This is a genomic window from Hydrogenophaga sp. GW456-12-10-14-TSB4, assembly GCF_059424305.1.
Map to the genome: position 1 here is coordinate 1 of NZ_JBWKZH010000017.1, position 55,803 is coordinate 55,803.

At 69.9% G+C, this 55,803-nt stretch carries 53 protein-coding genes (1 of these 53 only partly in view); 33 read left to right on the forward strand and 20 right to left on the reverse strand.

The window, feature by feature from the left end; translation table 11 throughout:
- The 3 genes from AC07ZS_RS10660 to AC07ZS_RS10670 form a co-directional block, all read left to right on the forward strand.
- On the forward strand, positions 1-654 hold a 654-nt coding region (locus AC07ZS_RS10660), incomplete at its 5' end, for a DNA mismatch repair MutL family protein (RefSeq protein WP_494798573.1).
- Between the two features lie 149 nt (positions 655-803).
- Positions 804-2,147 carry an NADP-specific glutamate dehydrogenase gene (gdhA, locus tag AC07ZS_RS10665; protein ID WP_494798574.1) on the forward strand — a complete coding sequence of 448 codons (1,344 nt, stop codon included), beginning with the start codon at positions 804-806 and terminating at the stop codon, positions 2,145-2,147.
- A gap of 144 nt (positions 2,148-2,291) precedes the next feature.
- Positions 2,292-3,170, forward strand: coding sequence for an alpha/beta hydrolase (locus AC07ZS_RS10670; protein WP_494798575.1), 879 nt, complete (start codon positions 2,292-2,294; stop codon positions 3,168-3,170).
- Here AC07ZS_RS10670 and AC07ZS_RS10675 read toward each other — a convergent pair whose 3' ends face one another.
- Positions 3,171-4,472, reverse strand: a complete 1,302-nt coding sequence (locus AC07ZS_RS10675) for a serine hydrolase domain-containing protein (RefSeq protein ID WP_494798576.1) — start codon at positions 4,470-4,472, stop codon at positions 3,171-3,173.
- A 91-nt stretch (positions 4,473-4,563) separates the two neighbouring features.
- On the opposite strand from AC07ZS_RS10675, the gene AC07ZS_RS10680 reads away from it, so the two are divergent.
- The 10 genes from AC07ZS_RS10680 to AC07ZS_RS10725 all read left to right on the forward strand — a co-directional run bounded on the left by AC07ZS_RS10680 (position 4,564) and on the right by AC07ZS_RS10725 (position 15,780).
- Positions 4,564-5,904 carry a winged helix-turn-helix domain-containing protein gene (locus AC07ZS_RS10680; RefSeq protein ID WP_494798577.1) on the forward strand — a complete coding sequence of 447 codons (1,341 nt, stop codon included), beginning with the start codon at positions 4,564-4,566 and terminating at the stop codon, positions 5,902-5,904.
- Positions 5,905-5,926: 22 nt separating this feature from the next.
- A complete protein-coding gene (locus tag AC07ZS_RS10685) occupies positions 5,927-7,189 on the forward strand; it encodes a Bcr/CflA family efflux MFS transporter (protein ID WP_494798578.1) in 1,263 nt (420 codons plus the stop codon).
- Between the two features lie 10 nt (positions 7,190-7,199).
- Positions 7,200-8,168, forward strand: coding sequence for a tRNA (adenosine(37)-N6)-dimethylallyltransferase MiaA (gene miaA, locus AC07ZS_RS10690; protein WP_494798579.1), 969 nt, complete (start codon positions 7,200-7,202; stop codon positions 8,166-8,168).
- On the forward strand, positions 8,165-8,833 hold the full coding sequence (locus AC07ZS_RS10695; protein ID WP_494798580.1) for an ABC transporter ATP-binding protein: 669 nt from the start codon (positions 8,165-8,167) through the stop codon (positions 8,831-8,833). The genes miaA and AC07ZS_RS10695 overlap by 4 nt, the downstream gene beginning before the upstream one ends.
- Positions 8,834-8,951: 118 nt before the next feature.
- Positions 8,952-10,427 carry a glucose-6-phosphate dehydrogenase gene (zwf, locus tag AC07ZS_RS10700; protein WP_494798581.1) on the forward strand — a complete coding sequence of 492 codons (1,476 nt, stop codon included), beginning with the start codon at positions 8,952-8,954 and terminating at the stop codon, positions 10,425-10,427.
- A 4-nt stretch (positions 10,428-10,431) separates the two neighbouring features.
- Positions 10,432-11,172, forward strand: coding sequence for a 6-phosphogluconolactonase (gene pgl / locus AC07ZS_RS10705; protein WP_494798582.1), 741 nt, complete (start codon positions 10,432-10,434; stop codon positions 11,170-11,172).
- Positions 11,173-11,188: 16 nt separating this feature from the next.
- Complete coding sequence (edd, locus tag AC07ZS_RS10710) at positions 11,189-13,072, forward strand: phosphogluconate dehydratase (protein WP_494798583.1); 1,884 nt, start codon at positions 11,189-11,191, stop codon at positions 13,070-13,072.
- A 7-nt stretch (positions 13,073-13,079) separates the two neighbouring features.
- Positions 13,080-13,718, forward strand: coding sequence for a bifunctional 4-hydroxy-2-oxoglutarate aldolase/2-dehydro-3-deoxy-phosphogluconate aldolase (eda, locus tag AC07ZS_RS10715; protein WP_494798584.1), 639 nt, complete (start codon positions 13,080-13,082; stop codon positions 13,716-13,718).
- Positions 13,719-13,731: 13 nt separating this feature from the next.
- Entirely contained in the window at positions 13,732-15,306 is a 1,575-nt protein-coding gene (pgi, locus tag AC07ZS_RS10720; RefSeq protein WP_494798585.1) for a glucose-6-phosphate isomerase, read from the forward strand.
- 120 nt (positions 15,307-15,426) lie between these two features.
- Complete coding sequence (locus AC07ZS_RS10725) at positions 15,427-15,780, forward strand: hypothetical protein (protein WP_494798586.1); 354 nt, start codon at positions 15,427-15,429, stop codon at positions 15,778-15,780.
- A 161-nt stretch (positions 15,781-15,941) separates the two neighbouring features.
- On the opposite strand, the gene AC07ZS_RS10730 is transcribed toward AC07ZS_RS10725, so the two are convergent.
- Positions 15,942-16,685 (reverse strand): SDR family oxidoreductase, encoded by a 744-nt coding sequence (locus AC07ZS_RS10730; protein WP_494798587.1) that lies wholly within the window; start codon positions 16,683-16,685, stop codon positions 15,942-15,944.
- A gap of 112 nt (positions 16,686-16,797) precedes the next feature.
- On the opposite strand from AC07ZS_RS10730, the gene AC07ZS_RS10735 reads away from it, so the two are divergent.
- Together AC07ZS_RS10735 and AC07ZS_RS10740 are read left to right on the forward strand one after the other, a co-directional pair.
- Positions 16,798-17,688, forward strand: a complete 891-nt coding sequence (locus AC07ZS_RS10735) for a LysR family transcriptional regulator (RefSeq protein ID WP_494798588.1) — start codon at positions 16,798-16,800, stop codon at positions 17,686-17,688.
- A gap of 22 nt (positions 17,689-17,710) precedes the next feature.
- Complete coding sequence (locus AC07ZS_RS10740; RefSeq protein ID WP_494798589.1) at positions 17,711-18,058, forward strand: winged helix-turn-helix domain-containing protein; 348 nt, start codon at positions 17,711-17,713, stop codon at positions 18,056-18,058.
- Here the strand turns inward: AC07ZS_RS10740 and AC07ZS_RS10745 are convergent.
- Positions 18,045-18,323 (reverse strand): hypothetical protein, encoded by a 279-nt coding sequence (locus AC07ZS_RS10745; protein ID WP_494798590.1) that lies wholly within the window; start codon positions 18,321-18,323, stop codon positions 18,045-18,047. The two genes, AC07ZS_RS10740 and AC07ZS_RS10745, sit on opposite strands and share 14 nt — an antisense overlap.
- Positions 18,324-18,444: 121 nt before the next feature.
- On the opposite strand from AC07ZS_RS10745, the gene AC07ZS_RS10750 reads away from it, so the two are divergent.
- Both AC07ZS_RS10750 and AC07ZS_RS10755 read left to right on the forward strand, forming a co-directional pair.
- On the forward strand, positions 18,445-18,882 hold the full coding sequence (locus AC07ZS_RS10750) for a YeeE/YedE family protein (RefSeq protein WP_494798591.1): 438 nt from the start codon (positions 18,445-18,447) through the stop codon (positions 18,880-18,882).
- Positions 18,883-18,893: 11 nt separating this feature from the next.
- Positions 18,894-19,331, forward strand: coding sequence for a DUF6691 family protein (locus AC07ZS_RS10755; RefSeq protein WP_494798592.1), 438 nt, complete (start codon positions 18,894-18,896; stop codon positions 19,329-19,331).
- A gap of 4 nt (positions 19,332-19,335) precedes the next feature.
- On the opposite strand, the gene AC07ZS_RS10760 is transcribed toward AC07ZS_RS10755, so the two are convergent.
- From AC07ZS_RS10760 to AC07ZS_RS10775, 4 genes are all read right to left on the reverse strand, one after another.
- Positions 19,336-20,358, reverse strand: coding sequence for a TRAP transporter substrate-binding protein (locus tag AC07ZS_RS10760; protein WP_494798593.1), 1,023 nt, complete (start codon positions 20,356-20,358; stop codon positions 19,336-19,338).
- 32 nt (positions 20,359-20,390) lie between these two features.
- Complete coding sequence (locus AC07ZS_RS10765; protein WP_291113066.1) at positions 20,391-21,683, reverse strand: TRAP transporter large permease; 1,293 nt, start codon at positions 21,681-21,683, stop codon at positions 20,391-20,393.
- 68 nt (positions 21,684-21,751) lie between these two features.
- The gene (locus AC07ZS_RS10770; protein WP_494798594.1) at positions 21,752-22,243 is read right to left on the reverse strand and encodes a TRAP transporter small permease subunit; all 492 of its coding nucleotides are present in this window, start codon (positions 22,241-22,243) and stop codon (positions 21,752-21,754) included.
- Positions 22,240-22,782: a gluconokinase gene (locus tag AC07ZS_RS10775; RefSeq protein WP_494798595.1), complete on the reverse strand. Its 543-nt coding sequence runs from the start codon at positions 22,780-22,782 to the stop codon at positions 22,240-22,242. The genes AC07ZS_RS10770 and AC07ZS_RS10775 overlap by 4 nt, the downstream gene beginning before the upstream one ends.
- A 144-nt stretch (positions 22,783-22,926) precedes the next feature.
- On the opposite strand from AC07ZS_RS10775, the gene gntR reads away from it, so the two are divergent.
- Both gntR and AC07ZS_RS10785 read left to right on the forward strand, forming a co-directional pair.
- Complete coding sequence (gntR, locus tag AC07ZS_RS10780; RefSeq protein ID WP_494798596.1) at positions 22,927-23,988, forward strand: HTH-type transcriptional regulator GntR; 1,062 nt, start codon at positions 22,927-22,929, stop codon at positions 23,986-23,988.
- A 38-nt stretch (positions 23,989-24,026) separates the two neighbouring features.
- Positions 24,027-24,314, forward strand: a complete 288-nt coding sequence (locus tag AC07ZS_RS10785) for a DUF1330 domain-containing protein (RefSeq protein WP_494798597.1) — start codon at positions 24,027-24,029, stop codon at positions 24,312-24,314.
- On the opposite strand, the gene creD is transcribed toward AC07ZS_RS10785, so the two are convergent.
- The 3 genes from creD to creB form a co-directional block, all read right to left on the reverse strand.
- Entirely contained in the window at positions 24,308-25,660 is a 1,353-nt protein-coding gene (gene creD / locus AC07ZS_RS10790) for a cell envelope integrity protein CreD (RefSeq protein ID WP_494798598.1), read from the reverse strand. The genes AC07ZS_RS10785 and creD overlap by 7 nt on opposite strands.
- A 94-nt stretch (positions 25,661-25,754) precedes the next feature.
- Complete coding sequence (creC, locus tag AC07ZS_RS10795) at positions 25,755-27,194, reverse strand: two-component system sensor histidine kinase CreC (protein WP_494798599.1); 1,440 nt, start codon at positions 27,192-27,194, stop codon at positions 25,755-25,757.
- Entirely contained in the window at positions 27,195-27,893 is a 699-nt protein-coding gene (creB, locus tag AC07ZS_RS10800) for a two-component system response regulator CreB (protein WP_494798600.1), read from the reverse strand.
- Between the two features lie 137 nt (positions 27,894-28,030).
- Between creB and AC07ZS_RS10805 the strand changes: the two genes are divergently transcribed.
- Both AC07ZS_RS10805 and AC07ZS_RS10810 read left to right on the forward strand, forming a co-directional pair.
- On the forward strand, positions 28,031-30,352 hold the full coding sequence (locus tag AC07ZS_RS10805; protein ID WP_494798601.1) for a penicillin-binding protein 1A: 2,322 nt from the start codon (positions 28,031-28,033) through the stop codon (positions 30,350-30,352).
- A gap of 69 nt (positions 30,353-30,421) precedes the next feature.
- Entirely contained in the window at positions 30,422-31,240 is an 819-nt protein-coding gene (locus AC07ZS_RS10810; RefSeq protein ID WP_494798602.1) for a thioesterase family protein, read from the forward strand.
- Positions 31,241-31,245: 5 nt separating this feature from the next.
- Here AC07ZS_RS10810 and AC07ZS_RS10815 read toward each other — a convergent pair whose 3' ends face one another.
- The 4 genes from AC07ZS_RS10815 to AC07ZS_RS10830 form a co-directional block, all read right to left on the reverse strand.
- Positions 31,246-32,226, reverse strand: coding sequence for an NAD(P)H-dependent flavin oxidoreductase (locus tag AC07ZS_RS10815; RefSeq protein ID WP_494798603.1), 981 nt, complete (start codon positions 32,224-32,226; stop codon positions 31,246-31,248).
- 88 nt (positions 32,227-32,314) lie between these two features.
- Positions 32,315-34,105 (reverse strand): acyl-CoA dehydrogenase, encoded by a 1,791-nt coding sequence (locus tag AC07ZS_RS10820; protein WP_494798604.1) that lies wholly within the window; start codon positions 34,103-34,105, stop codon positions 32,315-32,317.
- Positions 34,106-34,184: 79 nt separating this feature from the next.
- The gene (locus AC07ZS_RS10825; RefSeq protein WP_494798605.1) at positions 34,185-35,117 is read right to left on the reverse strand and encodes an electron transfer flavoprotein subunit alpha/FixB family protein; all 933 of its coding nucleotides are present in this window, start codon (positions 35,115-35,117) and stop codon (positions 34,185-34,187) included.
- 11 nt (positions 35,118-35,128) lie between these two features.
- Complete coding sequence (locus AC07ZS_RS10830; RefSeq protein WP_494798606.1) at positions 35,129-35,878, reverse strand: electron transfer flavoprotein subunit beta/FixA family protein; 750 nt, start codon at positions 35,876-35,878, stop codon at positions 35,129-35,131.
- Between the two features lie 334 nt (positions 35,879-36,212).
- On the opposite strand from AC07ZS_RS10830, the gene AC07ZS_RS10835 reads away from it, so the two are divergent.
- The 7 genes from AC07ZS_RS10835 (at position 36,213) to AC07ZS_RS10865 (ending at position 44,835) form a co-directional block, all read left to right on the forward strand.
- Positions 36,213-36,923, forward strand: coding sequence for a response regulator transcription factor (locus AC07ZS_RS10835; protein ID WP_494798607.1), 711 nt, complete (start codon positions 36,213-36,215; stop codon positions 36,921-36,923).
- 2 nt (positions 36,924-36,925) lie between these two features.
- Positions 36,926-38,629 (forward strand): FecR family protein, encoded by a 1,704-nt coding sequence (locus AC07ZS_RS10840; protein ID WP_494798608.1) that lies wholly within the window; start codon positions 36,926-36,928, stop codon positions 38,627-38,629.
- A 7-nt stretch (positions 38,630-38,636) separates the two neighbouring features.
- The gene (locus AC07ZS_RS10845; RefSeq protein ID WP_494798609.1) at positions 38,637-41,003 is read left to right on the forward strand and encodes a CHASE2 domain-containing protein; all 2,367 of its coding nucleotides are present in this window, start codon (positions 38,637-38,639) and stop codon (positions 41,001-41,003) included.
- Between the two features lie 256 nt (positions 41,004-41,259).
- A complete protein-coding gene (locus AC07ZS_RS10850; RefSeq protein ID WP_494798610.1) occupies positions 41,260-41,811 on the forward strand; it encodes a hypothetical protein in 552 nt (183 codons plus the stop codon).
- Positions 41,812-41,938: 127 nt separating this feature from the next.
- Positions 41,939-42,952, forward strand: a complete 1,014-nt coding sequence (locus AC07ZS_RS10855) for a TRAP transporter substrate-binding protein (RefSeq protein ID WP_494798611.1) — start codon at positions 41,939-41,941, stop codon at positions 42,950-42,952.
- Between the two features lie 78 nt (positions 42,953-43,030).
- Positions 43,031-43,543, forward strand: a complete 513-nt coding sequence (locus tag AC07ZS_RS10860) for a TRAP transporter small permease (RefSeq protein WP_494798612.1) — start codon at positions 43,031-43,033, stop codon at positions 43,541-43,543.
- Positions 43,540-44,835, forward strand: coding sequence for a TRAP transporter large permease (locus tag AC07ZS_RS10865; RefSeq protein WP_494798613.1), 1,296 nt, complete (start codon positions 43,540-43,542; stop codon positions 44,833-44,835). Before AC07ZS_RS10860 ends, AC07ZS_RS10865 begins: the two co-directional genes overlap by 4 nt.
- Here AC07ZS_RS10865 and AC07ZS_RS10870 read toward each other — a convergent pair.
- Genes AC07ZS_RS10870 through AC07ZS_RS10880 form a run of 3 tightly spaced genes read right to left on the reverse strand, consistent with a single transcriptional unit; the run spans position 44,812 to position 47,966 of the window.
- Complete coding sequence (locus tag AC07ZS_RS10870; RefSeq protein WP_494798614.1) at positions 44,812-46,140, reverse strand: mechanosensitive ion channel family protein; 1,329 nt, start codon at positions 46,138-46,140, stop codon at positions 44,812-44,814. The two genes, AC07ZS_RS10865 and AC07ZS_RS10870, sit on opposite strands and share 24 nt — an antisense overlap.
- Positions 46,141-46,167: 27 nt before the next feature.
- Positions 46,168-46,977 (reverse strand): enoyl-CoA hydratase, encoded by an 810-nt coding sequence (locus AC07ZS_RS10875; protein ID WP_494798615.1) that lies wholly within the window; start codon positions 46,975-46,977, stop codon positions 46,168-46,170.
- Between the two features lie 35 nt (positions 46,978-47,012).
- Positions 47,013-47,966, reverse strand: coding sequence for a histone deacetylase family protein (locus tag AC07ZS_RS10880; RefSeq protein ID WP_494798616.1), 954 nt, complete (start codon positions 47,964-47,966; stop codon positions 47,013-47,015).
- Positions 47,967-47,992: 26 nt separating this feature from the next.
- On the opposite strand from AC07ZS_RS10880, the gene AC07ZS_RS10885 reads away from it, so the two are divergent.
- Genes AC07ZS_RS10885 through mltB form a run of 4 tightly spaced genes read left to right on the forward strand, consistent with a single transcriptional unit; the run spans position 47,993 to position 52,978 of the window.
- Positions 47,993-48,913 carry an AAA family ATPase gene (locus AC07ZS_RS10885; RefSeq protein ID WP_382159447.1) on the forward strand — a complete coding sequence of 307 codons (921 nt, stop codon included), beginning with the start codon at positions 47,993-47,995 and terminating at the stop codon, positions 48,911-48,913.
- On the forward strand, positions 48,910-49,887 hold the full coding sequence (locus AC07ZS_RS10890) for a DUF58 domain-containing protein (protein WP_494798617.1): 978 nt from the start codon (positions 48,910-48,912) through the stop codon (positions 49,885-49,887). The genes AC07ZS_RS10885 and AC07ZS_RS10890 overlap by 4 nt, the downstream gene beginning before the upstream one ends.
- Positions 49,884-51,902 carry a transglutaminase TgpA family protein gene (locus tag AC07ZS_RS10895; RefSeq protein WP_494798651.1) on the forward strand — a complete coding sequence of 673 codons (2,019 nt, stop codon included), beginning with the start codon at positions 49,884-49,886 and terminating at the stop codon, positions 51,900-51,902. Before AC07ZS_RS10890 ends, AC07ZS_RS10895 begins: the two co-directional genes overlap by 4 nt.
- Positions 51,899-52,978, forward strand: a complete 1,080-nt coding sequence (gene mltB, locus AC07ZS_RS10900; protein WP_494798618.1) for a lytic murein transglycosylase B — start codon at positions 51,899-51,901, stop codon at positions 52,976-52,978. Before AC07ZS_RS10895 ends, mltB begins: the two co-directional genes overlap by 4 nt.
- A 33-nt stretch (positions 52,979-53,011) precedes the next feature.
- Here the strand turns inward: mltB and AC07ZS_RS10905 are convergent, their stop codons facing one another.
- The 3 genes from AC07ZS_RS10905 to AC07ZS_RS10915 form a co-directional block, all read right to left on the reverse strand.
- Entirely contained in the window at positions 53,012-53,374 is a 363-nt protein-coding gene (locus AC07ZS_RS10905) for a response regulator (RefSeq protein ID WP_494798619.1), read from the reverse strand.
- A 58-nt stretch (positions 53,375-53,432) separates the two neighbouring features.
- A complete protein-coding gene (locus AC07ZS_RS10910) occupies positions 53,433-54,293 on the reverse strand; it encodes a hypothetical protein (protein WP_494798620.1) in 861 nt (286 codons plus the stop codon).
- A gap of 158 nt (positions 54,294-54,451) precedes the next feature.
- A complete protein-coding gene (locus AC07ZS_RS10915) occupies positions 54,452-55,387 on the reverse strand; it encodes a DMT family transporter (RefSeq protein ID WP_494798621.1) in 936 nt (311 codons plus the stop codon).
- Between the two features lie 84 nt (positions 55,388-55,471).
- Between AC07ZS_RS10915 and AC07ZS_RS10920 the strand changes: the two genes are divergently transcribed.
- Positions 55,472-55,803: the 5' end (the start) of a LysR family transcriptional regulator gene (locus AC07ZS_RS10920; RefSeq protein WP_494798622.1), read on the forward strand. It continues 532 nt past the right edge of the window; the window shows 332 of its 864 coding nt (coding positions 1-332); it begins with the start codon at positions 55,472-55,474; its stop codon lies beyond the right edge, outside the window.

Here is a 55,803-nt window from a genome sequence, read left to right on the forward strand (position 1 = left end):
AGCCCCAACGCCTGGACCCCGCCCGCGCGCAGCGCCGACCCCGCGCCGTCCCAGGCCCTGCCCGAAGGCGACTGGCCGCTGGGCCGCGCCATCGCGCAATTGCAGGGCGTGTACATCCTGGCCGAGAACGCCCACGGCCTGGTGGTGGTGGACATGCACGCGGCCCACGAACGCATCGTCTACGAACGGCTCAAGCAGCAGCTCGACGAGCAACAGCTCGCCAGCCAGCCCCTGCTGATCCCGGCCACCTTCTCCGCCACGCCCGACGAGGTGGCCACCGCCGAAGGCTGCGCCGAGGTGCTGGCCACGCTGGGCCTGGAGATCACCGCGCTCTCGCCCAAGACGATGGCCGTGCGCGCCGTGCCCACCACGCTGGCCCAGGGCGACCCGGTGGAACTGGCGCGCAGCGTGCTCGCCGAGCTGGGCCAGCACGAAGCCAGCACCGTGGTGCAACGCGCCCGCAACGAGCTGCTGGCCACCATGGCCTGCCACGGCGCGGTGCGCGCCAACCGGCGCCTCACGCTGGACGAGATGAACGCGCTGCTGCGCCAGATGGAAGTGACCGAGCGCTCCGACCAGTGCAACCACGGCCGGCCCACCTGGCGGCAGATGGGCATGAAGGAACTGGACGCCCTGTTTCTGCGCGGCCGCTGAGGCGCGACCGCTTTTTCGCACCAAAAACAGGCGATCCACCTCGGGTAAACGAGGGGCCGCCGGCCGCATGGCGCGCCAAAACAGGGCGTTTTGCGTCACGAAATGCAGGTTGCGCATAATCTCATGCACTTTTTTAAAGCATGAGACACATGAAATACACCTCGGCCCACCATTTCCTCGAACACGTCGCGCACCAGAACCCCGGTCAACCCGAATTCCATCAGGCCGTCTCGGAGGTCATGGAAAGCCTGTGGCCTTTCATTGCCGCCCACCCCAAGTACGCCGAACACGGCCTGCTGGACCGCCTGGTCGAACCCGAGCGCGTGGTCATGTTCCGCATTTCCTGGGTCAACGACCACGGTGACGTGCAGGTCAACCGCGGCTACCGCATCCAGCACAGCTCGGCCATCGGCCCCTACAAGGGCGGCATGCGCTTCCACCCCTCGGTGAACCTGTCGATCCTGAAGTTCCTGGCCTTCGAGCAGACCTTCAAGAACGCGCTGACCACGCTGCCCATGGGCGGCGGCAAGGGCGGCTCCGACTTCGACCCCAAGGGCAAGAGCCCGGGCGAAGTGATGCGCTTCTGCCAGGCACTGGTGAGCGAGCTGTTCCGCCACGTCGGCAGCGACACCGACGTGCCGGCAGGCGACATCGGTGTGGGCGGGCGCGAAGTCGGCTTCATGGCCGGCATGATGAAAAAGCTCAGCAACCGCGCCGACTGCGTCTTCACCGGCAAGGGCCTGTCGTTCGGTGGCTCGCTGATCCGCCCCGAGGCCACCGGCTACGGCACGGTCTACTTCGCAGAAGAGATGCTCAAGCAGCGCGGCCAGAGCTTCCAGGGCCTGCGCGTGAGCGTGTCCGGCTCGGGCAACGTGGCGCAGTACGCGGTCGAAAAGGCCATGGCGCTGGGCGCCAAGGTGGTCACGGTGTCCGACTCCAGCGGCACGGTGATCGACGAGGACGGCTTCAGCCCCGCCAAGCTCGCGGAACTGATGGAGGTGAAGAACCACCTCTACGGCCGCGTGAGCGACTACGCCGAGCGCACCAAGACGCGCTTCGAGCCCGGCATGAACCCCTGGGCCGTGCCGGTGGACGTGGCCCTGCCCTGCGCCACCCAGAACGAGCTCAATGCCGAGGACGCGGCCACGCTGATCCGCAACGGCGTGATCTGCGTCGCCGAGGGCGCCAACATGCCCACCACCATGGACGCGGTGCAGCGCTTCGAGCAGGCCGGTGTGCTGTACGCGCCCGGCAAGGCCAGCAACGCCGGCGGCGTGGCCACCTCGGGCCTGGAGATGAGCCAGAACGCGATGCGCCTGTCCTGGCCGCGCGACGAGGTCGACGCGCGCCTGCACACCATCATGCGCGGCATCCACGAGGCCTGCCTGCAGCACGGCCGCCGCGCCGACGGCACGGTGAGCTACGTGGACGGCGCGAACATCGCCGGCTTCGTCAAAGTGGCCGACGCCATGCTCGCACAAGGCGTGATTTGACGCTGCTGGCGCGCGAGGCGTGATCTGGCGCACATCCGCGAGGGTTTGACCTGACGCGAGTGGTGGCATGAAAACTGCACCATCGGGAAAAGCACCAAGGTTTTTACCTGAACTTTTTTCGTTCCTGGTGCATCCATCACCGCCATGAAGCGCCTCATTGTCACCCTGCTCGCCGCCCTGGCCCTGTTGGCCGGGTGCGCCACACTGGATGAGAAGCAGCGCTTCTGGATCTTCCAGCCCTCCGACCGCACCTGGGCCGGCGGCCTCAGCGCCGCCGAGGGCATGGACGACGTGTGGATCGATTTCGCCTCCCCCAGGACCGGCAAGCCGGTGAGGCTGCACGGCCTGTGGGCCGCGCACGAGAACTTCGAGCGCCGCAAGGACGCCCCCGTGCTGCTCTACCTGCACGGCGCGCGCTTCAACGTCACCGGCTCGGCCTTCCGTGCCCGCCGCATGGAAGACCTGGGTTTCTCGGTGCTGGCCATTGACTACCGGGGCTTCGGCAAGAGCACGAACGAGCTGCCGTCCGAAACCTCCGCTTACGAAGACGCCCGCGCCGCCTGGGACTGGCTCGGCGAAAAATACCCCGGGCGCCCCCGTTACATCTTCGGCCATTCGCTCGGCGGCGCCATCGCCATCGAACTCGCGGCCCAGGTGGACGACGAGGCCGGCACCGTGGTCGAAGGCACCTTCACCTCCATCCCCGACGTGGTCAGCACCTTCAAGTGGGGCTGGCTGCCGATCTCGCTGCTGATCACCCAGCGCTTCGAGGCCGTCAAGCGCGTGCCCGACATCGGTTCGCCGCTGCTGGTCGTGCACGGCGGGGACGACCGTCTGATCCAGCCCGAGCTGGGCCGCAAGCTGTACGAGGCGGCCCAGGGGCGCAAGGCCTTCGTGCTGGTCGAAGGCGGTTCGCACCACAACACCAACTCGGTCGGGCAGGCGCAGTACCGCGCCGCGCTCTCCAGCCTGTTCGGCCTGCGCGACGAGAGCGCGGACGCGCTGAAGGTGGTCGAGCGCTAGTCAGTGCTGCACCGCCTGGGCCAGCGCCGCCCAGGCCTTGTGGTTCAAGGGCATCGTGGCCGCCGCCGCCGCGATCGGGTGCGACGACAGCTTCACCACCACCATCTCGGCCTTGGGGTTGATGTGGATGAACTGGTTGTGCACGCCGGCCGCTTCCCAGGCGCCGTCGGCGTTGTGCAGCGCCCACCACTGGTTGCGGTAGCTGTAGCCCGCGCGCGCCTGCTGGCCCGGTGCCTTGGCGAACTTCTCGCGGTCGCCGCCGCGCGCGGTGTCCGCGATCACCTCGCTGGCCAGGATGCGCTGGCCGTTGAACTCGCCGCCCCGGCGCAGCATCTCGCCAAAGCGCGCCAGGTCGCGCAGCGTGGCGCTCATGCCCGAGCCCTGCAGCGGCGTGCCCACCGAGTCGATCATCACGCTCGCGTCCTCCTCGGCACCCAGCTTCTGCCACACGCGTTCGCTCAGCAGGTCGGCGAAGTGCTGGCCGGTCACGCGCGAGACGATCCAGCCCAGCACCTCGGAATGCACGGTGCGGTAGACGAAGGCCTCGCCGTGCTCGCCCTCTTTCTTCAAGGTCCTGAGAAAGCTGTAGATGTCCTTCGGCCCGGTGTAGGTGGCGGGCGCGGGCAGCATGCCGCTGGAGAACAGGTAGGGGAACACCTCGGTCGTCGGGTCGGTGTAGACCTCGCGGTAGCGCACCGCGCCGGTCATGTCCATCACCTGGCGCACGCTCATGTCCTCCCAGGCGCTGCCGGCCAGTTCGGGCACGTACTGGGTCACGCGCGCGGCCGGGTCGATGCGGCCTTCGTGCGCGAGCTGCGCGGCCAGCAAACCGGTGAAGCTCTTGGTGACGGAGAACAGCAGGTGCGGCGTCTCGGGCTTCATGTTGCGGTAGCGCTCGTACACCACGCGGCCGCGGTGCAGCACGATGAGGGCGTCGGTGTAGGTGTTGCGCTGCCACTCGGCGATGGTGGTGCGCCCGCCCTGTTCGTCGGCGAAGGCCCAGTCGTCCAGGTTCTTCTCGTGGCGCGGCAGCGGAACCGCCGCCGCCGGGCCACGGCGGATGTTGCGCGTGGGCAGCAGCTGGCGCACGTTCTGCAGCGCCCAGGTCATCTGCGGGTAGCGGGTGCGGTTGCTGCCGTCCACCAGCTTGTCCGGGGCCGGCGGAAAGCCTTCCATGGTGCCCAGCTGGTTGAGCAGCACGCTGTCGGGCGGCGGCAGTTGCGGGGCCTGGGCCCAGGCCGCGGGCAGGGCCAGCAGCAGGCCGCAGAGGGCGGTGGTGATCGGTCGGACGCGGTGGCGCATGGGTCTTGTCTCCTGTTGTGGTTCGGGAATACCGGGATCTCGCCACGGGCAAGTTACCGGGACAATGGCGCGCAATCTTGATGAGAACCTGATGCCCAGTCCCGCACGCGACGACGACGACGACGACGCACCCACCGGCCCCCGCCCCGGCGGGCTGGGCTACACCGCCGCCGACGACGGCGACGTCTGCCACCACGGCCGGCCGCTCGCGCTGCCGCCCAAGGAGCGCGCGGTGCTGCACCTGCTGCTGCGGCAATGGCCGCGCACCGTGTCCAAGGAGCAGTTCGCCCGGCAGGTGTGGGCCGGCCAGCCGATGTCGGACGAAAGCCTGGCCCGCTGCATCGCGCAGTTGCGCCAGACCCTGCCGCCGGCCACCGGCCTGGCCTTGCGCGCGGTGTACCGGCGCGGCTACCGGCTGGAGGTGATCACCTCCGCCAACGATGCGCCGTCGCCCGCGCATGGGCGTCTGGCGCACGCCGCCATGGCGCCACCGCACCAGGTGGAAACGCTGACCCACGCGCGCCTGCTGGTGCAGCAACGCACCGCCGAGGCGCTGGTGCGCGCCGAACGGCTGCTGCGCGCGCTGATCGACGAGGCGCCGGACTACCTCGCGGCGCAGCTCGCGCTGGCCGAGTGCCTCGCGGCCACGGTGAGCTGCGGGCTGGCGGTGCGGCGCGAGCGCATCGACGAAGCCCTGGCGCACCTGGACCGCGTGGCCACCGACGCGCCGCGCATGCCCGGCCTGTGGGCCGAGACCGCGCACCTGCTCGACTGCGCCTGGCGCTTCGACGAGGCCGCCGCGCTGCACGAACGCGCCCTGGCCAGCTCGCCGCTGGACGCCGCCACGCACTACTACCGCGGCTGGCACCTGCTGGCCACCGACCGGCCGCGCGAGGCCGTGCCGGCGCTGGAACAGGCCCTGCGGCTGAACCCGTTTTCGGTCTACATGGGGATCCTGCTGGCGCGCGCACTGGCCACCGCGGGCGACCCCGAGGCCGCGCTCGCGCGGGCCCGGCGCACGCGCGAGAACGCGCCCGAGCACCGCGCTGCGGCGCTGCACCTGCTGGGCGTGCAGGCCATGGTGGCGCCCTCGCCCGCGCTGGCCGCCCAGGCCCTCGAGCTGCTGCCCGACCCGGCCTCGTGGGTGTTCGCCGCGTCCACGCTGGGCTACGTGCTGGCGCGCTGCGGCGAGACCGCAGCAGCGGCACGCGTGATCGCGGGCACCGACCCGGGCAACCCGAGCGAACAAGCCACCCACGCCGCGGCGCTCACGCTGCTGGGCCGCCGCGCCGAAGCGATGGACCGCCTGGAACGCGCCGCCGCCGAAGGCTGCGGGCACCTGCCGCTGGTGTTGCTCGCCACCGAAAACCACGGCCTGCGCAGCGACCCGCGCTGGCCGGCCGTCGCGGCCCGCGTCTGGCCGCACCGATAGGCGTTCTGCTACCCTCGACCGGATGCCCGCCTCGCCCCCTTCTTCCGCCATGTCGCCCGGCCTGATCGTGCTGGTGCTCTCCCTGTTGCTGGGCCTGCAACCCATCGCCACCGACCTTTACCTGCCTGCGCTGCCGGCGCTCACCACGGGCTTCGGCGCGCCCATGCCGCAGGCCCAGCTCACGCTCACCGCGCTGCTGCTGTGCTTCGGCCTGTCGCAGCTGGTGTGGGGCCCGCTGTCGGACCGCTTCGGCCGCCGGCCGGTGCTGCTGGTGGGCCTGAGCGCCTTCGTCGCGGCCTCGATCGGCAGCACCTTCGCACCGTCCATGGAACAGCTCATCGTCTGGCGCGCGGTGCAGGGCGCGGCCATGGGCGCGGGCGTGATGTGCGCGCGCGCCATCGTGCGCGACCTGTACGCCCCCAGCGAGGGCGCGCGCGTCATGTCCAAGGGCCTCACCGGCCTGGGCGTGATCGCCTGCGCGGCTTCGCCCGTCGGCGGCCTGCTCTCCGACCTGTTCGGCTGGCGCGTCTCGCTCATGGCACTCGCGGTGTTCGGCGCCGTCGCCCTGCTGGTCGTCGCCTTGCGCTTCGAGGAAACCCTGGCGCAGAAGAACCCGCACGCACTGGCGCCGCGCACGCTGTTGGGCAACTGGGTGCTGATCGCGCGCCACCCCACGTTCTGGGCTTTCGCGCTGCTGTCCACCGCCTCCTACGGCGGCCTGTTCACCTTCCTCGCGGCCTCGTCCTTCGTGTTCATCCGCGTGCTCGGCCTGAGCACCACCGCCTACGGCGTGGTGATGTTCAGCATGTCGCTGGTCTACATCCTCGGCACCTTCCTGTGCCGCGCGCTGCTGCCGCGCCTGGGCCTGCGCCGCACCGTGGCCATCGCCGCGGTGATGACGCTCACCGCCGGCACCAGCATGGGCGGGCTCGCGCTGCTGGGCGTGCAGAACACCTGGGCCATCCTGGTGCCGTTCTGGCTCTTCATGCTCGCCCACGGCGTGCACCAGCCCTGCGGCCAGAGCGGCGCGGTGGGCCCGTTTCCACAGGCCGCCGGCGCGGCCTCCGCGCTCAGCGGCTTTCTGTCGATGGTGACCGCGTTCGCCATGGGCGGCTGGCTCGGCCGCAGCCTGGCCGGCATCGGCGAAGGGCGCGGCTCGGTGCTGCCGCTGACCAACGGGCTGTGGTTCTGGAGCGTGCTCATTGCCCTCGTGGCCTGGACCCTGGTGCAGCGCCACGGCGAAGCGCACAGCGCACCGCAGCGCGTGACCGCCCCGGCCCGCTGACCCCATCACCATGCAAGACATTCCCCGCTGCATCGCATTGGCCGGCCCGACGGCCAGCGGCAAGAGCGCGGCCTCGCTGGCCATCGCGCAGCGCTGGCCGGTGGAGATCATCAGCGTCGACTCGGCCCTGGTCTACCGCGGCATGGACATCGGCAGCGCCAAGCCGACGGCGGCCGAACGCGCGCAAGTGCCGCACCACCTGATCGACATCCTCGACCCGCTGCAGAGCTACAGCGCCGCCGACTTCGTGCGCGACACCACCCGCCTGGTGGACGAGATCGCCGCGCGCGGCCGCACCGCGCTGCTGGTGGGCGGCACCATGCTGTACTTCAAGGCCCTGCTGGTCGGTCTGGACGACATGCCGCAGGCCGATGCCGGCGTGCGCGAGCGCATCGAGGCCCGGGCACGCGCGCAGGGCTGGCCCGCGCTGCATGCCGAACTCGCGCGCGTGGACCCGATCACCGCCGCGCGCCTGCCCCCCAACGACTCGCAGCGCATCCAGCGTGCGCTGGAGGTGCACGAGGTCTCGGGCCGTCCGCTCTCCAGCTTCCAGACCGGCCGCACCCGCAACCCGGACAGCCCGCTCGCCCCCGAGCACCTGATCTCGCTCGAACCGCAGGACCGCGCCTGGCTGCACGCGCGCATCGCGCAGCGCTTCGACGACATGCTCGCCGCCGGCTTCCTCGACGAGGTGCGCACGCTGCGCGCGCGCGGCGACCTCTCCACCGAGCTGCCGTCCATGCGCTGCGTGGGCTACCGCCAGGCCTGGGACCTGCTGCAGGCCCACGGCGACGCGCTCACGCCCGAACAGCTCGCCGAGCTGCGCGACCTCGGCATCGCCGCCACCCGCCAGCTCGGCAAGCGCCAGCTCACCTGGCTGCGCTCCATGCCGCAGCGCCGTGTGATCGCCTGTGATGCGCCCGACGCGCTGGCCCAGGTGCTGACCGCGGTCGAATCCCTGCTGGGTCCCGGCGCATGAACCAACCGGCCCTGGTGGTGCACGAACTGGGCAAGCGCTACGGCGACACGCCCGTCTTCGGCCACGTGAGCCTGAGCGTGGCCCCGGGCGAGTTCGTCGCCATCGTGGGCGAGTCCGGCGTGGGCAAGTCCAGCCTGCTCAACTGCCTGGCCGCGCTCGACGACTGGAGCGAAGGCCACATCACCCACCAGGGCGTGGACCTCGGCACGCTCGACGAGGCGCAGCGCGCGCACTGGCGCCGCGAACACCTGGGCTTCGTGTTCCAGGCCTTCCATGTGCTGCCGCACCTGGACGTGGCGCAGAACGTGGGCCTGCCCCTGCTGCTGCTGGGCCGGCCCGACACCGGGCGGGTGCAGCAGATGCTCGACGCCGTCGGCCTGGGCGGGCTGGGTGCGCGGCTGCCGGCCGAGCTTTCGGGCGGGCAGCTGCAGCGCGTGGCGATCGCGCGGGCGCTGGTGCACCGCCCCGGCCTGCTGCTGGCCGACGAACCCACCGGCAACCTCGACCCCGGCACCGCCACCCAGGTCATGGACGTGTTGCAGCAACAGGCCACCGAGAGCGGCGCAGCGCTCGTGCTCGTCACGCACTCCAGCGCGGCCGCCTCGCGCGCGCAGCGCGTGCTGCACCTCACCGCTTCGGGGCTTGAGCCCGCCCTCACGCCCTGACACGTTTTGCGCGTGCAAGGCGCGGAGCATCGCGGTAAGGTCAGGGGCCGGGTAAAAAGAACCCGTCATGTAACTTGATTACAATAAAATCCAAAACCACAAGTAACTAAATTAGACCATGGTGACCTCGAATACCGCCCCCACCCCTGCCGAGCCGCTCGATCTGGTGATCTTCGGCGGCGTGGGCGACCTCTCGGTGCGCAAGCTGCTGCCCGCGCTGTACATGGCGCACCTGCACCGCAACCTGCCCGAGGCCACGCGCATCCATGCCCTGGGCCGCCAGCCCTGGGACCGCGAGACCTTCACCGCCTTCATCCACGACAAGGTGCGCGCCTTCATCGCCCCCGAGACGCTGGACGAAACCGCCTGGCAGGGCTTCGTGGAGCGCCTGGGCTACGTGTGCCTCGACGCCACGCAGCCGGCCGACTTCACCGCCCTGGCCGGCGCGCTGCAGCCGGGCTCGGACCGCGTGTACTACCTCGCCACCGCGCCCACGCTGTTCACCGGCATCTGCGCGAACCTGCACGGCGCCGGCCTGATCGACGAGCGTTCGCGCGTGGTGCTGGAAAAGCCGCTCGGCCACGACCTCGCGTCGGCGCGCGCCATCAACGACGAGGTGGGCCGCTACTTCAGCGAGCCGCAGACCTTCCGCATCGACCACTACCTGGGCAAGGAGACGGTGCAGAACATGATGGTGCTGCGCTTCGGCAACACCATCTTCGAGCCGCTCTGGCGCAGCCCCTACATCAAGAGCGTGCAGATCACGGTGGCCGAGTCGGTCGGCGTGGGCAGCCGCGCCGGCTTCTACGACGGCACCGGCGCGCTGCGCGACATGGTGCAGAACCACCTGCTGCAACTGCTGTGCATCGTGGCGATGGAGCCGCCGGTCTCGCTCGACCCCGATGCCGTGCGCGACGAAAAACTCAAGGTGCTGCGCTCGCTGCGCCCCATGACCGAGGCCGACGTGGCGCGCGACACCGTGCGCGGCCAGTACACCGCCGGCGCCTCCAACGGCGACCGGGCCGCGGGCTACCTGCAGGAAGCCAACGTGCCCGCCGACAGCACCACCGAGACCTTCGTCGCCCTGCGCGCGCACATCAACAACTGGCGCTGGGCCAACGTGCCGATCTTCCTGCGCACCGGCAAGCGCATGGCCGAGCGCCGCTCGGAAATCGTCATCGAGTTCGCCGACCTGCCGTACACCATCTTTCCCGACGCACCGCGCCAGCCGGTCAACCGCCTGATGATCCGCCTGCAGCCCGAGGAACATGTGCAGCTGCAGATGATGGCCAAGGAGCCCGGCAGCGGCATGCGACTGCGCCCGGTGAGCCTGGACCTGGACCTCGAATCGGCCTTCAGCGCGCGCCGCGCCGAGGCCTACGAGCGCCTGCTCATGGACGTGATCAAGGGCCGGCTGACGCACTTCATGCGGCGCGACGAACTCGAGGCCGCCTGGACCTGGGTCGAACCCATCCTCGAGGGCTGGAGCAACCTGAGCGAGAAGCCCCGCCCCTACACCGCCGGCAGTTGGGGCCCGGCCGCCTCGTCCGCGCTGATGGCGCGCGAAGGCTCGGCCTGGGTGGAAGAAGCCTGAGCCCATGAACGCGCTCGACCGCAGCCCACCGACCCCGTTGCAGGTGCATCCCGCCGGCAACGCGGCCGAACTCGCGGCGCAACTGGCCCTGCATGTCGCGCGGCGCCTGCGCGAGGCCATCGGTGCGCGCGGCCACGCGGTGCTCGCGGTCTCGGGCGGCAAATCGCCGGTGGCCATGTTCGAGTGCCTGCGCGAGCAGCCGCTGGAATGGGCCCATGTGAGCGTGCTGCTGGTGGACGAGCGCTGCGTGCCGCACGACCACCCCGAAAGCAACACCGCCCTGGTGCGCACCCACCTGCTGCAGGGCGCCGCCGCCGCGGCCCGCTTCGTGCCCTTCTTCGACCGCCTGCCCGCCGCGCTGGACGACGCCGCGCTGACGGCCCTGGCCGATGGCGCCAACGACCGCCTGGCCACCCAGCCCTGGCCCATGGACCTGGCCGTGCTCGGCATGGGCGAAGACGGCCACACCGCATCGATCTTTCCGGGCGCGCCCGGCCTGGCCCGCGCGCTGCACGGCAGCGGCCCGGTCACCTGGCAACGCCCGGCCGAAACGTCCCGCGCGCCGCACGCGCGCCTCACCCTCACCCTGCCCGCCCTGCTGGCCACGCGCGAACTGGCCCTGTCCATCAGCGGCGCGAGCAAGCTCGCCGTGTACCAGCAAGCCCGCCTCGCCGCCGACGAAAGCCTGCCGGTGTCACTCGTGCTCAACCAGCACCTCACGCCCGTGAGCGTCTGGCTGGCCTGAACGAGATCTCCCCAAAATGACCACCACGAACGCCCCCCTGCACCCCACCCTGGACCGCGTCACGCAGCGCATCACCGAGCGCAGCGCCGCCACCCGCGCGACCTACCTCGCCGCCATGGCCGCGCAGCGCAAGAAGGGCACGCAGCGCACCGGCATGGGCTGCGCCAACATGGCCCACACCACGGCCGCGCTGCCCGCCGCCGACAAGCTCAAGATCCACGCCGAACGCGCGCCGCACATCGGCATCGTCACCTCGTACAACGACATGCTCTCGGCGCACCAGCCCTACGAGGCCTACCCGCAGAAGCTGCGCGACCACGCGCACGGCCTGGGCGCGACGGCCCAGGTGGCCGGCGGCGTGCCCGCCATGTGCGACGGCATCACGCAGGGCGCGGCCGGCATGGAGCTCTCGCTGTTCTCGCGCGACGTGATCGCGCTCTCCACCGCCGTGGCGCTCTCGCACAACGTGTTCGACGCCGCGCTCATGCTCGGCATCTGCGACAAGATCGTGCCCGGCCTGTTCATGGGCGCGCTGCAGTTCGGCCACCTGAGCACCGTGTTCGTGCCCTCCGGCCCGATGACCTCGGGCCTCTCGAACGACGCCAAGGCCAAGGTGCGCCAGCAGTACGCGCAGGGCCTGGTGGGCCGCGATGCGCTGCTCGAATCGGAGGCCCAGGCCTACCACAGCCCCGGCACCTGCACCTTCTACGGCACCGCCAACAGCAACCAGATGCTGATGGAGATCATGGGCCTGCACCTGCCCGGCGCCTCCTTCGTCAACCCCGGCACGCCGCTGCGCGAGGCGCTCACCCTGGGCGCGGTCAAGCGCGCCGTGGCCAACACCGGCCGCACCGGCGAACCCGCGCTGAGCCTGGCCGACATCGTGACCGAGAAGACGCTGGTCAACGGCATCGTCGGCCTGCTGGCCACCGGCGGCTCGACCAACCACACGCTGCACCTCGTGGCCATGGCACGGGCCGCCGGCGTGCTGATCGACTGGGACGATTTCGCCGAGCTCTCGCACGCGGTGCCGCTGCTGGCGCGTGTGTATCCCAACGGCAGCGCCGACGTGAACCACTTCCACGCCGCCGGCGGCATGGGTTACCTGATGCAGCAGCTGCTGGCCGCCGGCCTGCTGCACGCCGACGTGAACACCGTGATGGGCGCGGGCCTGGACAGCTACACGCGCGAGCCCTGGCTCGACAGCGGCCAGCTCGCCTGGCGCCCGGTGCCCGAACAGAGCGGCGACCTCTCGGTGCTGCGGCCCGTGAGCGAGCCTTTCAGTGCCGACGGCGGCCTGCGCCTGCTGCAGGGCAACCTGGGGCGCAGCGTGGTCAAGGTCTCGGCCGTCAAGCCCGAGCACCGCGTGGTGCGCGCCCAGGCCGTGGTGGTGAACGACCAGCAGGACCTGCTGGCCCTCTTCAACGAAGGCAAGCTGGAACGCGACCTGGTCGCCGTGGTGCGCTACCAGGGCCCGCGCGCCAACGGCATGCCCGAGCTGCACAAGCTCACGCCGCCGCTGGCCGTGCTGCAGGACAAGGGCTTCAAGGTGGCGCTGGTCACCGACGGCCGCATGTCCGGCGCCTCGGGCAAGGTGCCCGCCGCCATCCACCTCAGCCCCGAGGCCTTGTCCAACGGGCCGATCGCGCGCGTGCGCGACGGCGACTGGATCACGCTCGACTGCGAGCGCGGCGTGCTCGAACTCGAGGTCGATGCCCGCACCCTGGCCCGCCGCCGCATCAAACACCCCGACCTGAGCGCCAACGAACACGGCAGCGGGCGCGAACTCTTCGGCCTCTTCCGCGAGAATGCGGGCGCGGCCGAATCGGGCGCCTCGCCCCTGTTCGCCCCGCTGGCGGTGAACCGCCCCGCGGCCCTCGTTGAAACCCCTTCCGCCTGAAGACACCATGACGACCACCTGCTTCACCCGCCCTGCTTTCACCGCCCGCGTCGTGCCCGTCATCGTCCTGAGCGACGAGGGCCAGGCCGTGCCGCTGGCCCATGCGCTGCTCGAAGGCGGCATCGACGTGATGGAGATCACCCTGCGCTCGGGCGTGGCGCTGCGCGCCATCGAGGCCGTGGCGCGCGCCGTGCCGAAGATGCACCTGGGTGCGGGCACCGTCACGCGCGCGGCCGAGGTGCCGCAGGTGGTGAGCGCGGGCGCGAAGTTCGCCCTCTCGCCGGGCTGCTCCGAAGCCCTGGTGGACGCGGTGAAGGCCGCGAAGCTGCCCTTCATTCCCGGCGTGATGACGCCCAGCGAAGTGATGCGCGCGCGCGACCACGGCTTCACCCTCATGAAACTGTTTCCCGCCGCCCAGGCCGGCGGCATCGCCATGCTCAAGGCGCTGGGCGCGCCGCTGCCCGATGTGCGCTTCTGCCCCACCGGCGGCGTGAGCACCGAGAACCTGCGCGAGATCCTGGCGCTGCCCAACGTGGCCATGGCCGGCGGCTCCTGGCTCACGCCCTCGGACGCGCTGCGCCAAGGCGACTGGAAACGCATCACCCGCCTCGCCCGCGAAGCCACCACCCTGGCCACCGCCGTCTGACGCCTCCGCCTCCATGACCCTGCCCACCACCCTGCCCGCCTGGGCGCAACTGCAATCCCTGGCCGGGGCACCGCAGCCCCACCTGCGCGACCTGCTGCCCGCCGACACCGGCCGCGCCGAGCGCATGGCGCTGCGCGCCACCGGCATCACCCTGGACGCGAGCCGCCAGCGCGTCTCGCCCGCCATCCAGCAGGCCTTGCTGGCGCTGGCCGAGCAGGCCGGCGTGGCCGCGCAGCGCGACGCCATGTTCCGGGGCGAGCGCATCAATGCCACCGAAGACCGCCCGGTGCTGCACGCGGCGCTGCGCGGTGACCCCCTGCACACCGGCCCCTGGGGCGCGGAGGTGCAGAAGGCCGTGCAGCACGAGCTGGCCCGCGTCTGCGACTTCGCCGAAGCCCTGCGCGCCGGCACGGTGCGCGGGCACAGCGGCGAGGCCATCACCGACGTGGTGAACATCGGCATCGGCGGCTCCGACCTCGGCCCGCGCATGGCGGCCGATGCGCTGGCGCACCTGGCCCACCCCGGCGTGCGCGTGCACTACGTCTCCAACCCCGATGCCTGGGCGCTGTGGAGCGTGCTGCGCGAACTGGACGCGGCACGCACGCTGTTCATCGTCTCGAGCAAGACCTTCACCACCCAGGAAACCCTCACCAACGCCGCGAGCGCGCAGCGCTGGCTGAGCGACCACGGCTGCCCGGCCGATGCGCTGGGCCAGCACCTGGTGGCCATCACCGCCAGCCCGGCGCAGTCCGCGAAGCTGGGCTACCCGGCCGAGCGCACCTTCCTGTTCTGGGACTGGGTGGGCGGGCGCTACTCGGTGTGGTCCGCACTGGGCCTGCCGCTGGCCATCGCCATCGGCACCGAACACTTCCGGCTGTTCCTGGCCGGCGCGCGGGCCATGGACGAGCACTTCTGCACCGCGCCCCCGGCGCAGAACCTGCCGGTGCAACTGGCCCTCAATGGCATCTGGAACCGCAACTTCCTGGGCCTGCCCACCCAGCTGATCGTGCCCTACGCCTCGCGCCTGGTGCGCTTCACGCCCTTCGTGCAGCAGATGGACATGGAGTCCAACGGCAAGCGCATCCACATCGACGGCACGCCCGCCACGGTGGACACCGGGCCCATCGTCTGGGGCGGCCTGGGCATCGACGGGCAGCACGCCTACTTCCAGCTGATCCACCAGGGCCGGCACACCGTGCCGGTGGACTTCATCGGTGTTCAGAACGAGGACACGCCCCTGCCTCTGGCCGCGGCGCACCACGAGGTGGTCAACCTCAACCTGCGCGCCCAGGCCGAAGCAATGGCGCGCGGGCGCACGCTCGCCGATACGCAGGCCCTGCTGCAGAAGGACGGCATGGGCGAAGCCGAGGCCCGCGCCATGGCGCCGCACCGCAGCTTCGAGGGCAACATCCCGAGCCACATCCTCTGGCTCGACCGCCTGGACCCGTCGCGCCTGGGGGCGCTGATCGCCCTGTACGAGCACAAGGTGTTCACCCAGGCCGCCATCTGGCGCATCAACGCCTTCGACCAGTGGGGGGTGGAACTGGGCAAGACCATGGCCAAGGCGATGGAGAAGGCCGGCCTCTGAGTCCGCGTTGTCGCACAAACATGCGGCAAAAAATACCGTATCGGGTATAAACGCAAAAGTTCCCGAAAGGGGCAGGCGCTATTCCCATAGGTTCGGCACACACGGACAGCATCCACCAGCATGCAAAGAGTCAAGACCTTCCTCAGCAGCCTGACATCGATACTCACGCCGAATTCGGAGTCCGCGCCCAAGGCGCCCGACCCCAGGGCCATGGTCCTCATTCAAAAATCGATGCTTCGCCTGCTGGGGGTGAGAGGCGCCGAGCTCAACCCGCAACTGGAACACCGCATCCGCTACGCCTCCAGCATCGAGGCCCTCTGGTTCCTGCGCGCCGACCTGGCCCAGGCCCTGTGCCTGCAGCGCGACGAATCCAGCGCCCTGGCGGCCGTCTCCGACCTCACACCCCTCTTCGAAGGCAACGTCTCCAAGGCGCAGCTGCAGTCCTTCCAGCGCGGCCAGGGCCAGCGCCGTTGATGACTCACGTGGTTGAGTCCAACGCGCCCCGCAACGCCTGAAGCAGCGCCCACCAGGGGCATCGAGGGTCCGGCTCTGCCGGCCCCAGATGCCGTCCCCCTCCCAGCCGAAGGCGCCAGTGAGGGGGAAGCCACGAAGTGGCGCAGGGGGTGTTTCCTCCTTCAAGCCAGGCCGCCGTTGGCGCGCAGCACCTGGCCATTGACCCAGCCGCCGGCCGGGCTCACCAGAAACCCCACCACCGAAGCGATGTCGCCCGGCTCGCCCAGCCGCTGCAGCGGCGGCATCTGAGCCAGCGCCTGGATCTGTTCGGGCGTCTTGCCGTCGAAGAACAAGGCAGTGGCCACCGGGCCGGGCGCCACGGCGTTGACCGTGATGCGGCGCCCGCGCAGCTCCTTGGCGAACACCTGGGTCAGCGACTCCACCGCCGCCTTGGAGGCGATGTACACGCTGTAGCCCGGCAGGTTCATCGCCACCGTGGTGCTGGAGAAGTTGACGATGCGCCCGCCCTCGTTCAGCCGCGTGGCGGCCTCGCGCAGGGTGTTGAAGGTGCCCCGCACGTTGGTGTCGAAAGTGCGGTCGTACAGCGCGTCGCTGGTCTGCGCCAGCGGCACCGTCTGGAGCACGCCGGCGTTGTTCACCAGCACGTCCACCGAGCCCAGCTCGCGCTCGGTGGTGTCGAACAGGGCGCGCACGGCCTCGGGTTTCGAGACATCGGCCTGCACCGCGATGGCCCGGGCGCCGGCAGCGCGCAGTTCGGCCACCAGGGCCTCGGCCTCGGCGGCGCTGCGGGCGTGGTTCACCGCCACGGCATAGCCGTCGGCGGCCAGCCGGCGGGCCAGCGCGGCACCGATGCCGCGCGAGGCACCGGTGACGATGGCGACGGGGGAAACGGGTTGGGAGCTCATGGGCTTTTTTCCTGGAAAGGTTGAACGGTGGCCCGATGATGAATCGTTGTCCCGGAAAGATCAGTACCTAAAAATCGGCAACATCATTCGGATTTCAACAACAATAGCGCCCATGGACCGATTCCAGGAAATGCAGGTGTTCGTGCGCATCGCCGAGCGGGGCAGCTTCACGCAGGCGGCGGACGACCTCCAACTGCCGCGCGCGACCGTGAGCAACCTGATCCAGCGGCTGGAGGCGCGCCTGGGTGTGCGCCTGCTGGAGCGCACCACGCGCACGGTGCGGCTCACGCCCGACGGCGAGGCCTACCGCCAGCGCTGCCTGGGCCTGCTGGCCGACCTCGAAGAGGCCGACGGCCTGTTCCGCCAGGCCGAGCCCAAAGGCCTGCTGCGGGTGAACCTGCAGGGCACGCTGGCGCGGCGTTTCGTCGTGCCCGCCCTGCCCGGCTTCCTTGCGCAACACCCTCAGCTCGAACTGCAGATCGGCGAGGACGACCGCCTGGTCGATCTGGTGCGCGAGGGCGTGGACTGCGTGCTGCGCGCCGGGCAGTTGCGCGACTCGTCCCTGGTGGCGCGCCGGGTGGCGCAGTTGCCGCAGGTCACCTGCGCCAGCGCCGCGTACCTCGCGCAATTCGGCGAGCCCAAGACCCTGGCCGACCTGGCGGGCCACCGCGCGGTGAACTACCTCTCCAGCGCCACGGGCCAGGCCCTGCCACTGGAGTTCATGGTGAACGCCGCGTTGCGCACGCTGAACCTGCCCGGCCCAGTCTCGGTGACGGGGGCCGACGTCTACGCCGGCGCGGCCATCGCCGGCCTGGGCCTGGTGCAGGTGCCGCGCTACCGCGTGGCCGACGAACTGGCCTCGGGCCAGTTGCGCGAGGTGCTGGTGGACCTGCCGCCGCCCCCGCTGCCGGTGTCGGTGCTCTACCCGCAGAGCCGCCAGCTCTCGGTGCGCGTGCGCGCTTTCACGCAGTGGCTGGGCGAGCTGTTTGAAACCGTCGCCTGATCACGGGTTAGCATCGCCCCCCATGAAACCCCAGGTGCAATTCCGCCTGCGCATCAAGCGCGGTGACGTCATCGCCATCGGCCCGGGCAAGGTGAGCCTGCTCGAAGCCATCGCGCGCACCGGCTCGATCTCGGCGGCCGGCCGTGAGCTCAACATGTCGTACCGCCGCGCGTGGCTGCTGGTCGACGAGATCAACCGCTCGCTCACCGAGCCGGCGGTCTCGGCGGCCGTCGGCGGCGCCAAGGGCGGGGGCACCTCGCTCACCCCGGTGGGCGAAGAACTGGTGCGGCGCTACCGCGCGGTCGAAGAGATCGCCATGACGGCGGCCGCGGCCGAGCTCCGGCGCCTGACCCAGCTCATCGCCCCCTGACGCCGGCGCTGCTCAGGGCCTGCGCCAGGTCCTGTGCGTCTTCCGCCGCCAGCAGGAACGACAGGCTCACGTTCTCCGACAGCACCAGGGTCAGGGACAGCCCGTCGCTGCCCGCCAGGGGCTCGACCATCCATTCGCACACCCGCACGGCACTGCGCAGCTCGGGCAGCCGGCTGAGCGCACCGAGCACCGGCACCTCCTGCGACACCGGCCGACCCGGCAAGGGGTTGAACCCGGCCGCAAGCGCAGGGAAAGGTTCGGTCATGGCAGGCTCCGAAGAGAAGGGTGGGTGGGTCTTCGTTATATTTATCAGTATATAACCAACACACCCTCGACAGCACGCCCAGGGCATCACCCGTATGCTCGTGCCGTCACTGGAGACCACCATGCACATCGACTGGACCCATTTCACGCCCTGGACCTCGCTGGCCGGGGGCATTCTGGTGGGGCTCGCCGCCGCCGCCCTCATCCTCCTGAACGGCCGCGTGCTCGGCGTCAGCGGCATCCTGGGCGGTCTGCTGCCGCCCCGCGCGGGCGACGCGGGCTGGCGCATCGCCTTTCTGCTCGGCGTCTTCAGTGCGCCGCTGGTGTTCGGCTGGCTCGCCCCCGACCACCTGGTCCGCGCGCCGCGCATCGACGCCGGCGACGCGCTGCTGGTGGTCGCGGGCCTGCTGGTGGGCGTGGGCACGCGCTACGGCTCGGGCTGCACCAGCGGCCACGGCGTCTGCGGCCTCTCGCGCCTGTCACCGCGCTCGCTGGTGGCCACGCTGTGCTTCATGGCCGCCGGCTTTCTGGTCGTGGGCGTCGTCCGCCACCTGCTCTGAGGAGACGCGCCATGGCACGGATCATCGAATTTCTTGTCGGCCTGCTGTTCGGCCTGGGCCTGCTGCTCTCGGGCATGGCCGACCCGGCCAAGGTGCTGGGCTTCCTCGACCTGTTCGGCACCTGGGACCCTTCGCTGGCCTTCGTGATGGCGGGCGCGATCGCGGTGGGCGTCTTCGCCTTCGCGCTGGCGAAGCGGCGCACCACCAGCTTCTTTGGCGACGCCTTGCACCTGCCCAAGGCCACGCAGATCGACCGGCGCCTGGTGCTGGGCAGCCTGGTGTTCGGCGCGGGCTGGGGCCTGGCCGGTTTCTGCCCCGGCCCTGCGCTGGTTTCCATGGCCTCGGGCGAGTTCAAGGCCGCGGTCTTCGTCGCGGCCATGGTGGTGGGCATGCTGATGCACGGCTGGGCCGAGCGCCTGCTGGCCCGGCCGGCGCCCGCCGTGCGCTGAGGGTTTACTTCGCGGCGCGCGCCTTGGCGACGGCGGCCTGCGTTTCCTTCCACAGGTCCTCGCCCACGTTGGTGGCGATGCCCGAGTTCACGCCGGCGAGCTTTTCGCGCATGCGGTTGGCTTCGGCCGGCGAGAGCTGGTTGATCTGCATGCCCTTGCCCTTGAGGTCGGCCAGCGCCTTGTCGGCCTCGGCGCGCGTGTCCTGGCGCTCGAAGTCGCGGCTCTTCTTCGCGGCGTCCAGCAGCACCTTGTGCTCGTCCTTGCTCAGGCCGTCCCAGTACTTCTTGCTCACCAGCACGATCCACGGACTGTAGACGTGGTTGGTCACCGTGAGGTACTTCTGCACCTCATAGAACTTGCTCGAGAGGATGGTGTTGTACGGGTTCTCCTGGCCGTCCACGGTCTTGGTTTCGAGCGCGGTGAACAGCTCGGAGAACGGCAGCGGCACCGCGTTGGCGCCCAGGGTCTTGAAGCTGTCGATGAACACGTTGTTCTGCATCACGCGCAGCTTGATGCCGTCCATGTCTTCGAGCTTGGTGACGGCGCGCTTGTTGTTGGTGAGGTTGCGGAAACCGTTCTCCCAGTACACCAGACCGACCAGGCCTTTCTCCTGCAGCTTGTCCATCACCTTCTGGCCCACCGGGCCGTCGAGCACCACGTCGGCTTCCTTGGCGTTGTCGAACAGGAAGGGCGTGTCCCAGATCGCCATTTCCTTGGTGATGCCCACCAGGGTGGCGGTGGAGCCCACCATCATTTCCTGCGCGCCGCCGATCAGCGCCTGCTGCATCTGCACGTCCGAGCCGAGCGCGGCGGCGCCGATGGCGCGGATCTTCATCTTGCCGCCCGAGGCCTTTTCCACCTCTTCGGCGAACAGCTTGGTCGCGCGGCCCTGGTTGGAAATTTCGTTGAGGCCGTAACCGAAGCGGATGATGCGCGGCTTGATGTCCTGCGCCCAGCTGGCAGCGAAGGGGGTGGCGAGCGCGGCCGCCGCGGTGGCGGCGATGAGGGTGCGGCGGAACAGGGTCATGTCAGTCTCCTTGAAGTGGGTGAGTTGAAACGTCAGCGCATCCAGGCCACGGGCGCGGTGACGATCTGCGGGAACACGATGAACAGGCCGAGAACGATGAGGTAGGTGATGAGGAAGGGGTTCACGCCCTTGATGACCTGGTGCATGGGCAGGCGCCCGACACCGGCCACCACGTTGAGCACGGTGCCCACCGGTGGTGTGACCAGGCCGATGGCGCCGTTGAGCACGAACATCAGCCCGAAGTAAACCGGGTCGATGCCCGCCTTCACGGCGATGGGCAGCATCACCGGCGCGAAGATCAGGATGGTGGGCGTGAGGTCCAGCGCGGTGCCGATCGCCACCAGCACCAGCATCATCACCACCATCAGCACGCGCGGGTGTTCCACCAGCGGACCGAGCCAGCCGGTGAGCGTGGACGGCAGGTCGGCCAGCGTGATCATGTAGCTGGCCACGGCGGCGCCGGCGCACAGGAACATCACCACCGAGGTGGTGCTCGCGGCGCGCACCAGCGCGCTGTACAGCTCGGGCAGGCGCATCTCGCGGTGCACGAAGAGCGCGATCACCAGCGCGTAGAACGCGGCCACCACGGCGGCTTCCGTCGGCGTGAAGATGCCGCTCTTCATGCCGCCGATGATGATCACCGGCATCACCAGCGCCCAGACCGCGCGGCCCGTGAGGCGCAGGCGTTCGGCCATGGGCACCGGCGGCGAGCTGGTCAGCGTCATCTTGCGCAGCACCACGCGCCAGGCCACCACCAGCGCCACGCCCATCACCAGGCCGGGCACGATGCCCGAGATGAACAGCGCCGAGATCGAGGTGTTGGTGGTCACGCCGTAGATCACGAAGGCCATCGACGGCGGGATGATCGGGCCGATCACGCTGCCGGCGGCGATGAGCCCGGCCGACGAGGCCACCGGGTAGCCGTGCTTGCGCATCATGGGCAGCAGGATGGCGGACATCGCCGCCGCGTCGGCCAGCGCCGAGCCCGACATGGCCGAGAGCAGCACCGCCGCACCGATGGCCACATAACCCAGCCCGCCGCGCACGTGGCCGACCCAGGCCTGCGCCATGTCGATGATGCGCTTGCTGATGCCGCCGGAGTTCATGAGCTCGCCGGCCAGGATGAAGAAGGGCACGGCCAGCAGCGGAAAGCTGTCGATGCCGGCCACCATGTTCTGCGCCAGCAGCTGGGTGTCCCAGAAATCCATTACCCAGGCCATGGCGGCCCCGGTGAGCAGCAGCGCGAAGGCCATGTTCATGCCGATGCCCATGAGCACCAGCATGCCGGCGATGAAGACCACGAAGGCCAAAGCTTCAACAGACATGAAAAACCTCCGTGCTGCGCACTGCGGTGCGAGCTTGCTTGGAGCGGTCCTGCGCTGCGCTCATCGTGTCACTCCATGTCCACCGCGTGGCCCAGGTCGAGCGGCGTGCGCCGCACGATCTCGATCAGCACCATGGCGCCGATGGCCAGCGAGCACAGCAGCGCCGGCAGGGGCAGCAGCGCCACCGGGTAGCCCAGCACCACCGAATGGCTGTCCATGCCCACCACCACCTGCTGCCACGCGCCCCGGCCCAGCAACACGCAGGCCAGCAGCACCAGCAGGCGGATGGCCAGCGTGGCGAAGGCGAACGCGCGCGGGCGGTCGCGCAGCGAGCCGACCAGGCTGGTGAAGGCCATGTGCTGGCCCAGCGGGTAGGCGGCGGTCGCGCCCAGGAACACCATCCACACGAACAGCAGGCGCGAGAGTTCTTCGGTGGCGTTGATGCCGCTGTCAAAGCCGTAGCGCAGCACCACGTTGGCGAACACGCAGACCACCATGCCGGCCAGGCACAGCGCGAGCAGGGCCTCGGCCCCGTGTTTCAGGAATTGGGTGGATTTCATGGGCGAAGCTCCAGGGAATGGGGGGTGGCGCTGCCGTGCACCCAGTGCACCACGGCCGCAGCGAGTTCGGCCAGCGGGCGCGAGGCGTCCAGCGGCAGCACGCCGGGTTCGCGGCGCGGGTCTTCCAGCGTGGCGAACTGGCTGGCCACCAGGCTCACCGGGAACAGATGGGCCGGGCGCGCCGCCACGCGGTCGCGGGCCTGCTCCTGCGTGAGCTCGAGGAACACGAAGCGCAGGCCGGGCATGGCGGCCCGCAGGCGGTCGCGGTAGCGCAGCTTGAGCGCCGAACAGGTCAGCACCACGCCGCCATCCGCGTGCGCCTGCAGTTGTTCGGCCAGGGTGTCGAGCCAGGCCGCGCGGTCCTCATCGCTCAGGGCGATGCCGCCGCGCATCTTCGCGACGTTGCTGGCAGGGTGGAAATCGTCCCCCTCCAGCAAAGGCACGCCCAGCGTCCGGGCGCACAACTGGCCCAGGCTGGACTTGCCGCATCCCGCCACGCCCATGACGACGAGGGAGGTGTTCGGGGGCGATGCATTCATTTGGTAGCGCTGTCCCAACAAGGTAAAAAAGAAAACCGATCCACACCACCGAGCGAGCCCGCCTTCCCAGGTAGGGCATTGGCCGGCTTGTGGCACGATTCAGGGTAAATTCGGGTGTCCAGGGCCTTGGACAGCGCTATCCTAATGCCATTCTCACGGCATTCAACACCGGGAAAACCCTTGGAACCGACCGAACGCAAGCGCCGCCACAGCGGCCGCACCACCCTCAGCGACGTGGCCCGTGCCGCCGAGGTGAGCCCCATCACCGCCTCGCGCGCGCTGCGCGGCGAGCGCAGCGTGGCGGCCGAGCTGGTGGAGCGCGTCAAACTCGCCGCCGAGCAGCTGGGCTATGTGCCCGACCCGGCGGCGCGCGCCCTCGCCTCCCAGCGCAGCACGCAGGTGCCGGTGCTGGTGCCGCTGCTGTCCAACGCGTTGTTTGTCGACGTGCTGGAGGCCGTGCACCGCACCCTGCTCCCGCACGGCTACCAGACCCTGATCGGCGTGACGCACTACGAGCCGCGCGAGGAAGAACAGCTGCTGCGCAGCTACCTGGCGCACCGGCCGGCGGGCCTGCTGCTCACCGGCTTCGACCGCACCGAGGCCGCGCGCCAGCTCATCGCCGGCAGCGGCGTGCCCTGCGTGCACCTGATGGAGCTGACGCAGGCGCCCGGCGTGTACTGCGTGGGCTTCTCGCAGGTCGAGGCGGGCCATGCGATCACCGAGCACCTGGTGCAGCGCGGCCGCCGGCGCATCGCCTTCGTGGCCGCCCAGCTGGACCCGCGCACCATGCAGCGCGCCGAGGGCTACCGCCGCTGCCTGCGCCAGCACGGCCTGTACGACGCGAAGCTGGAGCTGCTGAGCCCGCAACCCTCGTCCATGCAGCTGGGCGGTGAACTGCTCGAAGACCTGCTGCGCACCCGCCCCGAGGTGGACGCGGTGTTCTTCTGCAACGACGACCTGGCCCAGGGCGGCCTGCTGTGCGCGCTGCGCCTGAAGATCGAAGTGCCTGCGCGCATCGCGGTGGCGGGCTTCAACGATCTCTCGGGCAGCGACCAGATGGTGCCGCCCCTGACCACGGTGCGCACACCGCGCCGCGCCATCGGCGAGGCCAGCGCGCAGATGCTGCTGAGCCTGATGCGCGGCGAGGTGCCGCCCAAGCCCTCGCTGGACCTGGGCTTCGAGCCCCTGATCCGCGGCAGCAGCTGAACGGCTTTAAGCTTCGGCATCCCCCCTCTGGAGACACCATGGCCGCCTACCTCTACGGCAACATCGAGATCACCGACCCCGCCCTCTACGAGGAATACCGGCGCGACGTGCCCGCCGTGATCGCCGCACACGGCGGCCGCTACCTGGTGCGCGGCGGCGCGGTGAAGGTGCTCGAAGGCCACGGGGTGCCGCAGCGCCAGGTGATCCTCGAGTTCCCCGACATGGCGCACCTCGAAGCCTTCTACCACTCGCCCGAATACCAGCGCCTGGTCGCGATCCGGCAGCGCGCCGCCAGCGGCACGCTGTTCGCCATCGAAGGCTACTGAGGCGGCGGGTCCTGCGAGGGAGTTGAGGCCCCCATCACGCTGTACCAGTCGACCTTGCGCGTCGCGACCATGATGGCGGCCAGCACGCCGAACAACAGCAGCGAGCCCATCATCAGCGCGTTGTCTTCCGAGATCAGGATGCCGTAGAGCACACCGTAGAGCGCCACCAGCAGGCCGCTCATGAGCAGGCCCGGCGCCCAGCCGCCCAGCACGTGGCGCAGGTAGTGCGCCAGCAGGCCGATGCAGGCCGCGCTGGCCACCAGGTAGGCCCAGACGAAGTCCAGGTGCTCGGCGATCGACAGCAACAGCAGGAAGAACAGCACCAGCGCGGCGCCGATCATCAGGTACTGCATGGGGTGGATGCGCCAGCGCTTCACCATCTCCAGCACGAAGAAGGCGGCGAAGGTGAGCACGATGAACATCATCCCGTACTTGGTCGCGCGCTCCGTCAGGCGGTAGACGTCCACCGGGTTGCCGAGCGAGACGGAAAAGCTCTCCGGCGTGCGCCGCTGCTCGCCTCCCTGCTGCACGAACTGCTGCTGAGCCTGGGTGGAGAGCGACGGCACGCTCCACGCGGCCTCGAAGCCCGAGGCGCTCACGCTGCGCGTGCGCGGCAGGAAGTCGCCGTCGAAGCTCGGGTGCGGCCAGCTCGAGCGCAGCTGCACACGGTTCTCATCGGCCAGCGGCACCCAGCCGATGCGGCCGGTGCCCGCGAGTTCGAGCTGCAGCTCGAAGGGCAGCACCGCGCCGGGCTTGAGCTGGGCCAGGTCGAGCGAGGCCGCCAGCGGCAGGGGCAGCCGCTGCGCGGCCGGCGCGGGCGCCACGGCCACCGGGCGGCCGTCGATCTTGAGCTGGGGCGCGTTGAGCAGGCCGCGCAGGTCGCTCACGCCCATGAGCAGGCGCGGCTGGCCCAGGCTGATCTGGCCGTTCTTCTCGCGCGGCTCCACCTCGCTCCACACGAAGCGGCCGGTGCTGCGGTTCACGCTGGTGTAGACCGTGATCGGAAAGACGCCGCGCCAGCGCGTCTCGGTCGCGAGTTCGCTGCGGGTCTCCATCAGCGTGGGAAAGCGGATCACCGCGTGCGACTGCGTCACACGCTCCTCGCGCGTGTGGCCGGTCTCGCCCACGCTCACGGTGCGGGTGAAGGTCTCGGTGTAGGGCACGTACAGCACCGGCCCGGTGAGGGTCTGCGCTCCGGCGTGCGCGCGCGCCACCTCCTCGGTGGCGGTCTCGCGGTTCTGGCTGCGCTCCTGGACCAGGTCGCGCACCATCATGAGGGGAATCGAAAGCAGCAGCATCAGCAGGCCGATGACCAGGACTTTGCTCAGCAGGGGGTATTTGTTCAAGTCGGGCTCCGTGGTGAGAACCCGGCCAGTCTGTCCCTGCCCTGTGAAGCGGCCGTGCGCTGCAGCGGTGTTTTGTGCAGCGGGCGTGAAGCCCTCAGGCCGGCAGGCGCCAGCGGGCGATGCAGCCGCCGGGCGAGGACACGTTCTCCACCGCCACCTGGCCGCCATGCAGGTCGCTCACTTCCTTCACCAGGCACAGGCCCAGGCCCGAGCCCTTGTCCTGCCCCTCGCCGCGCGGCAGCGAGTAGAAGCGCTCGAACAGGCGATCGCGCGCGTAGTCGGGGATGCCCGGCCCCTGGTCGCGCACCGACCATTCCACCTGCCCGCCCTCCTTGTGCAGGCGCAGCCACAGCTCGCCCTGCGGCGGCGAGAAGTCGATCGCGTTGTCCAGCAGGTTCTGCAGGGCCTGGCCGATGAGGAAAGCATCGCCGTGCACCACCAGGCCCGGCCCGAGTTCGTCGCGCACGCGCAGCGACTTGCGGTGCAGGCGCGGCTCGAGCCGCTGCAGCAGCTCGCGCGTGAGCGCGCTCAGGTCCACCGGCTCGCGCGTGCCCAGGCCCTGCATCTGCTCCACGTGAGCCAGCTGCAGCAGCTTGTCCACCAGCAGGTGCAGGCGCTCGGCCTGCCGCTGCACATTGCCGGCGAAGCGCTGCCGGTCGGGCGCGGGCAGGTCCTCCTGCAACAGCTCCGCCGCACCCCGGATCGCGGCCAGCGGGCTCTTGAGTTCGTGCGTGAGCGTGTGCACGTAACTCTCGACATAGGCCTTGTCCTCCAGCTTGAGCCGCATGCGCTCCAGCGCGCCTGCCAGATCGGCGAACTCGGTGCTGCCGCTCAGGCGCCCGAGCACCGGCAGCGGCGCGCGTTCCCCGCGCGAGACCGCGTTCGCATAACCGCGCAGGCGCGAGAGCGAGCTCGCGATCCACCAGCTGAACAGCAGACCGATCAGCAGGGACAGGCCCAGCAGCGCCCAGGACCAGCGCAGGATGCGCTGCTCGCTGCGGTCGATGTAGGGCTGCAGGCGCTGGTTGGGGCGCGAGACGGTGAGCACACCGATGACGCGGTCGCCGTCGCGGATGGGCGCGGCCACGTGCATCACCGTGTTGTCGGGGTCGTACGGACTGGCAGGGCTGGAGCGCGCGCCGTATTCGCCTCGCAGGGTGCGCACCACGTCGTTCCAGCGCGAGTGGTCCTGGCCGATGGCCTCGGGCCGGGTGTCGAAGCGCACGATGCCTTCGGCGTCGGTGATGGTGATGCGGTAGTCGATGCGGTCCTTGCGGAAGCCGCCGATGTTGGCGCCGGGCCGCGCCGTGTCCAGGCCCTGCAGCGAGCGGGCGAAGAAGCCCTCGGCGATGGTGCCGGCCTTCATGTCCGGCGTGGCCAGTTGCGCGAGCGTGTAGGCCGCGTCGATCAGGCTGTCTTCCATGGCCAGGCGCGTGCCGGGCTTGACCTCGTCCAGCAGCACGCGCAACACCACGAACAGCGCCAGGCCCAGCACCAGGAAGAACCCAATGAGCAGGCGCAGGCCGATGCGCATTCAGGGCAACCGCAGCGAGTAACCCATGTGGCGGTGGGTCTGGATCACCTCCGCCACCAGGCCGCGCTCGCGCAGCTTGGCGCGCAGCAGCTTGATGTGCGCGTCCACCGTGCGGTCCGAGGTGTGCGGGGCCCCGCCCCAGACCAGGTCCATGAGCTCGGTGCGCGAGAAGATGCGCTGCGGGCGCCGCAACAGCGTGGCGAGCAGCAGGAACTCGTAGCGCGTGAGCGCCAGCAGCTCGCCGCCGCAGGCGATGCGCTGCGCCTGCTCGTCCAGCGTGAGCAGGCCCGCGGCCACCGGGGCCGGCGCGGGCACGACGGCCGGGGGCACACCGGCCGCGCTGCGGCGCAGGATGGCGCGCACGCGGGCGCAGACCTCGCGCGGCGAAAAGGGTTTGACCACATAGTCGTCGGCGCCCAGTTCCAGGCCCAGCACGCGGTCGATCTCTTCGTGGCGCGCGGTCAGGAACACGATGGGCAGCTCGCTGGACTTGCGGATCGCGCGGCACACGTCGAAGCCGTTGCCGTCGGGCACGCCCACGTCCAGGATGGCGAGGTCCGGCGGTGCCTGCTCGAAGGCCGACAGCGCCTCGCGCGCCAGCCCCACGTGCCGCACCTCGAAGCCCTCGCTCTGCAGCGCATACAGCAAGGTGTCGGCGATGGCCTGTTCGTCTTCCAGCAGCAGGATGCGCTTGCGCATGGGGTCTCGGGGCGGTCGAATGGAGCGGGCCATCTTAACCAAGGCCCCGGACGGCCCCGAAAGCCCGTCACAGCTGGTTACGTGCACGACCTTTGACCACACGCCGGCTTCACACGGGCGCGGGATAATTCCACCCCATGCTTCAGCTCACCCCACGCAGGACGGCGCTCGCCCTGGCGTTCTCCACCGCCCTCATCGTGGCATTCCCGGTCCCGGCGTCGACCTTCGACCTGCCGTCGCTCGACCGCATCGTCCACTACCAGCCCAAGCTGCCGCTGCAGGTTTACACCGCCGACGGCGAGGAGATCGCGCAGTTCGGCACCGAGCGGCGCGACTACCTGCCGCTGTCGCGCATGCCGCAACAGCTGCAGCAGGCCCTGCTGGCGGTGGAAGACGCGCGTTTCCGGGAACACTCGGGCGTGGACCCCAAGGGCATGGCCCGGGCGGTGCTGTCCGCCATCACCGGCGGGCGCAAGCAGGGCGCCTCCACCATCACGCAGCAGCTGGTGCGCACCATGCTGCTCACGCGCGAATTCTCGGCCGAGCGCAAGGCCAAGGAAATCTGGCTGGCACTCAAGCTGGAAGACGAGCTCTCCAAGGACCGCATCCTGGAGATCTACATGAACGAGATCTTCCTGGGACAGCGCGCCTACGGCTTCGCCGCCGCCTCGCAGATCTACTTCGGCAAGCCGCTGGACAAACTCTCGCTGGCCGAACACGCCATGCTCGCGGGCCTGCCGCAGAACCCGTACTACGCCAACCCGGTGGCCAACTTCGAGCGCGCCACGCAGCGCCAGCGCGTGGTGCTCGAGCGCATGCGCGCCGTCGACGCGATCAACGACAAGCAGCTCGCCGCCGCGCGCGCCGAGAAGCTGGTCATCCGCACCCCGGGCACGCGCAACGTGCACGCGGCCCACGTGGCCGAGATGGCGCGCCGCGCCGTGGTCGAGCGCTTCGGCACCGAGGCCTATTCGAGCGGCCTGCGCGTGACCACCTCGCTGCGCGCAGCCGACCAGCGCGCGGCACACAACGCCGTGCAGCGCGGCGTGCTGGCCTTCGACCGGCGCGGCGCCTGGCGCGGCCCGGAAGACACCGAGTCGCTGCCCGCAGGCAACGGCGCCGAACTGGAGCGCGCGGCCGCCGAGGCGCTCAAGGACCACCGCGACGACGAGACCCTGCGCGTGGGCATCGTGCTGTCGGCCAGCCCCACAGCACTGGAGGTGCAACTGGCCAGCGGCGAACGGGTTACTGTGCAGGGCGAGGGCCTGCGCTGGGCGCAGAAAGCGCTCGACGCCAAGGCCAAGGCGCCGCTGAAGATCACGCGCGGCGCCATCGTGCGGGTGGTCGCCAACGGCAAGGCCAAGGACAAGAAGACCCCCCTGTGGGCCATCTCGCAGTGGCCCGAGGCCGAGGCCGCGCTCGTGGCGCTGGACCCGCAGACCGGGCGCGTGCGCGCGCTGGTGGGTGGCTTCGACTTCACGAACCAGCCGTTCAACCACGTCACGCAAGGCTGGCGCCAGCCGGGATCGGCCTTGAAACCCCTGCTCTACTCCGCCGCGCTGGAAGCGCGCGTGATGCCAGCCACGATGGTGGACGACCTGCCCTTCACCGCCGCCAACGGCTGGAGCCCGAACAACGCCAACGGCGAGCACCAGGGCCCGATCACCGTGCGCGAGGCGCTCAAGCGCTCGAGCAACCTGGCCAGCGTGCGCGTGCTGCAGCACACCGGCACCCAGCCCGCCCGCGAATGGACCGGGCGCTTCGGTCTGGACGTGGCGCGCCAGCCCAACGACCTCACGCTCGCGCTGGGCACCGGCAGCGCCACCCCGCTGCAGATGGCGCAGGCCTACGCCACCCTGGCCAACGGCGGCTGGCCGGTGGCGCCGGTGGTGATCGAGAAGATCACCGACGCGCAAGGCAAGCTGCTGTTTGAAGCGCCGGCCCCCGCACCACTCACCGAAGAAGCCCGCGTCATTCCCGCGCGCAACGCCTACGTGGTCGGCAGCCTGCTCAACGACGTGGCGCGTGCCGGCACCGCCGCGCGGGCCCAGGCCCTGCTCAAGCGGCCCGACATCTACGGCAAGACCGGCACCACCAACGACGCGGTGGACGCCTGGTTCGCCGGCTACCAGCCTTCGCTGGCCGCGGCCGTGTGGGTGGGCTACGACAAGCCCCGCAGCCTGGGCGGCGGCGAATCGGGCGGCCGCATCGCGCTGCCGATCTGGATCGACTACATGGGCGAGGCGCTCAAGGGCGTGCCAGTGACGCAGCCCCCCGCACCGCCCGATGGCCTGGTGCGCGAGAACGAGGACTGGCTGTACGCCGAGTGGCGCGACGGCGGCTGGGTGTCGGCCATCTCGGACACCACGGGTGTGCAGTACAAGACCAACTTCGGCGACGAAGTCGGCAAGGTGTTCAATTCGTTCGGCGCCTGGCTGCGCGGCGAATCCAAACCCTGAGCGAAGGCGTGCTCACGGTGTACCGCCGTGACAGCCCGGCGCGGACCGCGCACCTATCATCGGCTCACCATGAGCCCTACCGACACCCTCGCCCTTCCCACCGCCGTGTTCGAACAGGACGGCACGAGCTGGCAGCCCAGCGTGCTGGCGCGCGGCCCCTGGGACGCCCGTGCCCAGCACGGCGGTGCGCCTTGTGCCCTGCTGGTGCACCTGGCCGAAAGCGCCCTGCCCGACCCGGCCTGGCAGCTCTCGCGCCTGAGCATCGAGCTGATCAAGCCGGTGCCGGTGGCGCCGCTGACCTCGCGCCTGGAGACCCACCCGGGCCGCTCCACCACGCGCATGACGATCGACCTGTTCGCCGACGATGTGCTGGTGGCCCGCGGCCACGCGCTCCTGGTGCGCGGGCAGCCGTTCGCGTTGCCGTCCGGCTTGCCGGGCTGGTCGCCCGAGCAGCTGCGCCCGCTGCCCGACGAATGCCATGAGCGGCTGCGCATTCCGGGCCTGCCCGAAGGGGTCTCGTTCTACCAGTCCGCCATGGACCACCGGATGGCGCAAGGCGACGCCGCACAGCCCGGCCCGGCCGCGGCCTGGTTTCGCCTGAATGTGCCGCTGGTGCAGGGCCAACCCAATTCCCCCGCCATGCGCGCCGCAGCGGCCGCCGATTTCGGCAACGGCCTGAGCTGGGTGTTGCCCGCCGAGCGCTACCTGTTCTCGAACGCGGACCTCAGCCTGCACCTGCACCGCCCGCCCGAGGGCGAGTGGATCGGGTTGCGCTCGGAAACCCAGGCCCATGGCGGCGGCGTGGGCAACACGCTCTCACGCCTCTACGATGTGCACGGCCCCGTCGGGGTCGCGATCCAGACGCTGGTGATGCGCGAACGCGCCTGAGGCGCTCAGCCCGCGCAGATGCGGGCCTTGGCCTCGGCGTACTCGCGCTTGAAGCGCGCCACCAGATCGGCGGCGGGCAGCACCTCGCGGATCGCGCCGATGCCCTGGCCGCAGCCCCAGATGTCGCGCCAGGCCTTGGCCGCGTTGGCGCCCTCGCCGGTGCCGAAGTTCATCTTGCTCGGGTCGCTCTGCGGCAGGTTGTCCGGGTCCATGCCGGCGTTCTTGATGCTGCCCTTGAGGTAGTTGCCGTGGATGCCGGTGTAGAAGTTGCTGTAGACGATGTCGTCGGAGTCCGACGAGGTGATCATCTCCTTGTAGCCGTCCACCGCGCGCGCCTCTTCGGTGGCGATGAAGGCCGAACCGATGTAGGCCAGGTCGGCACCCATGGCCTGCGCGGCCAGGATGGCACCACCCGAGGCGATGGAACCCGAGAGCGCGATCGGGCCACCGAACCACTCGCGGATTTCCTGCACCATCGCGAACGGGCTCTTCACGCTGGCGTGGCCGCCGGCACCCGCCGCCACGGGAATCAGGCCGTCGGCGCCCTTCTCGATCGCCTTGTGCGCGAACACGTTGTTGATGACGTCGTGCATCACGATGCCGCCCCAGCTGTGCACGCCCTGGTTCACGTCCTCGCGCGCGCCCAGGCTGGTGATCACGATCGGCACCTTGTACTTGGCGCACAGCTGCATGTCGTGCTCCAGACGGTCGTTGCTCTTGTGCACGATCTGGTTGATCGCGAACGGCGCAGCCTTGTTGTCCGGGTTCGCCTTGTCGTGCGCGGCCAGCGCCTCGGTGATCTCGGCCAGCCATTCGTCCAGCTGCGAGGCCGGGCGGGCGTTAAGGGCAGGCATCGAGCCCACCACGCCGGCCTTGCATTGCGCGATCACGAGCTTGGGGTTGCTGATGATGAACAGCGGCGAGCCGATCACCGGGAACTTCAGGTTCTTGAGGACGGGCGGCAGGCTGCGGGCGGGTGCGGTCATGGTGTCTCCGTTGGGGTTCGTCGGGATTCTGGGGGCAGCACGGTGCAAGGCCCTGTCGATGCGGCGACAGGGCGCGTGAGCACCGCGATCAGAAAGCGTCGATGGCGAGCGCGGTCGCGGCCTCGGCGCCGTCCACGATGCTGTCGCGCACGCCCGGGGCGCGGCTGAGGATGTGGTCGGCGTAGAAACGCGCGGTGGTGATCTTGGCCTGCATGAAGGCCGCGTCCGTGCCCTGGGCCAGCGCGTCCTCGGCCACCATCAGCGCGCGCGCCATCTGCCAGCCGGCCACGAGGTTGCCCGCGAGCATGAGGTAAGGCACGCTGCCGGCAAAGGCCGCGTTGGGGTTGGCGCGCGTGTTGGCGGCGATGAACTCGACCGCGTCCACGAAGGCCTCTCGCGCGGCCTTCAGGCGCTGGTGCACGGCCTTGGCGTCGGCACTGCCGCGTTTCGCCAGCTCGGCTTCGGTCTTCTCGATCTGGGCCGCGATGGCCTTGGCGCCGGTGCCGCCGTCGCGCGCGGTCTTGCGGCCCACGAGGTCGTTGGCCTGGATGGCCGTCGTGCCTTCGTAGATGGTGAGGATCTTGGCGTCGCGGTAGTACTGCGCCGCGCCGGTCTCTTCGATGAAGCCCATGCCGCCATGCACCTGCACGCCCAGGCTGGTGACTTCCAGGCTCATCTCGGTGCTGTAGCCCTTGACCAGCGGCACCAGGAATTCGTAGAAGGCCGCGTTCTGCTTGCGCACCTCGGCATCGGGGTGGTGGTGGGAAGCGTCATAGGCCGCGGCCGCCACACTGGCCATGGCGCGGCAAGCCTCGGTGGAGGCGCGCATGGTCATGAGCATGCGCTTCACATCCGGGTGGTGGATGATGGGCGCGGCTGTGCTCATCGAGCCGTCAACCGGGCGGCTCTGCACGCGGTCCTTGGCGTAGCCCACGGCCTTCTGGTAGGCGCGCTCGGCGATGGCGATGCCCTGCACGCCCACCGCGTAGCGCGCGGCGTTCATCATGATGAACATGTACTCCAGGCCGCGGTTTTCCTGGCCCACGAGGTAACCCACGGCACCGCCGTGGTCGCCGTACTGCAGCACGGCGGTGGGGCTGGCCTTGATGCCCATCTTGTGTTCGATGCTTACGCAGTGCACGTCGTTGCGCGCGCCCAGCGAGCCGTCCGGGTTCACCATGAACTTGGGCACCACGAACAGGCTGATGCCCTTCACACCCTCGGGCGCGCCGGTCACGCGCGCGAGCACGAGGTGCACGATGTTCTCGGCCATGTCGTGCTCACCGTAGGTGATGAAGATCTTGGTGCCGAACACCTTGTAGCTGCCGTCGGGCTGCGGCTCGGCGCGGCTGCGCACGGCGGCCAGGTCGGAGCCGGCCTGCGGCTCGGTCAGGTTCATGGTGCCGGTCCATTGGCCGCTCACCAGTTTTTCGAGGTAGGTCGCCTTGAGTTCGTCGGAGCCCGCCGTGAGCAGGGCTTCGATGGCGCCGTCGGTCAGCAGCGGGCACAGCGCGAAGCTCATGTTGGCGCTGTTGAGAATTTCGCCGCAGGCCGCACCGATGGTCTTGGGCAGGCCCTGGCCGCCGAAGTCCACCGGGTGCTGCAGGCCCTGCCAGCCGCCTTCGGCGTACTGCTTGAAAGCGTCCTTGAACCCGGGGGTGGTGGTGACCACGCCGTCCTTGAACCACGAAGGGTTCTTGTCGCCCTCGAAGTTCAGCGGCGCGATCACGCCTTCGTTGAGCTTGGCGCACTCCTCCAGCACGGCTTGCGCGGTTTCCAGGCCGGCTTCCTCGAAGCCGGGCATCTGCGCCACCTGGTCGATGCGGGCCAGGTGCTCGATGTCGAACAGCATGTCCTTGAGGGGGGCGGTGTAGCTCATCGTCTTGTCTCCAGGGGGATTCAGGGGTGCAGATGCGGCAAGGGCATCGCGAACGATGCCCTTGCCTTCTTCAGGATGCTCAGAGTGCCTTGATCAGCTCGGGCACGGCAGTGAACAGATCGGCCTCCAGGCCGTAGTCGGCTACCGAGAAGATCGGGGCCTCGGGGTCCTTGTTGATCGCCACGATGACCTTGGAGTCCTTCATGCCGGCCAGATGCTGGATCGCGCCGGAGATGCCGGCGGCGATGTAGAGCTGGGGCGCGACGATCTTGCCGGTCTGGCCCACCTGCCAGTCGTTGGGCGCGTAGCCCGCGTCCACCGCGGCGCGGCTGGCGCCCAGGGCGGCACCGAGCTTGTCGGCCAGGGGCGTCATCACCTCGTTGAACTTCTCGCTGGAGCCCAGCGCGCGGCCACCGGAGACGATGATCTTCGCGGCGGTCAGCTCGGGGCGGTCGCTCTTGGCGATCTCGCTGCCCAAGAAAGAGCTCTTGCCGTCCCCCAGGGCGGCCGTGGCGGTTTCCACCGCGGCGCTGCCACCGGTGGCAGCGGCCGGGTCGAAGCCGGTGGTGCGCACGGTGATCACGTGCTTGGCATCGGTGCTCTGCACGGTGGCGATGGCGTTGCCGGCGTAGATCGGGCGCTCGAAGGTGTCGGCGCTGATGACCTTGGTGATGTCGGAGACCTGGCCCACGTCCAGCGTGGCGGCCACGCGCGGCGCGACGTTCTTGCCGCTGGCGGTGGCGGGGAACAGGATGTGGCTGTAGTTGCCGGCGAGGGCCAGCACCTGGGCGGCGACGTTCTCGGCCAGGCCGTGCTCGAAGCCCGGGGCGTCGGCGTGGATCACCTTGGCCACGCCGGCGATCTGGCTGGCGGCCTGAGCGGCGGCGGCGGCGTTGTGGCCGGCCACGAGCACGTGCACGTCACCCCCGCACTGGGCGGCGGCGGTCACGGTGTTGAGGGTCGCGCCCTTGATGGCGGCGTTGTCGTGTTCGGCAATAACGAGTGCGGTCATTTGTCAGGTCCTCAGATCACTTTGGCTTCGTTCTTCAGCTTGTCCACCAGGGCGGCCACATCGGCCACCTTGACACCGGCGCCGCGCTTGGGCGGCTCGCTGACCTTCAGGGTCTTGATGCGCGGCTTCACGTCCACACCGAGGTCTTCGGGCTTGACGGTCTCCAGCGGCTTCTTCTTGGCCTTCATGATGTTGGGCAGCGTCACGTAGCGCGGCTCGTTCAGGCGCAGGTCGGTCGTGATCACGGCCGGCAGGGCGATGGAGAGCGTCTCCAGGCCGCCGTCCACTTCGCGCGTCACGCTCGCCTTGCCATCGGCCACTTCGACCTTGGAAGCGAACGTGGCCTGCGGCAGGCCCGCCAGCGCAGCCAGCATCTGGCCGGTCTGGTTGCAGTCGTCGTCGATCGCCTGCTTGCCCAGGATCACCAGCTGGGGCTGTTCCTTGTCCACCAGCGCCTTGAGCAGCTTGGCCACGGCCAGGGGCTGCAGCTCTTCGGTGGTTTCCACCAGGATGGCGCGGTCCGCGCCGATGGCCATGGCCGTGCGCAGGGTCTCCTGGCACTGCGCGACACCGCAGGAGACGGCGATCACCTCGGTGACCACACCCTTCTCCTTCAAACGCACGGCTTCTTCCACCGCGATCTCGTCAAACGGGTTCATGCTCATCTTGACGTTGGCGATGTCCACGCCGGTGCCGTCGCTCTTCACGCGAACCTTGACGTTGTAATCCACCACGCGCTTGACGGGGACGATGACCTTCATGATTGGGCTGCTCCTGATGATTGGAAAAATGTCGTCACGAATTGACGTGCACGTCAACTCCGGATTGTATGCGGATGACCCGCCCCTTCAGGGGCAGCACCCTGGCGGGCGATGTGAAATGAATAAAAAGAACGGTCGTGCTTTTTTGCCATTGTAGGCGCTATTGCCCGTCGATGGAAGTCTCTCTAGTGAAACGGCATGTGCATCGGTCGCATATAAGCCGTTTGTTTCTTAAGAGATTGTCAAAACGGCTGCGCCACTGCGGCTCCATCGATATATTCGTGCAAAACACATTCTGTTTCTTTTGATCCTTTGACCTACTTGCCCGAGCCACATGCGCATTGCCGCCATTGATGACGATCCGGCGCAGCTGGATCTGGTCAGGGTCGTCGTCGCATCCATGGGCCACGACTGCCACCTGTTCGAGAACGCGAGCGCGCTGCTGCGCGTGCTGCCCAAGGAGACGTTCGACCTCTTCATCGTCGACTGGGAGTTGCCCGACATCACCGGTCTCGACGTGATCCGCGCCATCCGCGACACGGCCATGGCCCCGGTACCGATCCTGATGATGACCAACCGCAGCGACGAGCGCGACATCATCGAGGGACTGAACTGCGGCGCCGACGACTACATGGTCAAGTCCGCCCGCGTGGGCGAACTGCGTGCGCGCCTGATGGCGCTGCTGCGCCGGGGCGGCCATACACCGACGCCGACGGAGCTGATCTGGGGCCGCTACCGCTTCCTGGTGCAGGACCGCATCGTGCGGGTCGACGGCGTCGAGGCCTCCACCCTGACGAGCAAGGAATTCGACCTCGCCTTCCTCATGTTCCGCAACCTGGGCCGCCTGCTCTCGCGCGCGCACCTGATCGAGGCTGTCTGGGGCATCGAAGCGGACATCTCGTCGCGCTCGCTGGACGTCTACATGTCACACGTGCGCAGCAAGCTGAGCCTGCGCGCCGAGTCGGGCTACAAGCTGGTGTCCGTCTACAACCACGGGTACCGGCTCGAAGACCTGGGCCCGGTGCCGGCCCTCATGGCCCATTGAACATGACACCCCCGCCCGCCCACCTTCCCCTGCGTTCACCCTGGCGCCTGCTGGCACCGGCCATGGCCCTGCTTTGCTGGGGCGGGCCGGCGATGGCGCAGGCAGACCGGGTGCATACCGTGCAACCGGGTGACAACCTCTACGCGCTCGCGCAGCGCTACCTGGACGACCCGCAACAGTGGCCACAGCTGCAGCGCCTCAACCATGTGAGCCATCCGCGCCGCCTGCGGCCAGGCAGCCAGCTGGTGATTCCGGCCGCGCTCGCGCGCCCCGAGCCGGCAGTGGCCGACGTGCTGCACGTCGCCGGCCAGCCCAGTGTGCGCCGTGGCCCGCAGGACCCGGCCTCGCCGCTCGTGGTCGGCGGCCAGGTGCCGGAGGGTGCGCAGATCGATGTGGGTGACGACGGTTTCGTCACGCTGCGCCTGGCCGACGGCTCGGTGGTGCGCCTGTCGGCGGGCACGCAGGTGCGCCTGCGCGAACTGCGGCATGCGCCCGCACCGGGCCACGCCCAGTCCGGCCTGGACCTCGAGCGCGGCCGCGTCGATGCCACCGTCAAACCCCTGTCCACCCCGCGCAGCCGCTTCGAGGTGCGCACGCCGCGCGCCGTGGGCGGCGTGCGCGGCACCACCTTCGGCGTGGCCGTGGGCAGCGGCGGCGATCTCATCGGCGATGTGCGCGAAGGCGCCATCCAGGTCCGTTCTCGCAACGCACCGTCCGCCGCCGAGGGCACCCTGGTGCGGGCCGGCCAGGGCGCGCGCGTGGGCACCACGACCACGGTGGCGCCACTGCTCCCGCCGCCCGATCTTTCCAGCGTGCCCGATGTGCTCGAGGATGCCTCGCGGATCGAGTTGCCGCTCGCCCGCGATGCGGGCGCCGCCGCCTGGCAGGTGCGCATCGCCAGCGACGATGCGGCCGAGCGCGTGGTGCGCAACGCCACCTTCGCGCAACCGGTGGCGAGCTTCCCAAGCCTGGACGACGGCCCCTACCTGCTGGCGGTGCGCGCCATCGACGGCCAGGGCATTCCGGGAACCGAAGCCATGCGCCGCCTGGTCGTCAATGCGCACCCGACGCCGCCGCTGCTGCGCGAGCCGCGCCAGGGCCAACGGGTGGTGGGGCCGGCCATCGAGCTGCTCTGCACCGAGGGCGTGGACACCGTGGGCTACCGCTTCGAGGTGGCGCGCGATGCCGGCTTCACGGACCTGGTGACGCAAACGCCCGATCTCACCCGGTGCCAGCACACCGAACGACCGCTGGCGCCCGGCCGCTACGTCTGGCGCGTCGCGGCGGTGGCGCGCGATGCGCAAGGTGAGCGCGACCAGGGCCCCTTCAGCCAGCCCGTGCCCTTCGAGGTCGTGGCGCTGCCGCCCGCGCCGACCGCCCTCAGCCTGGGCGGCGCCGGCTCCGACACGCTGAGCGTGAGCTGGAGCGCCAGCCCTGGCGGCCCGTGGCGCCATCAGGCCCAGCTCGCCCACGACGACGGCTTCGCCCGCCTGCTCGACGACCGGCAGCTCGCCGAACCCACGTTCACGCGCCCCATGCCAGCGCCCGGCAGCTACCACATCCGCGTGCGGCAGATCGACACCGAAGGCCTGCCCGGTGCCTGGGGCCAGCCACAGCGCCTGGACGTCCCCGAGCGCATCGTGACCTCGGACACGCAGCCGCTCACCAGCACCGGAGGCCAGCCGGTGCTGCGCGGCCTTCGCTGACGTTCGCTTGGACACACGCCCCACCGAGTCCGTCACCTCCCAGCTGCAGGAGCCGGTGGCGCGTGCGCGCCGTCCGCGCACGCGCTGGCTCGAATGGGGCCTGCTGTCGGCCGCGCTGCTGGCCGGCGTCGTCGCGCTGGGCTGCACGCGCAGCCTGGAACACATCGACCTGGCCCTCACCGACCAGCTGGCGCGGCTGAGCCACCAGACGACCTCGCCCGAGATCGTGATCGTGGCGATCGACGACAAAAGCCTGACCGAGATCGGCCGCTGGCCCTGGCGCCGCGCCTTTCACGCCGCGCTGCTCGACCGCATCACCGCCGCCGGGCCTCGCGCCGTGGGGCTGGATCTCATCATGGTCGAACCCGAACGCGAGCAGGCCGTGGACGACGCCCTGCTGGGCGACGCCATCGCGCGCAACGGCAAGGTGGTGCTGCCCCTGATGCTGCTGGACAACCGCGGCACGGGCCGGCTCACCCGCACCGACCCGGCGCCCGAGCTGGCGCAGGCGGCGGCGGCCATCGGGCACGTGCACCTGGAGATCGACAGCGACGGCATCGTGCGCAGCACCTTCCTGCGCGAGGGCGACGGCGAGCGGTGGTGGGATCAGTTCGCCGTGGCCCTGCTGCGTGTGGGCGGCTCCCCGCTGCCCGATCCCTTGCCCGGCGAACGCGCGCCGCCCGCTCAGCACCCGGACGCCTGGCAACGCGATCACTGGATGCAGATTCCCTTCGCCGGGCCGCCCGGCACCTTCCCCCGCGTCTCCTACGTCGACGTGCTCAAGGGCCGCGTGCCACCCGAACAGCTGGCGGGCAAGTACGTGCTGGTGGGGTCCACGGCCGCCGGCATGGGCGACGCGTATGCCACGCCGCGCTCGGGCCAGGCCGAATTGATGGACGGCGTGGAGATCGCCGCCAACGTGATGAACACGCTGTTGCAGAACCACCGCCTGGAACGCGCCAACGCCTGGCAGAACGCGCTGTTCTGCCTGGTCCCGGTGACACTGGCCCTGCTCGCCGTGCTGCTGCTCACGCCGACCGCCTCGCTGCTGGCCAGCGCCGCGCTGTGGATCGCCACCCTCGCGGCGGCCGCGCTCGCGCCGGCCCTGATCGGCCTTCAATTCGCCCCCACCGCCGCCCTGCTGGGCGTGCTGCTGGCCTACCCCCTGTGGGTGTGGCGGCGGCTGCGCGCGGCGCTGGACTACCTGCTGGAGGAATTCCAGCGCATGGAAACGCGCCGCGACCTGCCCACCATGCGGCCCGCCGCCCGCTCGGGCGACCTGCTGGACCGCCACATCAACGCCCTGCAGGACGCCTCGCAGCAGCTGCGCAACCTGCACCGTTTCGTGAGCGACACCCTCAACAGCGTGCCCGACGCCACCCTGATCGCCGACGCCACCGGCCAGGTGCTGGCGGGCAACCAGGCCGCCTACCAGTACTTCGGCCAGCAGGACGTCGCCCGGCTGCGCGGCCACCCCATCGGCGAACTGCTGCAGGGCGTGCACCGCACGGGCACGCAGCAGCCGGTCTTCGACGCGGACCGGCTGCGCCACGCCACCCAGCCCTGGGGCGCGGAAGCGCGCGACGCCGCCGGGCGCGATCTGCTGGTGCGCTTCGTGCCCTGCTTCAACACAGACGGCCAGACCAACAGCTGGATCGCCAGCCTGGTCGACATCACGCCCATTCGCGAGGCCGAACGCCAGCGCGACGTGGCGCTGCGCTTCATCTCGCACGACATGCGCTCGCCGCAGGCCTCCATCCTCGCGCTGCTGGAAGTGCAGCGCCTGACCCCCGGGCAGCCGATGCAGCCCGAAACGCTGGGCCGCATCGAGCGGCACGCCCGCCGCACCCTGGACCTCGCCGAGGAGTTCGTTCAGCTCGCCCGGGCCGAATCCAGCACCTACCGGCTGGAAACCGTGGACCTCGTGGACCTGCTCGACGAGGCTGTGGACGAGGTCTGGCCCCAGGCCCAGGCGCAGCGGGTGAACTTGCTGGTCGTGCGTCCCGAAGCGCCGGCCCTGTGCAAGGCCGATCGCAGCCTGCTCACCCGGGCCATCGCCAACCTGCTGGGCAACGCGGTGAAGTACGGCGGCGAGGACGCCGAAGTGCTCTGCTCCGTGCAGGCGGCCGAAGCAGGGTGGCGGGTGTCCATCACCGACCAGGGGCCGGGCATGACACCCGAGCAGCAGGAGCGGCTGTTCCAGCAGTTCGCCCGGCTGGAACCCGAACACCGCGTGTCGCGCGGCGTGGGCCTCGGTCTGGTGTTCGTGCGCACCGTGATCGAGCGGCACGGCGCGCGCATCGAGGTCCTGAGCCAGCCCGGCCACGGCACGACCTTCCACTTCACCATCGCCGCCGCCGAGTCCCTGCCGTAGGGCGCATTCCACGCAGCGCGAAGTCGCTCTGTTAAGCGACTGTTAAACCGTTTGTGGGCGAAAGGGGTCGAGGCTACGCTGAGGTCTCGTTCCCTGATCTCTCTTCGACGACATGAGCACCCACACGATAGACCGAACAGACCGCACCGTTTCCCGCGAAACGGGCGCGACCCCGGTTGTGCGACGCGGTGCCCGAGAAACCGTGTTCCCCACCGAGGCTGCGCTGCACGTTCTGGCCCGCGACGAGTTCTGCAGCATGACCACCCCCCTCCCCGTCGACCCCCTCGTTCACACGATGCGCCTGTTCGACCGCACCGTGCGGTTGCTGTTCAGCCGCCAGGAGCCCGAGCGAGCGCGTTCCCTGGCCATGGAACTGGCGCGCGCCACCTCGCCCTGCAAGGGGCTGGACGACCCGGTGCGCAACTGGGAGGCCCACCTGCAGGTGGATCGCGGCCTGGGCCGCGCGCGGCGCCTGCAACGCCTGGTCAACAGCCCGGTCTGGCAGAGCGACCACGGCACCCCCGGCAGCAGCAAGACCCCGAACGAGTGCGCGGCGGACTACCTGTTCGCCTCGGTCATGAACCTGGTGCACCAGATGCCTTTGTCCGACGAGGCCCACGTGTTCCGGCTCTGGTACCTGGCCACGCGCGCGGCGACGCCGCCGGACAACGCCCGGCGCCTGTTCGGCGACCTGCGCTACCTGCCCGCCCACCAGCAGCTCGCGGCCGGCGCGCGCCTGCTCGAAACCCTGGGCAGCGAAGCCTTGCACGCCACGCCATCGCGGCCCCGGCTGCCGCCGTCTTACTAGGCGGCAGCGAGGCCCGGGCCCATCCGGGTAAGTCTGGAGGGGGCCGCGCAGGGGCTTGGCCTATAGTGATTTCGCCGCCTCCGGTCGAGGCGCGCGAACACCCCCCCCAACGCGCCCAGGAGTCCTCATGAAACTTCGCCGCCTCGCCACTGCCGTGCTGTCCACCACCGCGCTCGCGGGCGGCATGGCCTCGGCGCAGACCGTCTTCACCGTCTCCAGCTGGGTGCCCCCCACCCACACGCTGAGCATGGCGCAGAAGAGCTGGTGCGACCTGCTGGAAAAAGACAGCGCAGGCCGCATGAAATGCAACATCCTGCCCAAGGGCGTGGCGGCGGCGCCCGGCACCTTCGACGCGGTGCGCGACGGCCTGGCCGACATCTCGTACACGGTGGACGGCTACACCCCGGGGCGCTTCATCAACACGCAGGTGGCCGAGTTCCCGTTCCTGGGCGACAGCGCCACCGCCACCTCGGTGGCCTACCAGCGCATCTACAGCAAGTACTTTGCTCCCCTGGGCGAGCACCGGGGCGTGAAGACGCTGGCCGTGTTCACCCACGGCCCCGGCATCATCTTCACCGTCAAGCAGCCGGTGGCCAGCGCGGCCGACGTGGCCAAGCTCAAGTTCCGCATCGGCGGCGGCAACATCAACGAGCTCTCCAAGGCCATGGGCTGGAACACCACGCTCAAGCCCGCGCCCGAGTCGTTCGAGATGCTCTCCACCGGCGTGATGGACGGCACCTTCTTCCCCGACGAATCGGTCGCCTCGTTCAAGCTCAGCATGGTCAAGCACGCCACCACCTTCCCCGGCGGCCTGTACAACACCAGCTTCGTCTTCATGATGAACGAGGGCAAGTACAACGCCCTGTCGGCGCAGGACAAGGCCCTGGTCGACAAGCTCTCGGGTGAAACCGCCGCACGCATCTTCGGCGAAGGCTGGGACCGCGTCGATGCGGCCAGCCGCGACCTGCAGAAGACCCAGGGCGTGACCCGCATCGTGGCCGATGCGGCCTTCGTGCAGGCCGTGAAGGACAAGCAGGCCGGCCTGGAAAACAAGTGGGCCGACGCCGCACAGGCCAAGGGGCTGAAAGACCCCAAGGCCGTGCTTGCCGAGTTCCGTGCTGAAATCGCCAAGCTCAAGTAAGCCAGCACACCCTCCCCAGGGCCGGCCGGGCAGTCTGTTGCACACTGCCCAGCCGGCTTTTTCACATCAGGCCCTTTCATGCTCAAGACGCTGGAACGCATCCTGCGCTGGTCCACCGGCCTCATGGCCGCGATGGCCCTTTTCACCATCATGTGGCTCACGCTGGTGGACGTGGTCGGCCGCCGCTTCTTCAGCCACTCCGTGCCCGGCGGGCTGGAACTCACCGAGATCCTCATGGTCGTCGTGATCTTCGGCGCCATGCCCCTGGTGTCGTGGCGCAACGAGCACGTGGTCTTCGACTCGCTCGACAGCATGCTGCCCGACTGGGTGCGCGACATCCAGGCGCGCGTGGTCCACCTGGTCTGCGCCGGCACCTTCGGTTTCCTGGCCTACCTGATGACGACGCGCGCGGACCGGCTGACCGAATACGGCGACACCACGGTGCACCTGCAGCTCTCCATCGCCCCGGTGGCCTGGATGATGGCGGCCATGCTGGCCCTCACCGGCCTGGTGCACCTGCTGTTCGTGTTCGTCACCCTGCCCGCGCCCCACCATCCCGAGCCCGCCACCTTCGACGGGGGGGCCACATGATCGAAGCCAGCCTGGGCTTCCTCGCCGTCTTCGCCCTGGCGCTGCTGCGCATCCCGCTGGCGCTGGCCATGGCCATCGTCGGCCTCACCGGCCTGGGCCTCATGCGCGGCTGGTCGCCGGCCTTCGCCAGCACCAGCCAGGTGATTTTCGAGACCGGCTTCGCCTACGTGCTCTCGGTCATCCCGCTGTTCGTGCTGATGGGCAACCTGGTGGCCCGCGCCGGCATGGCGCGCGAGCTCTACGCCGGCGCCAACGCCTTCGTGGGACACCGCAAGGGCGGGCTGGCCATGGCCAGCGTCATCGCCTCCGGCGGTTTCGGCTGCATCTGCGGCTCGTCCATCGCCACCGCCGCGACCATGACCCGCGTGGCCTACCCCGAGATGAAGCGCCACGGCTACAAGGACACCCTGGCCACCGGCTCCATCGCCGCCGGCGGCACGCTGGGCATCCTGATCCCGCCCTCCACCATCATGGTGATCTACGGGATCATGACCGAGACCGACATCGGCAAGCTGTTCATCGCGGGCGTGCTGCCCGGCCTGGTCGCCATCGCCTGCCTGTGCGCGGCGGTGGTCTACATCACCTGGCGCGACCCGCTGGCGGGACCGCCGGGCGAGCGCTTCACCTGGACAGAGCGGCTCGCCGCCGTGCGCGGCATCTGGGCCGTGGTGCTGCTGTTCGCCCTGGTGATCGGCGGCATCTACGGGGGCTTCTTCACCGCCACCGAAGGGGCCGGCGTCGGGGCGTCGGGCGCGTTTCTCTTCGCCTTGCTGCGAGGGGTGCTCACACCCCGCGTTCTGATGGATATCCTGGTCGAGAGCACGCGCACCACGGCCATGCTGTTCACCATCCTGATCGGCGCAATGGTCTTCACCAGCTTCATCAACTTCACCAGCATGCCGGGCGACCTGCGCGACTTCCTGCTGCAGTTCAGCCCCCACCCCATCCTGGTGGTGGTGGTGATGATGGCGATCTACGTCGCGCTCGGCCTGGTGATGGAAGAGCTGTCGATGGTGCTGCTGACCATCCCCGTGTTCTTCCCGGTGATCACCGGCCTGGGCTTCGACCCGGTCTGGTTCGGCGTGCTGATCGTCACCATCGTGGAGATCGGCATGATTTCCCCGCCGGTGGGCATGAACCTGTTCGTCATGAACTCCCTGCTGCCGCAGGTCCGGCTCAAGCACATCTTCCAGGGCGTCTGGCCCTTCGTCATGGCCGACATCGTGCGCCTGGGCATCCTGATCGCCTTCCCGGCGATCTCGCTGTGGCTACCCAGCCTGATGAACCGCTGAGTCCTTCGGGCCTTCGAGCGGCGGCAGTTCCTTGACCCGCACCACGCGCTGCGGGTACGGAATCTCGATGGCGTGCTCCTGGAGCGATTGCAGGATGCGCCGGTTGACGCGCGAGAGCAGCCTGAGTTGCTCAGCACCGTCGCCCGAGTTGATCCAATAGCCCACGGTGAATTGCAAGCCATCGGCACCGAAGGCCGACAGCGACGCCTGGGGCGCGGGCTCCTTGAGCGCGTCTTCCTGCTCGCTCACCGCGGCCAGAAGCAACTGGCTGACCAGCTCCACGTCGCTGTCGTAGGCCACCGACACCACCGAGGTCTGCCACACCCGGGTCAGCGCCGTGGACAGGTTCTCCACCCGGTTGATGACCATGAGCTCGTTGGGCACGATGGACTCGCGCCCGGCCGGCGAGCGGATCACGCTGTAGCGGGTGTTGATGTCGAGGATGCGGCCCTCGAAACTGTCCACCTTCACGTTGTCGCCGATGCGCAGGCGGCGCTCGGCCAGGATCACGAAGCCGCTCACGTAGTTGGACGCCAGCTTCTGCAGGCCAAAACCCACGCCCACGCCGATCGCACCGCTGAACACCGAGAGCGCCGTGAGGTCGATGCCCACGGCCGACAGCGCGATGATCAGCCCCACGAACAGCAGCAGCGCGCGGGTTGCGTTGCTCACCGCCTTGCGCATCGACAAATCGCCGCCGGTGGCCTTGCGCAGCAGCCGCGACTCGATCGCGGAGGAGACCCACAGCGCCAGGATCATCACCGCGCCGGCGGTGATGCTGCCTTCGAGCAGGGTGCGCAGGCTCAGGGTGGTGGCACCGATCTTCCAGGTGATGTCGTCCAGCTCGGCCAGCACCACCGGCAGCAGCCCGCTCACCCACAGCACCATGGCCAGCCAGGCCACCCAGGAGATGGTGCGCTCCAGCGCCCGCACCCAGGGGGCGGTGGTGAAGGCCGCCTGCAGCACCTTCACGCCCACGCGGATCACGACCAGCGACACCAGCACGGGAATGGCCACCTTGAACGCCGCCAGCGGCAGGAACTTGGTGACCAGCGCGCGGGCGATGTAGCCCAGCGTGAGCAGGGCCAGCGGGAACATCACGCCGTCGATCAGGCGCCGGCCGAACAGCACGGAGGACCTGTCGTCCTGCATGCGCAAGGCATTGCGCAGCGCCCAGCTGAAGCCCCAGGCCAGGGCCACACAGACCGCGAGCGCGGCGAGTTCGACCAGCACCGTGGGCTGGGTGAAGCCGGCCAGCCACAGGCCGATGTCGTCGATGGGTTTGGGGTTGGTGGAAGGGTTCATGTCGGATCGGAAACGGGTCTCGGAAAATCAGGCGCGCCAGGTGGGCGCGCGCTTGTCGATGAAGGCCTGCACGCCTTCCTGCGCCACCTCGTGGGCCATGTTGCAGGCCATGCTCTGGCCCGCGAGCTGGTAGGCCGACTCCATGCCGGTCTCCAGCTGCCGGTAGAACAGCGCCTTGCCCATGGCGAGGGCCTCGCGCGGTTTGGCGAGGATGCGGTCCACCAGGGCCTGCAGCGCCGCATCCAGCGCATCGGCCGCCACCACGCGGTTGACCAGACCGCGCGAACGCGCCTCCTCGGCCGAGATGAAATCGCCGGTCAGCAGCATCTCCATCGCCTGCTTGGGCAGGATGTTGCGCGAGAGCGCCACACCCGGCGTGGCACAGAACAGGCCCACGTCGATGCCGTTGACGCCGAAGCTGGCGGTGTCGCTCGCCACCGCCAGGTCGCACTGCGCCACCAGCTGGCAGCCGGCGGCGGTCGCCAGGCCCTGCACGCGCGCGATCACCGGCACCTCCAGCTTGCGGATGGCGAGCATCAGGCGCGAGCACTGCGCGAACAGCTTCTGGTAGTAGGCCAGCTCGGGCGTGGCGCGCATCTGCTTGAGGTCGTGCCCGGCGCAGAAAGCCCGGCCGTTCGCGGCAATCACGACCAGGCGCGCCTGCGGGTCGGCGGCCACCGCATCCACGGCCGATTGCAGGGCCGCCAGCATGGCCTCGGACAGCACGTTGAAACTGCGCGGGGTGTTCAGCGTGAGCGTGTGCACGCCGCGCGCATCGCGCGAGCTCAGCAGCACCGCGTCCGCGGGGGAGGAAGGGGAAGGGATGGGCTCGGTCATCGGAACATTATGGGACGCCCGAGCGCCGCAGAAGTTCAGACGCCGGCCAGCACCCTCAGGTGCGCTTCCACGCTGCGCCCCAGGGCACTGAGCGCGTAGCCGCCTTCCAGGCAGCTCACGATGCGGCCCCTGGCGTGGCGCTGCGCCACTTCCTTGATGCGCTCGGTGATCCAGGCGTAGTCCTGCTCGACCAGCCCGAGCTGCGCCATGTCGTCCTCGCGGTGGGCGTCGAAACCGGCGCTCACGAAGAGCATCTGCGGCTTGTGCGCGTCCAGCCGGGGCAGCCACATCATGTCCACCAGCTCGCGGATGTCCATGCCCTTGGTGTAGGCCGGCACCGGCAGGTTGACGAGGTTGCTCGCCGTGGAGTGCTCGCACGCCGGATAGAACGGGTGCTGGTAGAAGCTGCACATGAGGATGCGCTCGTCGCCCGCCACGATGTCCTCGGTGCCGTTGCCGTGGTGCACGTCGAAATCGATGATGGCCACGCGCTGAAGACCGTGGCGCTCCAGCGCGTACTTGGCGGCCACCGCCACGTTGTTCACAAAACAGAACCCCATGGCCTGGTTGCGCGTGGCATGGTGGCCCGGCGGGCGCACCGCGCAGAAGGCATTGGCCAGCTCACCGGCGATCACGGCGTCGGTCGCGTCGATGGCGGCGCCCGCGGCCATCAGGATCGCGTCCCAGCTGTGGGTATTGATGGACGTGTCCGGGTCGACCTGCGCATGGTCGGGGCCGCCGGCGGCCATGTCGTCGCGCAGCTGGTCGCTCAGGCCGCGCAGCGACGCCAGGTGCATGCGGCCGTGGGCCAGTTCGAGGTCGGCGATCGCGGCGGGCGTGGCCTCGCGCCGCTCCAGCGCCACGTCCAGCCCGCTGATGAGCAGGCGGTCCTCAATGGCGTCGAGTCGCTCGGGACACTCCGGGTGCCCGGCGCCCATCTCGTGTCGCCAGCATTCCTTGTGGGTGAAATACCCAGTGGCCTGACTCATGGTGGTTTTACGGTATGGTTCGCGGCATGCAAGCCGACTCAAGAATCCAACTGCTGCTGAGCCAGCTTAACACGGTGATCGTGGGCAAATCGCAGCAGGTCTCGGACTGCGTGGCCTGCCTGCTGGCCGGCGGGCACCTGCTGATCGAGGACGTGCCCGGGGTCGGCAAGACCACCCTGGCGCACGCGCTGGCGCGCTCCTTCGGCCTGCAGTTCTCGCGCGTGCAGTTCACCGCCGACCTGATGCCCAGCGACCTCGTGGGCGTGTCCATCTACGAGCGCGGCCGCGAGGACTTCGTCTTCCACCCCGGCCCGGTCTTCGCCCAGGTGCTGCTGGCCGACGAGATCAACCGCGCCAGCCCCAAGACGCAGAGCGCGCTGCTCGAGGCCATGGAAGAGAAACAGGTCACGGTCGAAGGCGAGACGCGCGCCCTGCCCGAGCCCTTCTTCGTGATCGCCACGCAGAACCCGCACGACCAGCTCGGCACCTACGCCCTGCCCGAGTCGCAGCTGGACCGGTTCCACATGCGCCTGTCGATCGGCTACCCCGACCGCGCGGCCGAGCGCGAGCTGCTGCGCGGCCAGGACCGGCGCGACATGCTCGAACGCCTGCCCCCCGCGCTCACGCCGGCCGACCTCGCCAGCCTGCAGCACACCGTGAGCCAGGTGCACACCGCCGAACCGGTGCTCGAGTACCTGCAGGACATCGTCGCTGCCACGCGCAGCGGGCGCTGGTTCGCCCAGGGGCTGTCGCCGCGCGCCGCGCTGGCGGTGGTGCGCTCGGCCAAGGCCCAGGCCTACCTGAGCGGGCGCGACTACGTGGCGCCCGACGACATCGCCGCCATCCTGCCGCAGACGGCGGCCCACCGCCTCACGCCCGTGCGCGACGCCGGGCGCGGCCCGGTGGAGCAGGTGCGCGCCATGCTGGACGCCGTGCCGCTGCCGTGAAGCGCCCCCCGGTTCGCGCCCGCATCCAGGCCTGGTGGCACAGCCGCCTGCCGCGCCGCGACACCCTCACGCTGACCCAGCGCAACGTCTACATCCTGCCCACGCGGGCAGGCTGGATGCTCGCGCTCACGCTGCTGCTCCTGCTCGTGGCCAGCATCAACTACCAGCTCAATCTGGGCTACCTGCTCACCTTCCTGCTCGCGGGCTGCGCGGTGGTGGGCATGCACGTGTGCCACGGCAACCTGCGCGGCACCACCCTGCACCTGAACCCACCCACCCCGGTGCACGCCGGCCAGGCCGCCGCGCTGGACATCCGCCTCACCAGCGAGCGCTCGAGCATCCGCTACGGCCTGGGCATGGGCGTGATCGGCGCCGACCTGGCGCACGCCCCCCTGGCCTGGACGGACGTGCCCGCGCAAGGCAGCACCACGCTGCAGGTGGCCTGGCCGGTGCCCGGGCGTGGCCTGCACGCGCTGCCGGCCCTCACCGCACTCACGCTCTTCCCGCTGGGCACCTTTCGCGTGTGGACGGTCTGGCGCCCGGCGTCCACCGTGCTGGTCTACCCCGAACCCGAAAGCCAGCCGCCACCGCTGCCGCCGGGCGAACCCCAGGCCGGCAGCTCGGGCAGCGCGCGGGTGCAGAGCACGGGCGAGTTCGACGGCGTGCGCGCCTACCGCCGGGGCGACCCCATCAAGGCCGTGGTGTGGAAAAAGGCCGCCCAGGCCTTCGCCGCCGGGCGCGACGAACTCGTGAGCCGCGACGCGCTCTCCACCCAGCGCCAGCAACTCTGGCTGGACCACGCGCAGTGCGGCCACAGCGACCTGGAAGCGCGCCTCTCGCGCCTGACGGCCTGGGTGCTGATGGCCGACCGCCTGGGCCTGGACTACGGCCTGCGCGTGCCGGGCCGCGAGATCGCGCCCGACCAGGGCCCGGTGCACCGCGCGCGTTGCCTGGAGGCGCTCGCGCTGTGTTGAACAAAACCCTGGCCGCCCTCCCGCGTGAAACGCGCGACACGCTGTTCCTGCTCGCCGTGGTCGGCTGGGTGGTCGTCATGCAGGTGGCCCACATTCCCTGGTGGTGCAGTGCGCTCACGGCCACCGTGCTGGTGTGGCGCGGCACGCTGGCACTGCGCGGCCTGCCGCTGCCCGGCTGGCCGTGGCGGCTGGGGCTGCTGGCTGTCACGCTGGTGGCCACCTGGGCCACCCACCGCACCCTGCTGGGGCAGGATGCGGGCGTCACGCTCGTCGTCGTGCTGCTGGCACTCAAGACGCTGGAGATGCGCGCTCGGCGCGACGCCTTCGTGGTGTTCTTCCTCGCCTTCTTCACGCTGCTCACGCACTTCTTCTACTCGCAGTCGCTGCTCACGGCGGCAGGCATCCTGATCGCGCTGCTGGGCCTGCTCACCGCGCTGGTGAACGCCCACATGCCCGTGGGCCGTCCCTCGCTGGCGCAGGCCGCGCGCACCGCCGCGGGCATGGCCGCCCTGGGCGCGCCCATCATGCTGGTGCTGTTCCTGCTGTTCCCACGCCTCTCGCCGCTGTGGGGCGTGCCCGCCGACGACCGCGGGCACAGCGGCCTGTCCGGCACCATGCGCGTGGGGCAGATCGCCGAGCTGGCGCTGGACGACAGCATCGCGCTGCGCCTGCGCTTCGAGGGCGACCCGCCGCCGGCGAGCCAGCTCTACTTCCGGGGCCCCGTGCTCAGCGCCTTCGACGGCGTGGAATGGCGCCCCGGGCGCGCCGAATTCCCGTCGCGCCAGGCGCTGCCGAGCGAGCTCACCGTCTCGGGCGCGCCGATCCGCTACGAAGTGACCATGGAACCGCACCGCCGGCCCTGGCTGTTCCTGCTGGAAGCCGCTCCCCAGGCGCCGGAACTGCCCGACGTGCGCGTGCACATGACCAGCGAGCTGCAATGGCTCACCGACCGGCCGATGAGCAGCCTGGTGCGCTTCAGTGCGGTCAGCCACACCCGGTTCCGCCACGGCCCGCTGGCGCACACCCCCGCGCTGCAGGAGCTGGTGGCCCTGCCACCCGCCTACAACCCGCGCACGCTCGAACTCGCGCGGCAGCTGCGGCGCGAGCACGGCACCGGCCTGGGCGCCACGCCCCGGCTGGTCGAGGCGGTGCTGGAACGGCTGCGCACCGGCGGCTACGTCTACACGCTCGAACCCGGCCTGTACGGCCAGCACACCGCCGACGAATTCTGGTTCGACCGCCGCCAGGGCTTCTGCGAGCACATCGCCAGCAGCTTCGCCGTGCTCATGCGCGCGCTCGGCATTCCCGCGCGCATCGTCACCGGCTACCAGGGCGGCGAGATGAACAACGTGGACGGCTACTGGACCGTGCGCCAGCGCGACGCCCACGCCTGGACCGAGGTCTGGCACGCCGGCCAGGGCTGGGTGCGGGTGGACCCCACCGCCGCCGTCGCGCCCGGGCGCGTCGGCTCGCTGCAGCGGCTGAACGCGCCCGAAGGGGCCTTCGCCGGCGCGATCCGCAACCTCAACCCCGACATCGCGGCCCAGCTGCGCGCGGCCTGGGAAGCCATGAACAACAGCTGGAACCAGTGGGTGCTGAACTACACCCAGGGCAGCCAGCTGGACCTGCTCAAGAACCTGGGTTTCCGTTCGCCCAGCTGGACCGACCTGGCCTATGTGCTGATCGGCGTGGTGGTGCTGGTGAGCCTGATCGGGGCGGCCTGGACGCTGTGGGAGCGCCAGCAGCACGACCCCTGGCTGCGCCTGCTGCACCGCGCCCGCGCGCGCCTCCAGGCCCAGGGCCTGAGCAGCAGCGACCGCACGCCGCCCCGCGAGCTCGCCCACCGCGTGCAACAGCACTGGGGCGGCTCGGACGCAGCCCGGCGCGTTGCACAATGGCTGCTGCAACTCGAAGCCCAGCGGTACGCCCGCCCGGGCGCCGCCGACACCCCCACCCTGGCCGCGCTGCAACGCGAATTCCGGCAGCTGGCCTGGCCCCGAAAAGACACCCGTTGAACGCCCTCGCTCTCCTTTCTTCGTCCGCCCTCGCGCTCTGCCTGAGCGCCGGCGCCCTGGCCCAGTCGCCCGCGAAAGCGCGTCCGGCCGCCCCGGCCAAGGCGCCCGCCTACAGCTACGCGCAAAACGCAGCCGCCATGGCCTTCGCCACCGACCTCGCCGAGCGCCGCAACCTCGACCCGGCCTGGGTCCGCCGGCAGATCGGCGGCGCCCAGCGCATCCCCACCGTCATCCGCCTCATGCAGCCCGCGCCCAGCGGCGTGCCCAAGAACTGGGCTGCCTACCGCGCGCGCTTCATCGAACCCGTGCGCCTGCGCGCCGGCCAGCGCTTCTGGGAAGCCAACCGCGAGACCCTGGCCCGGGCCGAGACCGAGTTCGGCGTGCCCGCCAGCCTCATCGTGGGCGTGATCGGCGTGGAGACGCTGTACGGGCAGCACACCGGCAACTTCCGCGTCATCGACGCGCTGACCACCCTGGCCTTCGATTTCCCGGCCAGCCACCCGCGCGCGGCCGCGCGCAGCGAGTTCTTCCGCAGCGAACTCGAACAGTTCCTGAGCCTCACCGAGCGCACCGCCACCGATCCGGCGACCTACCTGGGCAGCTACGCCGGCGCCATGGGCTGGCCGCAGTTCATGCCCAGCAGCTGGGTGAAATACGCCATCGATTTCGATGCCGACGGCAAGGTCGACCTCTTCAACAGCCAGGCGGATGTGATCGGCTCGGTGGCCAACTACTTCAAGGCCTTCGGCTGGCAGCCCGGCATGCCCACGCACTACCCGGTGCGCTTCGACCCCAACCAGAGCAAGGAAGATTTTGAAACCCTGCTCGCGCCCGACATCCTGCCCAGCTTCGGCGTGGAGAGCTTCACCCGCAAGGGGGCGGTGCTGGAAGGCCCGGCCCTGCAGCACGCCGGCCAGCTGGCGCTGGTGGAACTGCAGAACGCGGGCGCGCCGGCCAGCTACATCGCCGGCACCGAGAACTTCTATGTGGTCACGCGCTACAACTGGAGCAGCTACTACGCACTCGCGGTGATCGAGCTGGGCGAAGCGGTGCGCGGCCTGGTGGGCGAGCGCTGAAGAACCCTCTGAAGCCGCCTCGGCGCGCCTCGGCTACGCGCTGAGCACCTTGGCCAGGGCGTCGGCCGACACGGGCTTGATGAAGTGGTAGTCCACCAGCGCGAACACCTCGGCCGCCAACTCATCCTCAGGAGCGGCGCCCGTCACCGCAATGAGCACCAGGTTGTCACCGCACCGCTGGCGCAGGGCCTGGGTCAGCGCCAAGCCGTCCATGTCGGGCATGTGCACATCCAGCATGACGCACAGCGGGAGCGAGCGCGCCACCACCTCGATCGCCTCCTGGCCGCTGTAGGCGGCCCTCGCCCGATGTCCCAGCAGACCCATCAGCGTGGTCAGCGAGTCCGCCGCATCCCGCGAGTCGTCGACGATCAATACATCCAGGTCCGGAGTTTTCATGGCTGCTTCGGCACGACACGGGCCCCAGCGGCCCGTTCGCCAGACAGCATAAGGCCTTTCAGTGCGCGTGCGCGCCCACCAGCGGAAAGTCGTACTGCGCATCCACCACGCGCGCGGCCATCGTGGGCAGCATGCGGTCGATGAACACCTCCCCCACCCAGCGGCGCAGGGCCGGATTGCTCATGGGGCCGGCGGCCTGCAGCGCCATGCTGCTGAAGGTGTTGATCCCATCCTCCATGAGCAGCCCCATGGGCACCGGCGGCAGGCCTTCGGCGGACGCCGTGCCGGTGGACTGCTGCCAGGCGCTCAGGAAGCGGTCAAAGCTGCCCACCGTGCCTTTGCGCCACACGTCGGCGATGTAGAAGAGCCAGGCCCCCTGGTCTTCCACCACGAAACCCCAGGAAAACTCGTGGATGCCGTCGGGCGCCTGGGCGAACACACCGATCTCGTTCACGTCTTCGCGCGCCTTGTACTCGGCAAACAAGGGGCCGGGGCCCGAGAGTTCGCCGCGCACGAAGCGCTCCAGCATGCCGGGGTCGGAGCTGAACAGCGGCAGCGGGTCGGACCAGGAGCGCTTGGCGCGGTGGATCAGGCGCGAGGTCGCATCGGCGCTTTTCTGTGCCTGGATGCACCGGTCCATGAAATTCTTGCGGCCCTCGGGCGTGGAAATGAGGTTGACCGTGTCGGTGAAAGCCGCGTCGTCCTTCAGGTACCCGTCCTCGCGCAGGCGCAGCACGATGTCGAGCATGGAGCTGCGGGTGATGTGCTCGACCATGTAGGCCATGTCGCCGCCCTCGAAGTCGGCCATCGACTGCTGCACCCAGGCCATGGTCTCTTCATGAGAGAGACCCTGGGGTGCCTTGGGCATGTCGTTGAACAGGGCGCGCAGCACCCTTACCGTATCCAGATCGCTCGCCATTCATCCTCCGTCGTTGGCTTGACAGCCAGCCCGGGGGATCACAAAGATCCTTGGGCTGGCCTGACGGTCAGGATAGGCGTTTTCAGCCTTTTGCCTGACAGCAGACCCCTCGCGAGCGTGATTTTTGATGCCGATGGGGCCGTTTTCCGAGCAACGGCTCAAGCCTGGCGCGCCGCCCGCTGCGTGCCCACCACCACCAGGGCCACCATCATCATGAGCACCCCCACGAGCTGGCTGGTGCTCAGGGCCCGGCCATACACCGCCCATTCCACCGCCACCGCCGACGCGGGGTACACGAACTGCAGCACGGCCACCCGCCCGGCGCTCAGGCGCGCCACGCCGGCGTAGAGCACCACGTAGGCCAGGCCGGTGTGGATGGCGCCCAGCCCCGCCAGCCACGCCCAGGCCGGTCCGGCGGGCGGCCAGCCGTGCACGAACGGCCACCAGACCAGCACCACGGCGCCCACCGCGCACTGCCACCAGGCCAGCGCCAGCGGCGTGACGCCGCGCGCCCGGTTCGCGATCAGGGTGAGGGCCGCATAGCCCACCGAGTTGAACAAGGCCAGGCCGATGCCCCAGAGGTAGGTCGGCGACCAGCCCGCGCCGGTGAGCGCCCCGTCCACCCAGCCAGAGGCCAGCGCCAGGCCGACCAGACAGGCCAGGGTGGCCGCCGCCTGCACGCGCGTGATGCGCTCTTTCCACCACAGCGCCCCGAAAGCCATCACCAGGAAAGGCTGCACGTGCACCACCACCGTGGCCACGCCGATGGAAGTCCGCTCGATGGCCTCGAAGAACAACACCCAGTTGATGACCGCGAGCACCCCGGCGCTCACCGCCGCCAGGCGCGCGGCACCGGTAAGCCTGAGTTCCTTCCAGCGCCGGGTGACGGCGAACCAGGCGGTCAGCGCCAGCAGACCGAACGCGCAGCGGAACCACACCGCCGTGAGCGGGCTCTGGCCGGCCTCTTCCAGAAAGATGCCCAGCGTGCCGAGCATGAGACCGCCCGCCACCATGAGCCACATGCCGGCGCGCTCGTGAGCGGCGGCATGGTGGTGAGGACCGAGGGAAGAAGACAAAGACGCCGTGGAGTTCATGCACCGATGGTCGGTTTGTGAGATTCATCTGTACAGCGGATAAATAGAATCCAATGCATTCGATTAGCGAATAATGGAGCACCCATGACCCACACCGACCTGCAACTGGACTGGCTGCGCGCCTTCGTGGCGGTGGTGGACGGCGGCTCGCTCTCGGCCGCCGCACCGCTGGTGCACCGCTCGCAGCCGGCGGTGAGCATGCAGATCCGCAAGCTGGAAGACGCGGTGGGCCGCGCCGTGCTGCTGCGCGGGCCGCGCCACCTCGAACTCACGGCCACCGGCACCGAGCTGCTCGGTTACGCGCGGCGCATGCTCGCCTTGCACGCCGAAACACTGGAGGCCCTGCACGGCCCGGTGCTCAGCGGCCGTGTGAGGCTGGGCGTGCCCGACGACTACGCGGTCAGCTACCTGTCACC

Excerpts from the sequence above, each read along its gene's own strand:
- gdhA (WP_494798574.1), top strand. The coding sequence starts at position 804 with ATGAAATACACCTCGGCCCACCATTTCCTCGAACACGTCGCGCACCAG.
- AC07ZS_RS10670 (WP_494798575.1), top strand. The coding sequence starts at position 2,292 with ATGAAGCGCCTCATTGTCACCCTGCTCGCCGCCCTGGCCCTGTTGGCC.
- AC07ZS_RS10675 (WP_494798576.1), bottom strand. The coding sequence starts at position 4,472 with ATGCGCCACCGCGTCCGACCGATCACCACCGCCCTCTGCGGCCTGCTG.
- AC07ZS_RS10680 (WP_494798577.1), top strand. The coding sequence starts at position 4,564 with ATGCCCAGTCCCGCACGCGACGACGACGACGACGACGCACCCACCGGC.
- AC07ZS_RS10685 (WP_494798578.1), top strand. The coding sequence starts at position 5,927 with ATGCCCGCCTCGCCCCCTTCTTCCGCCATGTCGCCCGGCCTGATCGTG.
- miaA (WP_494798579.1), top strand. The coding sequence starts at position 7,200 with ATGCAAGACATTCCCCGCTGCATCGCATTGGCCGGCCCGACGGCCAGC.
- AC07ZS_RS10695 (WP_494798580.1), top strand. The coding sequence starts at position 8,165 with ATGAACCAACCGGCCCTGGTGGTGCACGAACTGGGCAAGCGCTACGGC.
- zwf (WP_494798581.1), top strand. The coding sequence starts at position 8,952 with ATGGTGACCTCGAATACCGCCCCCACCCCTGCCGAGCCGCTCGATCTG.
- pgl (WP_494798582.1), top strand. The coding sequence starts at position 10,432 with ATGAACGCGCTCGACCGCAGCCCACCGACCCCGTTGCAGGTGCATCCC.
- edd (WP_494798583.1), top strand. The coding sequence starts at position 11,189 with ATGACCACCACGAACGCCCCCCTGCACCCCACCCTGGACCGCGTCACG.
- eda (WP_494798584.1), top strand. The coding sequence starts at position 13,080 with ATGACGACCACCTGCTTCACCCGCCCTGCTTTCACCGCCCGCGTCGTG.
- pgi (WP_494798585.1), top strand. The coding sequence starts at position 13,732 with ATGACCCTGCCCACCACCCTGCCCGCCTGGGCGCAACTGCAATCCCTG.
- AC07ZS_RS10725 (WP_494798586.1), top strand. The coding sequence starts at position 15,427 with ATGCAAAGAGTCAAGACCTTCCTCAGCAGCCTGACATCGATACTCACG.
- AC07ZS_RS10730 (WP_494798587.1), bottom strand. The coding sequence starts at position 16,685 with ATGAGCTCCCAACCCGTTTCCCCCGTCGCCATCGTCACCGGTGCCTCG.
- AC07ZS_RS10735 (WP_494798588.1), top strand. The coding sequence starts at position 16,798 with ATGGACCGATTCCAGGAAATGCAGGTGTTCGTGCGCATCGCCGAGCGG.
- AC07ZS_RS10740 (WP_494798589.1), top strand. The coding sequence starts at position 17,711 with ATGAAACCCCAGGTGCAATTCCGCCTGCGCATCAAGCGCGGTGACGTC.
- AC07ZS_RS10745 (WP_494798590.1), bottom strand. The coding sequence starts at position 18,323 with ATGACCGAACCTTTCCCTGCGCTTGCGGCCGGGTTCAACCCCTTGCCG.
- AC07ZS_RS10750 (WP_494798591.1), top strand. The coding sequence starts at position 18,445 with ATGCACATCGACTGGACCCATTTCACGCCCTGGACCTCGCTGGCCGGG.
- AC07ZS_RS10755 (WP_494798592.1), top strand. The coding sequence starts at position 18,894 with ATGGCACGGATCATCGAATTTCTTGTCGGCCTGCTGTTCGGCCTGGGC.
- AC07ZS_RS10760 (WP_494798593.1), bottom strand. The coding sequence starts at position 20,358 with ATGACCCTGTTCCGCCGCACCCTCATCGCCGCCACCGCGGCGGCCGCG.
- AC07ZS_RS10765 (WP_291113066.1), bottom strand. The coding sequence starts at position 21,683 with ATGTCTGTTGAAGCTTTGGCCTTCGTGGTCTTCATCGCCGGCATGCTG.
- AC07ZS_RS10770 (WP_494798594.1), bottom strand. The coding sequence starts at position 22,243 with ATGAAATCCACCCAATTCCTGAAACACGGGGCCGAGGCCCTGCTCGCG.
- AC07ZS_RS10775 (WP_494798595.1), bottom strand. The coding sequence starts at position 22,782 with ATGAATGCATCGCCCCCGAACACCTCCCTCGTCGTCATGGGCGTGGCG.
- gntR (WP_494798596.1), top strand. The coding sequence starts at position 22,927 with ATGCCATTCTCACGGCATTCAACACCGGGAAAACCCTTGGAACCGACC.
- AC07ZS_RS10785 (WP_494798597.1), top strand. The coding sequence starts at position 24,027 with ATGGCCGCCTACCTCTACGGCAACATCGAGATCACCGACCCCGCCCTC.
- creC (WP_494798599.1), bottom strand. The coding sequence starts at position 27,194 with ATGCGCATCGGCCTGCGCCTGCTCATTGGGTTCTTCCTGGTGCTGGGC.
- creB (WP_494798600.1), bottom strand. The coding sequence starts at position 27,893 with ATGCGCAAGCGCATCCTGCTGCTGGAAGACGAACAGGCCATCGCCGAC.
- AC07ZS_RS10805 (WP_494798601.1), top strand. The coding sequence starts at position 28,031 with ATGCTTCAGCTCACCCCACGCAGGACGGCGCTCGCCCTGGCGTTCTCC.
- AC07ZS_RS10810 (WP_494798602.1), top strand. The coding sequence starts at position 30,422 with ATGAGCCCTACCGACACCCTCGCCCTTCCCACCGCCGTGTTCGAACAG.
- AC07ZS_RS10815 (WP_494798603.1), bottom strand. The coding sequence starts at position 32,226 with ATGACCGCACCCGCCCGCAGCCTGCCGCCCGTCCTCAAGAACCTGAAG.
- AC07ZS_RS10820 (WP_494798604.1), bottom strand. The coding sequence starts at position 34,105 with ATGAGCTACACCGCCCCCCTCAAGGACATGCTGTTCGACATCGAGCAC.
- AC07ZS_RS10825 (WP_494798605.1), bottom strand. The coding sequence starts at position 35,117 with ATGACCGCACTCGTTATTGCCGAACACGACAACGCCGCCATCAAGGGC.
- AC07ZS_RS10830 (WP_494798606.1), bottom strand. The coding sequence starts at position 35,878 with ATGAAGGTCATCGTCCCCGTCAAGCGCGTGGTGGATTACAACGTCAAG.
- AC07ZS_RS10835 (WP_494798607.1), top strand. The coding sequence starts at position 36,213 with ATGCGCATTGCCGCCATTGATGACGATCCGGCGCAGCTGGATCTGGTC.
- AC07ZS_RS10840 (WP_494798608.1), top strand. The coding sequence starts at position 36,926 with ATGACACCCCCGCCCGCCCACCTTCCCCTGCGTTCACCCTGGCGCCTG.
- AC07ZS_RS10850 (WP_494798610.1), top strand. The coding sequence starts at position 41,260 with ATGACCACCCCCCTCCCCGTCGACCCCCTCGTTCACACGATGCGCCTG.
- AC07ZS_RS10855 (WP_494798611.1), top strand. The coding sequence starts at position 41,939 with ATGAAACTTCGCCGCCTCGCCACTGCCGTGCTGTCCACCACCGCGCTC.
- AC07ZS_RS10860 (WP_494798612.1), top strand. The coding sequence starts at position 43,031 with ATGCTCAAGACGCTGGAACGCATCCTGCGCTGGTCCACCGGCCTCATG.
- AC07ZS_RS10865 (WP_494798613.1), top strand. The coding sequence starts at position 43,540 with ATGATCGAAGCCAGCCTGGGCTTCCTCGCCGTCTTCGCCCTGGCGCTG.
- AC07ZS_RS10870 (WP_494798614.1), bottom strand. The coding sequence starts at position 46,140 with ATGAACCCTTCCACCAACCCCAAACCCATCGACGACATCGGCCTGTGG.
- AC07ZS_RS10875 (WP_494798615.1), bottom strand. The coding sequence starts at position 46,977 with ATGACCGAGCCCATCCCTTCCCCTTCCTCCCCCGCGGACGCGGTGCTG.
- AC07ZS_RS10880 (WP_494798616.1), bottom strand. The coding sequence starts at position 47,966 with ATGAGTCAGGCCACTGGGTATTTCACCCACAAGGAATGCTGGCGACAC.
- AC07ZS_RS10885 (WP_382159447.1), top strand. The coding sequence starts at position 47,993 with ATGCAAGCCGACTCAAGAATCCAACTGCTGCTGAGCCAGCTTAACACG.
- AC07ZS_RS10905 (WP_494798619.1), bottom strand. The coding sequence starts at position 53,374 with ATGAAAACTCCGGACCTGGATGTATTGATCGTCGACGACTCGCGGGAT.
- AC07ZS_RS10910 (WP_494798620.1), bottom strand. The coding sequence starts at position 54,293 with ATGGCGAGCGATCTGGATACGGTAAGGGTGCTGCGCGCCCTGTTCAAC.
- AC07ZS_RS10915 (WP_494798621.1), bottom strand. The coding sequence starts at position 55,387 with ATGAACTCCACGGCGTCTTTGTCTTCTTCCCTCGGTCCTCACCACCAT.